The organism is Sphingomonas sp. AC522, assembly GCF_979258125.1.
The window spans coordinates 501,378-557,767 of the sequence record NZ_OZ409836.1; the positions used below are offsets into that span (position 1 = coordinate 501,378).

General features: G+C 65.0%; 51 protein-coding genes and 1 pseudogene (2 of these 52 cut by a window edge). 15 read left to right on the plus strand and 37 right to left on the minus strand.

The window, feature by feature from the left end; translation table 11 throughout:
• The 6 genes from ACZZZM_RS02540 to ACZZZM_RS02565 form a co-directional block, all read left to right on the plus strand.
• On the plus strand, positions 1-996 hold the 3' end of the coding sequence (locus tag ACZZZM_RS02540; protein ID WP_463593540.1) for a hypothetical protein. 4,041 nt of this gene lie to the left of the window's left edge; the window shows 996 of its 5,037 coding nt (coding positions 4,042-5,037); its start codon lies beyond the left edge, outside the window; the stop codon is at positions 994-996.
• Positions 993-1,490: a hypothetical protein gene (locus ACZZZM_RS02545; protein ID WP_463593541.1), complete on the plus strand. Its 498-nt coding sequence runs from the start codon at positions 993-995 to the stop codon at positions 1,488-1,490. Before ACZZZM_RS02540 ends, ACZZZM_RS02545 begins: the two co-directional genes overlap by 4 nt.
• A 521-nt stretch (positions 1,491-2,011) precedes the next feature.
• On the plus strand, positions 2,012-3,679 hold the full coding sequence (locus ACZZZM_RS02550) for an MFS transporter (RefSeq protein ID WP_463593542.1): 1,668 nt from the start codon (positions 2,012-2,014) through the stop codon (positions 3,677-3,679).
• Positions 3,676-4,842, plus strand: a complete 1,167-nt coding sequence (locus tag ACZZZM_RS02555) for an HlyD family secretion protein (protein WP_463593543.1) — start codon at positions 3,676-3,678, stop codon at positions 4,840-4,842. Before ACZZZM_RS02550 ends, ACZZZM_RS02555 begins: the two co-directional genes overlap by 4 nt.
• A gap of 14 nt (positions 4,843-4,856) precedes the next feature.
• Complete coding sequence (locus tag ACZZZM_RS02560) at positions 4,857-6,212, plus strand: efflux transporter outer membrane subunit (protein WP_463593544.1); 1,356 nt, start codon at positions 4,857-4,859, stop codon at positions 6,210-6,212.
• Positions 6,213-6,333: 121 nt separating this feature from the next.
• Complete coding sequence (locus ACZZZM_RS02565) at positions 6,334-8,718, plus strand: membrane-bound PQQ-dependent dehydrogenase, glucose/quinate/shikimate family (RefSeq protein ID WP_463593545.1); 2,385 nt, start codon at positions 6,334-6,336, stop codon at positions 8,716-8,718.
• A gap of 33 nt (positions 8,719-8,751) precedes the next feature.
• On the opposite strand, the gene ACZZZM_RS02570 is transcribed toward ACZZZM_RS02565, so the two are convergent.
• The 11 genes and pseudogenes from ACZZZM_RS02570 to ACZZZM_RS02620 form a co-directional block, all read right to left on the minus strand.
• The gene (locus ACZZZM_RS02570; protein WP_463593546.1) at positions 8,752-9,615 is read right to left on the minus strand and encodes a glucose 1-dehydrogenase; all 864 of its coding nucleotides are present in this window, start codon (positions 9,613-9,615) and stop codon (positions 8,752-8,754) included.
• A 5-nt stretch (positions 9,616-9,620) separates the two neighbouring features.
• On the minus strand, positions 9,621-10,421 hold the full coding sequence (locus ACZZZM_RS02575) for an SDR family NAD(P)-dependent oxidoreductase (protein ID WP_463593547.1): 801 nt from the start codon (positions 10,419-10,421) through the stop codon (positions 9,621-9,623).
• A 16-nt stretch (positions 10,422-10,437) separates the two neighbouring features.
• The gene (locus ACZZZM_RS02580; protein WP_463593548.1) at positions 10,438-11,493 is read right to left on the minus strand and encodes an L-dopachrome tautomerase-related protein; all 1,056 of its coding nucleotides are present in this window, start codon (positions 11,491-11,493) and stop codon (positions 10,438-10,440) included.
• Positions 11,494-11,502: 9 nt separating this feature from the next.
• Positions 11,503-11,643: a hypothetical protein gene (locus ACZZZM_RS02585; protein WP_463593549.1), complete on the minus strand. Its 141-nt coding sequence runs from the start codon at positions 11,641-11,643 to the stop codon at positions 11,503-11,505.
• A 12-nt stretch (positions 11,644-11,655) separates the two neighbouring features.
• Entirely contained in the window at positions 11,656-12,774 is a 1,119-nt protein-coding gene (locus ACZZZM_RS02590) for an NAD(P)-dependent alcohol dehydrogenase (protein ID WP_463593550.1), read from the minus strand.
• Positions 12,775-12,779: 5 nt separating this feature from the next.
• On the minus strand, positions 12,780-14,540 hold the full coding sequence (locus ACZZZM_RS02595; RefSeq protein ID WP_463593551.1) for a thiamine pyrophosphate-dependent enzyme: 1,761 nt from the start codon (positions 14,538-14,540) through the stop codon (positions 12,780-12,782).
• A 518-nt stretch (positions 14,541-15,058) separates the two neighbouring features.
• A pseudogene (locus ACZZZM_RS02600) lies at positions 15,059-15,691 on the minus strand (tyrosine-type recombinase/integrase).
• 1,490 nt (positions 15,692-17,181) lie between these two features.
• Positions 17,182-17,934 carry a ComEC/Rec2 family competence protein gene (locus ACZZZM_RS02605; RefSeq protein ID WP_463593552.1) on the minus strand — a complete coding sequence of 251 codons (753 nt, stop codon included), beginning with the start codon at positions 17,932-17,934 and terminating at the stop codon, positions 17,182-17,184.
• Positions 17,935-18,191: 257 nt separating this feature from the next.
• Positions 18,192-19,067, minus strand: a complete 876-nt coding sequence (locus ACZZZM_RS02610; protein ID WP_463593553.1) for a DUF4886 domain-containing protein — start codon at positions 19,065-19,067, stop codon at positions 18,192-18,194.
• 9 nt (positions 19,068-19,076) lie between these two features.
• Positions 19,077-22,184 carry a TonB-dependent receptor domain-containing protein gene (locus tag ACZZZM_RS02615; protein ID WP_463593554.1) on the minus strand — a complete coding sequence of 1,036 codons (3,108 nt, stop codon included), beginning with the start codon at positions 22,182-22,184 and terminating at the stop codon, positions 19,077-19,079.
• Positions 22,181-23,548: a dicarboxylate/amino acid:cation symporter gene (locus tag ACZZZM_RS02620; RefSeq protein ID WP_463593555.1), complete on the minus strand. Its 1,368-nt coding sequence runs from the start codon at positions 23,546-23,548 to the stop codon at positions 22,181-22,183. Before ACZZZM_RS02620 ends, ACZZZM_RS02615 begins: the two co-directional genes overlap by 4 nt.
• 225 nt (positions 23,549-23,773) lie before the next feature.
• On the opposite strand from ACZZZM_RS02620, the gene ACZZZM_RS02625 reads away from it, so the two are divergent.
• Both ACZZZM_RS02625 and ACZZZM_RS02630 read left to right on the plus strand, forming a co-directional pair.
• Positions 23,774-25,516: a sensor histidine kinase gene (locus ACZZZM_RS02625; RefSeq protein ID WP_463593556.1), complete on the plus strand. Its 1,743-nt coding sequence runs from the start codon at positions 23,774-23,776 to the stop codon at positions 25,514-25,516.
• On the plus strand, positions 25,513-26,856 hold the full coding sequence (locus ACZZZM_RS02630) for a sigma-54-dependent transcriptional regulator (RefSeq protein ID WP_463593557.1): 1,344 nt from the start codon (positions 25,513-25,515) through the stop codon (positions 26,854-26,856). The genes ACZZZM_RS02625 and ACZZZM_RS02630 overlap by 4 nt, the downstream gene beginning before the upstream one ends.
• Positions 26,857-26,957: 101 nt before the next feature.
• On the opposite strand, the gene ACZZZM_RS02635 is transcribed toward ACZZZM_RS02630, so the two are convergent.
• Positions 26,958-28,496 carry a dienelactone hydrolase family protein gene (locus tag ACZZZM_RS02635; protein WP_463593558.1) on the minus strand — a complete coding sequence of 513 codons (1,539 nt, stop codon included), beginning with the start codon at positions 28,494-28,496 and terminating at the stop codon, positions 26,958-26,960.
• 182 nt (positions 28,497-28,678) lie between these two features.
• The gene (locus tag ACZZZM_RS02640) at positions 28,679-30,265 is read right to left on the minus strand and encodes an FAD-dependent oxidoreductase (protein WP_463593559.1); all 1,587 of its coding nucleotides are present in this window, start codon (positions 30,263-30,265) and stop codon (positions 28,679-28,681) included.
• 148 nt (positions 30,266-30,413) lie between these two features.
• Between ACZZZM_RS02640 and ACZZZM_RS02645 the strand changes: the two genes are divergently transcribed.
• Positions 30,414-31,307 (plus strand): TauD/TfdA dioxygenase family protein, encoded by an 894-nt coding sequence (locus tag ACZZZM_RS02645; protein ID WP_463593560.1) that lies wholly within the window; start codon positions 30,414-30,416, stop codon positions 31,305-31,307.
• On the opposite strand, the gene ACZZZM_RS02650 is transcribed toward ACZZZM_RS02645, so the two are convergent.
• Entirely contained in the window at positions 31,276-31,911 is a 636-nt protein-coding gene (locus ACZZZM_RS02650) for an alpha-ketoglutarate-dependent dioxygenase AlkB (RefSeq protein ID WP_463593561.1), read from the minus strand. The genes ACZZZM_RS02645 and ACZZZM_RS02650 overlap by 32 nt on opposite strands.
• 70 nt (positions 31,912-31,981) lie before the next feature.
• A complete protein-coding gene (locus tag ACZZZM_RS02655; protein ID WP_463593562.1) occupies positions 31,982-32,449 on the minus strand; it encodes a TlpA family protein disulfide reductase in 468 nt (155 codons plus the stop codon).
• A gap of 109 nt (positions 32,450-32,558) precedes the next feature.
• On the opposite strand from ACZZZM_RS02655, the gene argH reads away from it, so the two are divergent.
• The 5 genes from argH to ACZZZM_RS02680 are packed head-to-tail and all read left to right on the plus strand — an operon-like array spanning position 32,559 to position 37,124.
• Positions 32,559-33,938: an argininosuccinate lyase gene (argH, locus tag ACZZZM_RS02660; RefSeq protein ID WP_463593563.1), complete on the plus strand. Its 1,380-nt coding sequence runs from the start codon at positions 32,559-32,561 to the stop codon at positions 33,936-33,938.
• Positions 33,935-34,177 (plus strand): hypothetical protein, encoded by a 243-nt coding sequence (locus ACZZZM_RS02665; RefSeq protein ID WP_463593564.1) that lies wholly within the window; start codon positions 33,935-33,937, stop codon positions 34,175-34,177. The genes argH and ACZZZM_RS02665 overlap by 4 nt, the downstream gene beginning before the upstream one ends.
• Positions 34,178-34,189: 12 nt before the next feature.
• Complete coding sequence (gene lysA, locus ACZZZM_RS02670; RefSeq protein ID WP_463593565.1) at positions 34,190-35,452, plus strand: diaminopimelate decarboxylase; 1,263 nt, start codon at positions 34,190-34,192, stop codon at positions 35,450-35,452.
• Positions 35,449-36,174, plus strand: coding sequence for a precorrin-2 dehydrogenase/sirohydrochlorin ferrochelatase family protein (locus ACZZZM_RS02675; protein WP_463593566.1), 726 nt, complete (start codon positions 35,449-35,451; stop codon positions 36,172-36,174). The genes lysA and ACZZZM_RS02675 overlap by 4 nt, the downstream gene beginning before the upstream one ends.
• Entirely contained in the window at positions 36,171-37,124 is a 954-nt protein-coding gene (locus tag ACZZZM_RS02680) for a CorA family divalent cation transporter (RefSeq protein WP_463593567.1), read from the plus strand. The genes ACZZZM_RS02675 and ACZZZM_RS02680 overlap by 4 nt, the downstream gene beginning before the upstream one ends.
• Here ACZZZM_RS02680 and ACZZZM_RS02685 read toward each other — a convergent pair.
• The 19 genes from ACZZZM_RS02685 to ACZZZM_RS02775 form a co-directional block, all read right to left on the minus strand.
• On the minus strand, positions 37,121-37,678 hold the full coding sequence (locus ACZZZM_RS02685) for a response regulator (RefSeq protein WP_463593568.1): 558 nt from the start codon (positions 37,676-37,678) through the stop codon (positions 37,121-37,123). The two genes, ACZZZM_RS02680 and ACZZZM_RS02685, sit on opposite strands and share 4 nt — an antisense overlap.
• Positions 37,679-37,761: 83 nt before the next feature.
• Positions 37,762-38,181: a flagellar export chaperone FliS gene (locus tag ACZZZM_RS02690; RefSeq protein ID WP_463593569.1), complete on the minus strand. Its 420-nt coding sequence runs from the start codon at positions 38,179-38,181 to the stop codon at positions 37,762-37,764.
• The gene (gene fliD / locus ACZZZM_RS02695) at positions 38,163-39,569 is read right to left on the minus strand and encodes a flagellar filament capping protein FliD (protein WP_463593570.1); all 1,407 of its coding nucleotides are present in this window, start codon (positions 39,567-39,569) and stop codon (positions 38,163-38,165) included. Before fliD ends, ACZZZM_RS02690 begins: the two co-directional genes overlap by 19 nt.
• A gap of 42 nt (positions 39,570-39,611) precedes the next feature.
• On the minus strand, positions 39,612-40,748 hold the full coding sequence (gene flhB, locus ACZZZM_RS02700) for a flagellar type III secretion system protein FlhB (protein WP_463593571.1): 1,137 nt from the start codon (positions 40,746-40,748) through the stop codon (positions 39,612-39,614).
• Positions 40,748-41,518, minus strand: coding sequence for a flagellar biosynthetic protein FliR (fliR, locus tag ACZZZM_RS02705; protein WP_463593572.1), 771 nt, complete (start codon positions 41,516-41,518; stop codon positions 40,748-40,750). Before fliR ends, flhB begins: the two co-directional genes overlap by 1 nt.
• Positions 41,519-41,549: 31 nt before the next feature.
• Positions 41,550-41,819, minus strand: a complete 270-nt coding sequence (gene fliQ / locus ACZZZM_RS02710; protein ID WP_463593573.1) for a flagellar biosynthesis protein FliQ — start codon at positions 41,817-41,819, stop codon at positions 41,550-41,552.
• Positions 41,820-41,825: 6 nt separating this feature from the next.
• A complete protein-coding gene (gene fliP, locus ACZZZM_RS02715) occupies positions 41,826-42,650 on the minus strand; it encodes a flagellar type III secretion system pore protein FliP (RefSeq protein ID WP_463596363.1) in 825 nt (274 codons plus the stop codon).
• Positions 42,650-42,901 carry a flagellar biosynthetic protein FliO gene (locus tag ACZZZM_RS02720; protein ID WP_463593574.1) on the minus strand — a complete coding sequence of 84 codons (252 nt, stop codon included), beginning with the start codon at positions 42,899-42,901 and terminating at the stop codon, positions 42,650-42,652. The genes fliP and ACZZZM_RS02720 overlap by 1 nt, the downstream gene beginning before the upstream one ends.
• Before the next feature lie 4 nt (positions 42,902-42,905).
• On the minus strand, positions 42,906-43,202 hold the full coding sequence (gene fliN, locus ACZZZM_RS02725; protein WP_463593575.1) for a flagellar motor switch protein FliN: 297 nt from the start codon (positions 43,200-43,202) through the stop codon (positions 42,906-42,908).
• Complete coding sequence (locus ACZZZM_RS02730; RefSeq protein WP_463593576.1) at positions 43,199-44,068, minus strand: flagellar motor switch protein FliM; 870 nt, start codon at positions 44,066-44,068, stop codon at positions 43,199-43,201. The genes fliN and ACZZZM_RS02730 overlap by 4 nt, the downstream gene beginning before the upstream one ends.
• 81 nt (positions 44,069-44,149) lie before the next feature.
• On the minus strand, positions 44,150-44,776 hold the full coding sequence (locus ACZZZM_RS02735; protein ID WP_463593577.1) for a flagellar basal body-associated FliL family protein: 627 nt from the start codon (positions 44,774-44,776) through the stop codon (positions 44,150-44,152).
• 17 nt (positions 44,777-44,793) lie between these two features.
• A complete protein-coding gene (locus tag ACZZZM_RS02740; RefSeq protein WP_463593578.1) occupies positions 44,794-46,545 on the minus strand; it encodes a flagellar hook-length control protein FliK in 1,752 nt (583 codons plus the stop codon).
• A 33-nt stretch (positions 46,546-46,578) separates the two neighbouring features.
• Positions 46,579-47,004: a hypothetical protein gene (locus ACZZZM_RS02745; RefSeq protein WP_463593579.1), complete on the minus strand. Its 426-nt coding sequence runs from the start codon at positions 47,002-47,004 to the stop codon at positions 46,579-46,581.
• Positions 46,997-48,325 carry a FliI/YscN family ATPase gene (locus tag ACZZZM_RS02750; protein WP_463593580.1) on the minus strand — a complete coding sequence of 443 codons (1,329 nt, stop codon included), beginning with the start codon at positions 48,323-48,325 and terminating at the stop codon, positions 46,997-46,999. The genes ACZZZM_RS02745 and ACZZZM_RS02750 overlap by 8 nt, the downstream gene beginning before the upstream one ends.
• On the minus strand, positions 48,319-49,023 hold the full coding sequence (locus ACZZZM_RS02755) for a FliH/SctL family protein (protein ID WP_463593581.1): 705 nt from the start codon (positions 49,021-49,023) through the stop codon (positions 48,319-48,321). The genes ACZZZM_RS02750 and ACZZZM_RS02755 overlap by 7 nt, the downstream gene beginning before the upstream one ends.
• On the minus strand, positions 49,016-50,026 hold the full coding sequence (gene fliG / locus ACZZZM_RS02760) for a flagellar motor switch protein FliG (RefSeq protein ID WP_463593582.1): 1,011 nt from the start codon (positions 50,024-50,026) through the stop codon (positions 49,016-49,018). The genes ACZZZM_RS02755 and fliG overlap by 8 nt, the downstream gene beginning before the upstream one ends.
• Positions 50,023-51,684, minus strand: a complete 1,662-nt coding sequence (gene fliF, locus ACZZZM_RS02765) for a flagellar basal-body MS-ring/collar protein FliF (RefSeq protein ID WP_463593583.1) — start codon at positions 51,682-51,684, stop codon at positions 50,023-50,025. Before fliF ends, fliG begins: the two co-directional genes overlap by 4 nt.
• A gap of 3 nt (positions 51,685-51,687) precedes the next feature.
• Positions 51,688-52,047, minus strand: a complete 360-nt coding sequence (gene fliE, locus ACZZZM_RS02770) for a flagellar hook-basal body complex protein FliE (RefSeq protein WP_463593584.1) — start codon at positions 52,045-52,047, stop codon at positions 51,688-51,690.
• Positions 52,044-53,303 carry a sigma-54 interaction domain-containing protein gene (locus tag ACZZZM_RS02775; RefSeq protein ID WP_463593585.1) on the minus strand — a complete coding sequence of 420 codons (1,260 nt, stop codon included), beginning with the start codon at positions 53,301-53,303 and terminating at the stop codon, positions 52,044-52,046. Before ACZZZM_RS02775 ends, fliE begins: the two co-directional genes overlap by 4 nt.
• Positions 53,304-53,522: 219 nt before the next feature.
• Between ACZZZM_RS02775 and ACZZZM_RS02780 the strand changes: the two genes are divergently transcribed.
• Positions 53,523-54,365, plus strand: coding sequence for a flagellin N-terminal helical domain-containing protein (locus ACZZZM_RS02780; protein WP_463593586.1), 843 nt, complete (start codon positions 53,523-53,525; stop codon positions 54,363-54,365).
• Positions 54,366-54,481: 116 nt separating this feature from the next.
• Here ACZZZM_RS02780 and ACZZZM_RS02785 read toward each other — a convergent pair whose 3' ends face one another.
• The 3 genes in view from ACZZZM_RS02785 to ACZZZM_RS02795 are tightly spaced (at most 59 nt apart) and all read right to left on the minus strand, a layout consistent with a single transcriptional unit that may run on beyond the window.
• Complete coding sequence (locus ACZZZM_RS02785; RefSeq protein ID WP_463593587.1) at positions 54,482-54,832, minus strand: YbaN family protein; 351 nt, start codon at positions 54,830-54,832, stop codon at positions 54,482-54,484.
• Between the two features lie 23 nt (positions 54,833-54,855).
• Positions 54,856-55,809, minus strand: a complete 954-nt coding sequence (locus ACZZZM_RS02790) for a M28 family metallopeptidase (RefSeq protein WP_463593588.1) — start codon at positions 55,807-55,809, stop codon at positions 54,856-54,858.
• A gap of 59 nt (positions 55,810-55,868) precedes the next feature.
• On the minus strand, positions 55,869-56,390 hold the 3' portion of the coding sequence (locus ACZZZM_RS02795; RefSeq protein ID WP_463593589.1) for a sigma-70 family RNA polymerase sigma factor. 216 nt of this gene lie beyond the right edge of the window; 522 of the gene's 738 nt are visible here — the last part of the coding sequence; its start codon lies beyond the right edge, outside the window; its stop codon occupies positions 55,869-55,871.

Genomic DNA, 56,390 nt, shown 5'->3' on the forward strand with positions numbered 1-56,390 from the left:
GGCGGCGTGGCGGAGAATGGCGCGCGGACCTTCGCGCAATATGGCCTCAGCCAGTCGCTGCCGGTCGGCAAGCGCTGGACGATAGACGCCACGCTCGATTCGAGCAGCACCTTCGCGGGCAGCATTCCCACGGGCGACGTGGTCAATCGCTTCCAGCCGGCCTCGAGCGGCGGGTTCCTGAGCTCGGAGGGGATCGACGGCGATTTCGTGGCCGCCACGCTCGGCGCGACCTATCGCGGCGACCGCTGGAGCTGGAACGGCCGCGCCGAATATCGCGACGGCCTGCGCGAACGCCGCTTCGGGCTTACGTCGAACCTGCTGCGCAGCCTGGGCAATGGCAGCACGGTGGCATCCAGCGTCCGCGCCTATCGTGTCCGCGACAAGAATGATGCCGTCGCTTCTTCGGTGCGCGCCGATCTCGCCCTCGCCATTCGTCCGATCGACAGCCGCTGGTCGCTGCTCGAGCGCTTCCAGATCCGCCACGAGAGCGCCGGTGCCGGCACCAGCCCGGGCAACGTCCTGGCCGTGCCCACCTTCGCCGCAAACACCGTGGCCACCTTCCGCGCAGTCAACAATCTCGCCGTCAATTACCGCACCGGTGGTGAAGGCGTCGGCCACGGCTTCGAGGCGAGCCTTTATTACGGCGCTAAATTTGTCCGCGGCCGCTATGCCGAGGAGAAGTTCGAAGGCTTTGTCGACGTGATCGGTGTGGAGGCCCGCAAGGACATTTCGTCGCCCTTCGATATCGGCGCGGCCGTGAGCGCGCAGCACAGCTGGTCGAGCAACACCGTCAATTACTCGCTAGGCGCGTCGCTCGGCCTTTCGCCGGCAAAGGACGTCTGGCTGTCCGCCGGGTACAATGTCGCCGGTTACCGCGACCGCGATTTCCAGGATGCCGGCTGGACCCGCCAGGGACCGTTCCTGACAATGCGCATGAAGTTCGACCAGAAGTCGCTGGGTGGCCTGGTCCGGCCACTTTTGGGAGGGGAACGATGAATCGCAAGCTGGCCCGACTGCTGCCGTTGCTCCTGCTGGTCGCAGCGTTCGATCCGCTGACGGTGGTCAAGACCTCGTCAGTCGCCTCGGATCCGCAGGGCAATCTGCTGCCCAAGCGCGTACCCGGCGCGTTCGTCGATTACACCACGACCATATCGAACCCGAACGGCGTATTCACCACCGTCAACGGCGTCATCTTCACCGATGCTATCCCCGCCAACACCGAGCTTCGCGTCGCCGATATCGGGCTGCTCGCGCCAGGACCGGTGGATTTCCTGCCCGGGCTGAGCCTGCTGAGCTACAGCTATCTGGGATTGGGCAGCACATCCGACCGGATCGATTTCTCGAAGGACGGTGGCGCGACCTGGACCTACACGCCCGTGGCCGACGGCAATGGCTGCGACAGCCGCGTAACGAACATCCGAGTCAGGTTGGGCGGTAGCCAACTGACGGGCACCAGCTTCTCGATCCGGTTCAGGGTTCGGGTCAAATAGCGCGCTGCCGGTATCGCCGTCTCCTTTTTGCAGGGCTACAGGAACAGGAGCTCGTAGACGAGCGGCGTGGCATGGGCAGCCTCCTCGATTTTTATGCGGCTGTCCGTTCTCCTCGGTTTATTCCCGAAAGCCGCCAGGCTGCAACCGGCCCAGTTTCATCCGTTCGGTATTCCGGCGTTGAGATGACCGCTAGTGGGCCGCATGCGAACCGGCGGCTTTCTGCCAGCGCACCCCCCGAAGCGGGCATCGTTGGACTAATTGAGAATGGCTCACACAGGGCCGTGAGGAAATCGGCTGCTGCAGATGTCATGAACGAAGAGCAGACAACGACACATGCCGGGTTCGGAAGCCTCAAGCCTCGCTAGAACTCTGTGACGCCGCAGACGATAGTCAATCCACCGGATCAGTGAACCCAATCTACAGTGCCGGGTTGTGGGAATGCGGAATGCCTCCGCGGCAAGCGGAGACCAGCGAGATGGCTTTCGGCGATATCGACCCGTCGGGCCACTGCGGGAGGTGAAATGGCGGCCGCTGGTGCAACCTACGAATTCCAGCCGCACGAGCGGCCGTTCCTTCCCGGCTCGCCTGCGACGCCCGAGCATCCCGTCCCGCGCCGGATCGGTTATTTCGCGATCGGCGGATTGCTCGGCCTCACCGGCGGCCTGAGCAATGGACTGCTGCTCGCGAACCTCCCCCAGATCCAGGGATCGCTGGGACTGAGCGCGGTCGAGGGAGGCTGGCTGAGCGCCACCTATTCGATGACCAGCGTGTGCATGAGCTTGCTGCTGATCAAGTTCCGCCAGCAATTCGGGCTGCAGCGCTTCATCCGCATCTCGCTGCTCGGCTTTTTGGCAGTGACGCTGCTCCAGGTCTTCGTCCACAGCTACGAAGTCGAGCTGCTGGTGCGCGGCGCGGCGGGCGTAGTGGGCAGCGGCCTGACTACGCTCAGCTTCTTCTATATCATGCAGGCGATGCCGCCCGCCCTGCGGCTGGGCGGGATGGTGATCGGCTTTGGGCTGGCGCAAGTCGCGCTGCCGTTGGCGCGTGTCGTCTCACCGCTGCTCCTGGCCGACGGCAATATCCAGAATTTGTTCGTGTTCGAGTTGGGGCTGACGTTGTTCTGCCTGGGCGCGGTGGCCCTCCTGCGGCTGCCGCCGGGGCAGACGATCAAAGCATTCGAGAAGCTCGACTTTCTCACCTTCGGCCTGTTCGCGCCGGGGATGGCTTTGCTCTGCGCAGTGCTGGTGCAGGGTCGGATACTGTGGTGGAGCACCGCCTGGCTCGGCTATGCTACCGCCGCCTCGATCCTGCTGATCGGCGCGGCGATGCTGGTCGAGCATAATCGCGCCAATCCTTTGCTCAACACGCGCTGGATGCGCAGCCGCAACATATTGCGCTTCATCCTGGTGGTCGTCGCGATCCGCGTGCTGCTGTCCGAGCAAAGCTATGGTTCGCTCGGGCTGCTCGGCGCCGTGGGCATGGGCAACGATCAGCTCGTCACTCTCAATACATGGCTGCTGCTCGGGTCGATCCTGGGGGTTGCCGCGAGCGTATGGTCGATGAATCCCAAGGACTTGCTGTGGCAACCGATCGCCTCCGCGGTGATCATCGCGGTTGCGGCCTATCTGGATTCGGATGCGACCAATCTCAGCCGGCCCTCCAGCCTGTATGTCACGCAGACGCTGATCGCTTTCGCGGCGTTGCTCTGGATGGGGCCGGTGATGCTGGTCGGGATCGCGCGGGCGCTGTCGAAGGGGCCGAGCCACCTCGTCAGCTTCTCGGCGATATTCGGCATCGCCCAGACGATCGGCGGGTTGGCCGGCACAGCCTTCCTCGGCAGCTTCCAGGTCATGCGCGAGCGGCTGCATTCGCAGGAAATCGTTCAGACGCTGAGCGCGGCTGATCCACAGGTGGCGCAGCGCCTGCAGCAGCTGGGTGGCGCCTATCTGCGCGTGCAGGGCGATCCAGCGCTGCGGCAGGCGCAAGGCGCCGCGCTGTTCGGACAGCAAGTGACGCGCGAGGCGAACATCCTCGCCTTCAACGACGTGTTCCTCCTGATCGCGGCGCTGGCGACCGTGGTGGTGGTGTGGCTGGGGAGCCGCTGGGTCTATCTGCGCGTGCGCGGGATCAACCCGATCGGTGAAGAGTTGGCGGCGATGCAGCGGATGAGGACTGAGGCGCAAGAATGAACGATATTTCCAGTCCCCCGCGATCCGCCACGCCTGAAACCGAAGAGCGGCTGGAAGACCCCGTCGAAGTCGGCGCCGAGCCGCCAGCGCCGCGTCGCGGCTGGGCACCGCCGCGCGGGGGCCGGGCCGCGACGTTCGGCTTCATCGCGCTTGTCATCGCTGGTGCGCTGCTGGCGCTGTTCGCCTGGGATCTGCCGCCGTTCAGCCGGAGCGTGCAGACCACCGACAACGCCTATGTGCGCGGCCTGACCACGATCATCGCGCCGCAGGTCAGCGGTTATGTCACTGAAGTGCTGGTGCGCGATTTCGAGGCAGTGAAGCCGGGGCAGGTGCTCGCGCGGATTGACGATCGCATCTATCGCCAACGCGTCGAACAGGCGCGGGCCGGATTCGCCAGCCAACTCGCCAATCTTGCGAACTCCACGCAGAGCCAGCGCTCGCGCGAGGCGGCGCTCGGCGGGCAGGACGCGGCAATCGAAAACGCGCGTGCGCAATTGGCCCGCGCGCAGGCGGACATGCGCCGCGTCGATGATCTGGTTGCCCAAGGATCGGTTTCGTTGCGAGAGCGCGACCAGACGCGGGCGGCGCTCGCCCAGGCCGCGGCCGGCGTGCGCCAGGCCCAGGCGCAGCGCACCGTCGGGCAGCAGGAAGTTCGCTCGGTGACGGTCGGGCGCGGCGGGCTCGAAGCCGCGGTCGAGAGTGCGCGCGCGGCGCTGCGGCTGGCCGAGATCGACCTTGCCAACACAGTGATCCGCGCTCCCCAGGCCGGCAAGCTCGGCGAGGTTTCGGTGCGGCTCGGCCAATATGTCACGGCAGGCACGCAGCTGATGTTCCTGGTGCCCCCAGTCGTATGGGTCTCGGCGAACTTCAAGGAAGCGCAGACCGCGCGCATCCTGCCCGGCCAGCCGGCAGTGCTGCTAGTGGATGCGCTGGGCGGCGCGGAAATTCACGGTCGAGTGGAGCGGCTGTCGCCGGCTGCGGGCAGCGAATTCTCGGTGATCCGACCGGACAATGCGACGGGCAATTTCGTCAAGGTGCCCCAGCGGCTGACGGTGCGCATCGCGATCGACACCAATGATCCGCTCTATCCGCGCCTCAGCCCCGGCATGTCGGTGGAAGCACGAGTCGATACGCGCGGCGCGCCTGCGCCGGTGCGGCGATGAGGGTTGCCGCCGGGATGGCCGGAGCGGCGCTGCTGGCGTCGTGCACCGCGCCCGATCCCCAGCGGCCGGAGGCGTCGAGCGTCACGCCTCCGGCGACTTGGCGCACCCAGCTTCCAGCCGGAAGCATGGTCGAGCCGGGATGGTGGAACCGCTTCGGCGACCCGGTGCTCGCGCGGCTGGTCGAAACGGCGCTGACGAACAACCCCGATATCGCTATCGCCGCGGCGCGAGTGCAGGAGGCGCGGGCGCAGGAACGGCTGGCGCGGGCGCAGCTATTCCCCACGCTGGACGCGGGAGCCGGCGTCACGCGCTCGCGATCGGTGAGCGCGCTCGGCACGCCGGTCGAGACGACTGGAGTCCAGCCGCTGTTCCAGGCTGCCTATGAAATCGATCTGTTCGGCCGGATCGGCAGCCAGGTAGAGGCGGCGCGGCAGTCCGAACTCGCCAACGAGGCGGCGCGCGATGCGACCGCGCTGTCGGTCGCGGCGACGGTGGCGACTGGCTATGTCACGCTGCGTGGCCTCGACGCCCGGCGGGAAGTGGTGGAGGCGACCATCGCCTCGCGCGCAGAGGCGCTGCGGCTGGCACGTTCGCGGGCAGAGGCGGGCTATACGTCGCAGCTCGAATTGCGCCAGGCCGAGGCCGAATATCAGGCGGCTGCACAGATATTGCCGCAAGCCGATCTCGCGATCCGGCGGCAGGAAAATGCATTGAGTGTGCTGCTAGGCGATGCGCCGCGCGCAATCGAACGCGGTGCTCGGCTCGATGCGCTCCAGCCCCCGCCGGTGCCGGGCGGCCTGCCCTCCGACTTGCTCCGCCGCCGCCCGGACATCGGCCAGGCGGAGCTAAACCTCGCCGCCACCGACGCATCGCTTGCCGTGGCGCGCGCGCAGTTCCTACCGAGCATTCGCCTCACCGGATCGGCCGGCGCGACGCTATCGAGCGCGCTCGCCAATCCGATCACGATCTGGTCGCTCGGCGCCAGCATTCTCGCGCCCCTGTTCGAGGGCGGGCGGCTGACTGCCAATGTCGAAGGCGCGGCGGCGCGGCGCGATCAGGCGGCGTTCGCCTATCGCCGCACCGCGCTGACTGCATTCCGCGAAGTCGAAGACAATCTTGCCGCCGTCGATCGCCTCGCCGCCCAGCGCGCCGCGCTCGAGGCCCAGCGCACTGCCGTCGCCGAGACATTGCGCCACGCCACCAATCGCTACCGTGCCGGCTATTCCACCTATCTCGAGCAGCTCGACGCCCAGCGCGCATTGCTCAATGTCGATCTCAGTTTGGTCCAGTTGCGCACCGATCAACTCAATGCGCTGGTCGCGCTATATCAGGCAATGGGCGGCGGCTGGGGCGGCCTTGCGCCTGATTAGGCCTCCTATCTTCACTCAAGTTAGCGGCGAAGCGGTTTTTTCGCGCGCCGGAGGAACGGCGGCCAGTGCAGCGGATTGAGGACTGCAAGCACCCTGCCGCTCCGGTCTGGAGACCGATTCAATGGCCACCGCTTCCCACGCTCCCCGCCGCGGTTTCGCCGCGCCCATTCTCGGCATCGTTATTGGGCTGATCGGGCTTGTCCTTGCCATCGGCGGCGGCTGGCTGGCCGCGCTGGGCGGTTCGCCTTATTACCTGATAACCGGCATCGCCATGGTCGCATCCGGTGTGCTGCTGTTCCGGCGGCGGCTGCTCGGGGGCTGGATCTACATCGCGATCTTCGTCCTGACATTGATCTGGGCGTTCTGGGAAACCGGCGGGAATGGCTGGGCGCTGGTCCCGCGCGTGATCGCGCCGCTCGTGCTGCTGGTGGCGGTGCTGCTGGTGCTCCCGACGCTTTCCGCCGCGCCAAACCGCTGGCGGCTGGGCATGACCTCCGCCGCCGCCGTGGTGCTCGTCGCGGCAGTCACCGGCGTGGTGCTGGGCCGCGTCAACGAACCGCAGGTGCAAGGCGACCTGCCCGCGCTGGCCGCCGAAATGGCCGATCCGGCGATGATGCGCGTCGGCGACGATTGGCCCGCTTATGGCGGCACCTATAGCGCACGGCGCTATTCGCCGCTCGGTCAGATCACACCCGCGAACGTCAGCTCGCTCAAGCGCGCCTGGACGATCCATACCGGCGACCTGCCAAGCTCGGCGGAGATCCGGAACACTTATGGCTCGGAGAACACGCCGCTCAAGATCGGCGACACGCTCTATCTCTGCACGCCCAAGAACATCATCATCGCGCTCGATCCGGCGACCGGCAAGCAGCGCTGGCGCTTCGATCCGAAGGTGCCGGACGAGGCGATCCCCTATACTGCCGCCTGCCGCGGCGTGGTCTATCACGCGACCGGCGCGCCCGCAGACCAGCCCTGCGCGACCCGCATCATCGAAGGGACGCTCGATGCCCGGCTGATCGCCGTCGACGCCCGCACCGGACAGCCCTGCGCCGATTTCGGCGCCAACGGCCAGACTGACACCAAGGTCGGCATGGGCACCACCCCTCCCGGTTTCGTGTCGATCACTTCGCCTCCAACGCTGGTGCGCGGGGTGCTGGTCGTCGGGCACCAGGTCCTCGACGGGCAGGACCGTTGGGCGCCTTCGGGGGTGATTCAGGGCTTCGACGTCGTCACCGGCCGGCTGCGCTGGGCGTGGGACATGATGCATCCCGAATGGAATGGCTATCCGCCTGCCGGCCAGGAATGGACACGCGGCACGCCCAACATGTGGACGATCGCCTCAGGCGACGAAGCGCTGGGGCTGGTCTACCTGCCGATGGGCAATTCCGCGGCGGATTATTATTCCAGTCTGCGCCGCCCGCAGGAAAAGGCCTTTGCCACCTCGCTGGTTGCGCTCGACGTGACCACCGGCAAGCCGCGCTGGCGCTTCCAGGCAGTTCGCAACGACGTGTGGGACTATGATTTCGGCGCGCAGGCGACCCTGGTCGATTACAAGGGCACGCCCGCTCTGGTGCTGCCGAGCAAGCAAGGCGACATCTATGTCCTCGACCGCCGCACCGGCCGCTCGCTGACGCCGGTCGGCGAGCTGCGCGTACCTGGCGGCGGCATCGAGCCGAGCGAGCGCGCCCAGACCCAGCCGGTGTCGCTGTGGCACACGCTGCGCAAGCCGAACCTCACCGAACGCGACATGTGGGGCATGTCGCCGATCGACCAGATGATCTGCCGCATCCAGTTCCGCCGCGCGAGCTACAAAGGCTTCTACACTCCACCCGAGAGCGAGCGCCGCTCGATCGAATATCCCGGCTATAATGGCGGCACCGATTGGGGCGGGATCGCCGTCGATCCGCGCCGCGGCGTGATTATCGCCAATTACAACGACATGCCCAATTACGTGCGGCTCGTGCCCCGCGCCGAGGCGGACAAGAAGGGTTGGGCGCCGCGCGACCAGACCCGTGGCGAGATCGGCGGCGCGGAAGGGGCGGGCGATCCGCAGGCGAACACCCCTTATGCGATCGACGTCAATGCCGGCTGGCGGCTCCCCTGGACCGGTATGCTGTGCAAGCAGCCCCCTTATGGCGGCATCCGCGCGATCGACATCGCCACCGGCAAGGCCTTGTGGGACCGTCCGTTCGGCCAGGCCCGCACCAATGGGCCGTTCGGCATTCCGTCGATGCTCCCGCTCGAAATCGGCACGCCCAACAACGGCGGCGCAGTGGTGACCGCGGGCGGGCTGATCTTCGTCGCGGCCGCCACCGACAATCTGATCCGCGCGATCGACCTGCGCACCGGCAAGACGCTGTGGACCGACGTGCTACCCGGAGGCGGCCAAGCGACGCCGATGACCTATTCAGTGAACGGCAAGCAATATCTCGTGATCATGGCCGGCGGGCATCATTTCATGGAGACCCCGGTAAGCGACGAGCTCATCGTCTACGCGCTGCCCTGATGCTCGCTGCCGGCGCTACGACCGGCGGCTCGTTCAGATGATCGGCTTGCCGCCGGTCACCGCCACCGTCGCGCCCGAGACATAGCTCGCCTCGTCGGTCGCGAGCATGACGTAGACGGGCGCGAGCTCCTTCGGCTGGGCCGGGCGTCCCATCGGATAGCTCTGGCCGAATTCCTTAACCTGATCGGGCGGCATCGTCGATGGGATCAGCGGTGTCCAGACCGGCCCCGGCGCGACGCAATTCACGCGAATGCCGCGCTCGGCAAGCAGCTGCGCAAGGCCCCCGGTGAAATTCTGGATCGCGCCCTTGGTCGTCGCATAGGGGAGCAGCGTCTGCTTGGGGCTATCGGCGTTGACCGAGGTCGTGTTGATGATCGCGCCACCTTCGCCCATGTGCGGCGCCGCCGCCTTGGCGAGATAGAACATCGCGTGGATGTTGGTGCGGAAAGTGGCGTCCCACTCCGCGTCCGGAATGTCCTCCAGCTTCTCGAAAGTCATCTGGTGCGCGGCGTTGTTGACCAGGATATCGATGCGGCCGAACGCCTCGACCGCCTTGCCGACGATCGCGCGGCAATGCTCCGCCTCGCCGATGTCGCCGGGCACCAGCACTGCCTTGCGGCCGGCCTTCTCGATCCAGCGCGCCGTGTCCTCGGCATCCTCGTCCTCACTCAGATAGGCGATCAGCACGTCGGCGCCTTCGCGGGCATAGGCGATCGCGACGGCGCGGCCGATGCCGCTGTCGCCGCCGGTGATGATCGCCTTCTTGCCCTCCAGGCGGCCATGGCCCCGATAGCTTTCCTCGCCATGATCGGGTCGCGGGTCCATCGCCGCGAGGGTGCCGGGCACCGGCTGCTGCTGTTCGGGCAGCGGCGGCTTCACTTGCTCGATCGTGTCCATGTCCGTCACTCCTTGTCGGCCGAGCCGGGCTCCGAAAGCGCGCGGTGCATCTGCGCTCCGATCGGCGCCGGAGTGGTGTCCGCCAGCGCCCCCATCACCTTGTTCTTGAGGGTCGGCACGATTTTGTGCTTGTCGGCCATCAGCGCATCGAAGGCGGCCTTGGCGACCATTGCCGGATCGTCCTTGTTCTCCATCGCGCCCGCATTGGTGTCCATCATCTCGGCGCGGTTGAAGAAATTGGTGTCGGTGACGCTCGGCATCAGCACCGTCACGCCGACATTGGTGTCCTTCAGCTCGTTGCGTAGCGCCTCGCCGAACCAGCGCAGGAACACCTTGGTCGCGCCATAGACGGCCTCGAACGGATCGGGATGGGTCGCCGCGATCGACGAGGTGAAGAGCAGCTTGCCCGCATCGCGCGCGACCATGTCCTTGAGCACCAGCTTGGTGATCTGCACCGCGCCGCGCACGTTGAGATCGATCATCTTGAGCTCGCGCTGGAGGTCGGTTTCCGCAAACGGCCCGCCCAGTCCGATGCCGGCATTGACGCATAGCGCATCCACCGGGCGCCCGCGGATCGCCGCGTACAGGCTGTCGACGCCGGCCTCGGCGGAGAGATCGCTGGCGTGCGTCTCGACGGTGGCGCCACCCGCTGAAAGCGCGGCGCGGGCAGAGACGAGGTGCTCCTCGCTCTCGGCGGCGATCAGCACGTCATAGCCATTGTCGACGAACTGCCTCGCGAGCTCGTAGCCGATGCCGGTCGAGCCGCCGGTGACGACGGCGAAGGGTTTCGTCTGGTCTTCAAACATGTGGATCTCCTCGGATTCAGTCGGGCCGGAAGCTGAAAAGCGCGGTGGGAAGCGACGCCGGCGCGCCGGGCTTGAACCAGACGGTGTCCTGGATGCGGCTGGCGGTGACGTAGATCGCGCCGTCGGGTCCTTCGGAAAGCGTGTCGGGCCAGCGCAGCCGGTCGTCCTGCACTGCGATCCCGGATGTGTCGCCGGTCCAGCGCTTGACCGCATTGTCGCCGGGCGAGGTGATGAACAGCGCGTCCTTGCTGCTGATCCACATGCCGTCCGCGACATGCGTGGTGCCGACCTTGCGCACCGCGGCTTCGATCTCGTCGGCGGGCGTACCCGGCGTCAGCTTTGCGGTATCGATCGCATATAGCGTCCGTCCGGTCAGCGCCTGGTAATAGAGCGTGGCGCCGTCGTTCGAGAGCGCAATCCCGTCCGCGGCAAACATCGGCTGGCGGCCATCCGGACGGCGCAGCGGTCCGCCGTCCACTTCGACTATGACCTGGCTTTCCGGCTGGGTCGAGGGATGGCCATCCAGTGCGCGAAACGCCGATCCGCTTCCCAGATCGAGGACGATGATCGCCCCGCGCGTGCCGGAATCGGTGATGTATCCGGTGCGCCCGTCCGGGCTGAAGCGGATGTCGTTGAGATAGGTGCCCTGCAGCGCGACGTCCTCGGCGAAGGCGATCACGTTGGCCACCTGATCGGTGGCGAGATCGATCCGCACCAGCTTGGGCCCGCCCGGCAGGATCTTCTCATTGCCGGGCGCGGCCGGATCGAGCACCCACAGCGCGCCGTGCGCGGCCACCACCGACTGGACGCAGACGAAATGCTCGCCGACCGGCATCTCGCTCGCCTTCTCGTTGCGCCAGCTGTTCCACTTCTCGTCCGGGTACGGCCTGATCGAGCCGTCCGGCAGCACTTCCGCCACCGAGACCGGGGCATCGTCGGTCCAGCGCGGGAAGTTCACGAAGATGCGCCCGTCGGGGCTCGCGGTAACGCCGGTCACCTGGTGATCGAACGCCGCGACCTGAGTCAGCACGGCGGTGCGGCCGGCCGGCCGCGCCAGCTCTTCGATAGCCATGCGCCGCTCCTATCCGCGATGCCCGCCATGACCGGCATTCTGGTTGCCGGTACGGCTATCGGTGTTGTCGCTATTGTCCTGCTTCTTGTTGCCGCCCTCATCGTGCTTGCGGGCCTTGTCGAAATCGCCCTTCTTCTTGTGGTCGGTCATCTTCTCTCTCCTCTAATGCGGCATCCTCAGGACGGGCTTGATGGTCGTCCCGGCATCGCTGTCGTCGACGGCCTGGTTGACGTCCTCGAGGTCGTAGAATTTGACGAGCTTCCCGATCGGGAAGCGGCCCTGCAGCTGCAGCTCCATCAGCGCCTGGAGGAAGCGCGGCGTCTGCCCGCCGCCGCCCATCACGCCGATGATGTGCTTGCCCTGCATCAGCACGTCGGGATGGTTGTATTCGACCGTCGCGGTCATCTTGGCGCCGCCAACCATCGCGCAGGTTCCGCGCGGGCCCAGCGCGGTGATCGCCTCGCTCACCAGGTTCGCGCCATCGGTCGCCTCGATCGCATAATCGAGATGGTTCGACGTGAGTTCCTTGAGCTCCGCGATGGTGTCCGCGCCGTGCTCGAGAATGTGGGTGGCGCCCAGCTCGCGGGCCAGCGCCAGACGGCCGGGCACCTTGTCGATCGCGACGATCGTCGTTGCACCGGTCAGCCGCGCCGCCATCACCGCCGCCAGCCCGACATTGCCCGCGCCGAAGATCGCGATGGCGCTGCCCGGGATGGGCTTCAACTCGTTGAGCACGGTGCCCGCACCGGTCGAGATACTGCAACCATAGGGGCCGGTCAGGTCGAGATCGAGCCCGTCGGGCACTTTGGCGAGCTGGCGCTCGAGCGCGACGGTGTGGGTAACCCAGGAGGATTGCTGGAAGAACCGCCCGGCCAGCGGCGTGCCGTCCAGCCGCTTCATGCCACTGGAGCCATCGAGCCGGTGCCCGCTGAAGCTCAGCGCGGCGCCTTTCTCGCAATAGCGCATCTCGCCGCGCCGGCAGGTCCGGCATTCGCCGCAGAACGGGAAGCCGATCATCACCCGGTCGCCCGGCTTCACGCTTTTCACGTCGCGCCCGATCGCCTCGACGATCCCCGCGCCCTCATGGCCGAGCACGCCGGGCGTGGGGTAAGGCTCCAGTCCGTGGATGCAGCCCTTGTCGGTGCCGCAGACGCCGCAGCTGGTGACGCGGATCAGCACCTCGTCGTCATAGGGATCGTCGAGCTCGACTTCCTCCAGCTCGATTCTGCGGCGCGAAAGCATGCGATCGGCGTGCGTCATCACGGCGGCGGTGATCCGCATCGGCGTCAATCCTGCAGCATGGTGAGCGCAGGCTCGCGCGACAGCGCCGCGCGGATTTCGCCGGCGCCGGGAGTGCCCTCATCGAGCGCCTTTTCCATGTTCTTGACGTATTTCTCGATCCGCTTGGGCGGCAACAGCGGCTCGTTCGGATCGACTACCGCCTCGATCAGCGCCGCGCCCGGATGCGCCAGCGCTTCCTCGGCGACACGCTCCGAATCCGCCGCCGCCTCGACATGCCAGCCGCGGATGCCGCAGGCCTCGGCAACCTTGACGAAGTCGATATCGGTCAGGTCGCACTCATATTCCATATTGCCCAGGAACATCATCTGTTCCCATTTGATCTGGCCGAGCGTGCCGTTCTTGATGACGACGATCTTGATCGGCAGCCGATAGCGCGTGATCGTCGCAAGCTCGCCCATCAGCATCGACAGCCCGCCATCGCCGATGAACGCCACCACCTGCCGTCCCGGAAAGGCGAGCGCGGCGGCGATGCCATAAGGCAGCCCGCACGCCATCGAGGCGGAGAGGCCCGACCCGCCATAGATCTGCCCGGCCTTCGCCGTCACGGAGCGCGCCATCAGCCCGGTATTGTGCCCCGAATCCCACACGACGATCGCATCCTCGGCCAGCCGGTCGCCGACATCGCGGACGATTCGACCCGGCGGCATCGGCGTCGCGTCGCGCTCCACGGTCGAGCGGATCAAGTCGCGCCATTCGCGCGACTGCGCCTGCGCGAACTCCAGGAAGCCGCGATCGGCCTTGCGGGTGAGCTGCTCGTTGAGCGCGGCCAGCGTCGCCCGCGCATCGCCGGCAAGGCCGACCTCGGCGGGAAAGCGCAGTCCGATCCGCGTTGCGTCGCGATCGATCTGCACCCCGCGCGCCTGATCGGGCTTGGGATAATATTCGATATAGGGGAAGGTCGAACCGATAATCAGCAGCGTGTCGCAGCGCTCGATCACTTCCTGGCTGGCGCGGGTGCCGAGCAGGCCGATGCCGCCGGTGGTGAGCGGATGATCGTCGGGCAGCAGCCCCTTGCCGAGCAGCGCCTTGATGACCGGAGCGCCAAGCAGTTCGGCAGTGCGGGTGAGCTCCTCGATGGCGCCGAGCGCGCCCTGGCCGGCTAGGATCGCTACTCGCGAGCCGGCATTGAGCAGCTCGGCCGCGCGGGCGATCTCGGCCTCGGGCGCGACCCGCAGCCCCTCCGCCGGGACCAGCGAGGCATGGCCCGGCACGTTGCGATCCGATGCCTTGTCGGAAGCCTCGGGCTCCTCCTGCACATCTACCGGAACGCTCAAATGCGCAACACCGCGCTGCGCCAGCGCATGCCGGCAGGCGAGGCTAACTGCGTTTTCCACGTGCTGCGCGCCCATCACTCGCGCCGAGTAAGCGGCGACGTCCATGAACACCTTGCTGTGGTCGATATCCTGCTGCGTGTAGCTGTCGGTCAGGTCGTGATAGGGCGAGCCGGTGATGGCGATCACCGGCGCACGATCGAGCTTGGCATCGTAAAGCCCGTTGAGCAGGTGGATGCCGCCCGGGCCTGTCGTGGCGAGGCAGCAACCAAGCCGCCCGGTGAACTTGGCGTGCGCGGCCGCCGCGAAGGCAGCGGATTCCTCGTGCCGCACCTGAATGAAGCGGATGCGGTCCTGGCGCGTGCGGATCGCTTCCATGATCCCGTTGATGCCGTCGCCCGGCAAGCCGAACACCGTGTCGACACCGAACGCGATCAGCGCATCGACGAGAAGCTCGCCACCGTTCCTCGGCATCTGTCGCTCTCCGGATGGCGGTCTTGCCGCCCCTCCCGAACATCCCGGCAACAAGCCGGTTCCGGCCCCGCTGAAAATCGTGGGGACCTCCTAACTTACTTTAATAAATAACTATATTGCAGCCTGCCGTCCTTCTCGCTCGGCTTGTCGATCGTGACGGAGACGCCATCGCTTGGCGATTGCGTCGTTCGCATTGGATCGCCGAGGCGGCGCCTACGAGGCCGATTAAGAGCGGGGCCCCTCACACCGAGCGGCGACACTTCGGAATGGTGCTCCGCGACAAATATCAGATCGATATCGTGGCATCGGCAGCTTCCGAGACCGACTTAGATCTCATGAAAGACCAGAATTGGGACGCATAGCCGCCCGCGCAACCCCGCCCAAGTGCGGACGCTTCGCACCGATCATGGCGATGTCTGCTTTCGGGGATCGACACAGCAGGTCCGGACGACTGCATTTGGGCGCATTGCAGACCGGCATCGAAGCGGCTCATCGAGCTTGAACGAGCCGCTCCAGTGTCAAATCTCAGTCCGCTCAGCTAGGATTAGCGCATCCTCGATATCGACGCCCAGATAGCGGACGGTGTTCTCGATCTTGGTGTGCCCCAGCAGAATCTGGATCGCTCGCAAGTTCCCCGTGGCCTTATAGATCATTGAGGCCTTTGTCCGGCGGAGCGAGTGCGTCCCCTACTCAGTACGTCGGAGGCCCACCGCATCGACCCATTCGTCGACCACCCGAGCGTACTGTCTCGTGCTGAGATGGTTGGTACGATCAACGCGGCTTGGGAAAACATAGTCATGGACTATACCGCCGCGGCGCTCGAGCCAGGTTAGCAGGCTGGCCCTGACGTCAGCCGTCAGCTCAAATTGCACAGGCTTCCCGGTCTTCTGCTGAATGACGATCGCCCTGGTCCGGATGTCGGCCCCGGAAACAATGTCCGCGATCGTGATCTTTACTAGGTCGCAACCGCGTAACTTGCTGTCGATCGCCAGATCGAACAACGCTCTATCGCGAAGGCGGCCTTCTCGATCCAGGTAGAACCGCACAGCCCAGATCTGCTTCTGCGTCAGCGGTCGCGTGGTGCCGACTGTCTTGCCGGCGTTCCATGCGAGCCGATGCTGCGCGGCAGGGTCGTACTGTGAATGTCCCATCGTTCATCTCCACGGCCGTGATTGGCCGCCGAGCAAAACGCCGGCATGCGCCTTAGCTAGCTAGAAGTTGTCGGGCCGCTTACGACCCACTTGCGGACGTTCTACGAATTGGCGATGCTCCATTGCGTGAATATGCGACGACGCTTTTCAAGGCTTGAACAGACGCGCGTCGTTCGCTGGGTGGACCATAACTTCGACGGCTGGCCATATGCGACGAATTCGCACTGGATCATCCTCATTGCGCCGCTCTTCATCGTGTTGTGGACCGACAATGCTCCCATTTCGATGACGCTTTATGCACTTTGGGCGATCCCATGGTCAGCGCTTTCTCTGTGGCGCGGAGTCGCGTGGTTTCGTGATCGATCCTTGTGGAGACATCGTCGGAAGCGTTAACCCGGACCGGCAGCTAACCACCCAATTCCCGCCGCTCAAATGTTGACCCCGCCTATCCGGTAGCGGTCGGGCCGCTGACGACCCAATTGCGGTCATTAGGGAACAGCGGCATAACGGCGCAGAGGAGTGTCCGATGCAGTCAGCGAGATTGATCGTCTGGTCTCTTGTCCTCGCTAGTGTCGGGACGGCAACGGCTCCTGCTGCGGAAAACGGGGCAGTAGCCGGCCCTCAAGTGCTACGTGTGAGGCTTGCTCCACCCAATCGGCTGCCTCTGACTGAAAAAGAGATTAGAACGGCGCTATCAGGTAAGGCTCTCTTACTCGACGAAACCACGTTGCTATCACATAACGTGCGCCTTGATGTGATCGTTGAAGGCGGCTGCCCACCCGTGGAGAGGTTCTACCCCGACGGAAAATGGGAAAAGGGTATCTGCGCTCGTGCATATCGGGTGAATAGAGGCCGGTGGAGCATCAAGACCGACCGGTTCGGTTCGAGACTCTGCACCACCACCGAAGGGCAAACATCAAACTGCCGTGCCGTGTGGGGACGCACTTCAACCGACCGCCTGATCCTGACGGTCAACAGACGCCATTCTGACGGCGATCCTGATTTTAATCTGTATCGCACATCGCCGTTGTGAACGGCAGCTTACCACCCAATATCGGCCGTTTGATCGTGAGACGTCGTCTTGAAAGCGGACAGTCCGTTTAGGGGTCTCCACGATTGGCAGAGGAACGTCTGCAATTGGGCGCGAAAGCAGACAATCTTGTACTTGTCGATAAGCCGAATTAAAGGGCGCGATTCAATGCGACGGCTTTTACCGGGGCTACTTCACCGCCGGCAACCTACATCGTCGGAATGTTATCGTTAAGACCACGATATGGGTCCATCCTGAAACCGGCATCGGGGCTGCAGCGCTAACGATGCCGGAGCACATGGTCCGAAGAAGTTTTAGTCAGGCGGTTGAGCATCTAGACGTCCCGCAGGTCCTCGCCCCGTTCGAGCCGACGGCGGACGCTCTGATCGCCCCAATATCTGGCAGGGTGCGGCTAGTTTGCATCTGGCCGTAGTTCCAAGGCTGTTTCGTGCGCCAATAGCTATTTATCGGCGTTGACCTCAACGCGCCCAGTGCTCCAAGCGTTGACCGTAACGTTGCCATCCCAGCCCGTGCCGTACACCGCTTTGGTCATGTGATAGCTGGAGAACGACTTCACCTTATCCGCTACCAAAACATCGGCAGGTACAGAGCGGTCCGCTGTGACACCGGCGACCAACATGGCAACTGCCGGCTGGCGTGGATGACCATATGCCCAAGCGGTCCATGGCAGTTGAACGTTAGCATCGCCCATTGACATGACAGCGATCTTTGGTGTCATCGCGTCCATCAGGGCCTTACTGGTGCCGTTGTATGAGCCATGGTGCCCCACCGTATACACGTCGACGTCCAGCAGCCCCTTTTCGCCATCGTTGGTGACCAATGTCTCGAGAGCGGCATCTTCCATGTCTCCAGTGAACAGGAACGACGACTTACCGAAATCGACACGAACCACGATGCCCTTGTTGTTGCCATTGTCATAGTCACCGTCCGGCCAGCCAGGGTTAGACTGATAGCTCCCTTCCAACACCCTAATGCGCGGGTCTGTATCGTCGCAGGCAACAGGGTCTATCGTCGCGTTGGTGAGCCCGTTGCCTCCCGCTGACACCACCATATCGTGGGTCACCCCGACCGATGGGATGGCACTGGTTTGGACGTAGTTCGCCATCCATTTTGCATTGGCACTTCCTGAACCGGCGAGAACGCCGTTGTGCACATAGCCCCCGACCTTGAATGTCTGCGCAACCCGCCGCAAGTTGGTGTTGTGATCGATGTCGGCACGTCAAGATCGCCCCGGTCGATTGATGCTTCTGTTTCAGGACTCCGAAAGCACCGCCGCACCGATGAATGCATGAGGCGGGGGCGCAACGTATCGGCGACGTTCGCGTTCGTGGCGGCAACGGGAGGCGAACAGACTGGCGAGCACGCCAACCTGCTGGCGGCTTTTGGGCCACCACCCCCCTTGATCCTGCCGACGCCGCGGGGTTATGATCATGGCCGGCTAAACCGCGCTTAGTCGCGATGTTCCGCGGCGAGCTGTTCCGACGCGATCCGCTGCAACGCTACAGCTTGTTCCTTGGAAATGCCCAGATCCGCGGCTGCCCGCTCGTCTTTCCCTAAAGTCAGCGGGTCCACGCCGGTGATCTGGCCGAAGACGATCAGCGCCTCTAGATAATAGCCGTAGATGCTCGCATGATAATGATCGTAGGTCCACAGATCGACCTGCCCGAAGGCGATTCCGTCATAGGGGTTAGGGTCCGCCACGCCGCTGACCATTGCTCGGTCCCAAGCCTGGCCGACGGGCAATATCCCGCGAATGTCGCGTGAGGCAGCACGGACGCGCTCGGCGGCGGCGCGCAGGTCGCTGGACATCGCCGCGATCGGCTTGCCCGACCAGGGGCTGCCCGGGTGATAAACCTGATCGGCGCGCGACCAGGTCGCCATCAGCAGCACTTCCGCCTTCGGATTGGACTGCACCACCATTCTTGCCAGCATCGGAGCGTATTTGAGATAGGCGGACGCGTCGCCAGGCTTGTCGCGGTCGAGCGTGCTCAATTCCTGAAGCACCACCACATCCCATTTGCCGGCCAGCTTCGCGCGGCGCTCTTCATAATGGAAGCCCAGGGTCTTGCCCCCCTGGGTCTCCAGGCTGACCTTCCAGTTCAGCCCTGCCTGCTCGGCAAAGGTTTTGAACAAGGCCGGCACACCGCCATAGCCATCTTCATTCAAGTCGGTCACGGCATCAGCGCGATAGCGCTTCACCGCAGAATGCGCGCCCTGGGTGAAGCTGTTGCCGATAAACAGGATTGTCTTTGGCGCCACCGGCTCCTGCGCGACCGCAGGAACCGGGAGGAGCGCCGTCGCCAAGGCGAGAAGCAGGGCCTTCATGTGTTTTCCTCAGAAACGCGTGCTGATGCTGCCATATAGATAGCGGCCATAGGGAACATAGAGTGAGCCCAGATAGCCTTCCGCAGTAATCCGCGGTTGCCTGTCGAAGATATTGCGTGCGCCGATCCGGAGTCGGGTACCCTTGAGCGCGCCGGACAGCCGATACTGGGCATAGAGGTTGAACGTCGTCTGCGCCTCCAGCTTGTATGGATTGCCCGCGGCATCCAGGAAGGTCGTGTCATAGACCGTGCCGATATAGTTGGCGAAGGCGCCGATCTGCACGGGGCCGCTCGACCAGGTGATCGATGCCGACGCGCGCCATTTGGGCTTGCCGCGCACTTCGATCAGATCGCTCGCGTCGGTGAGCGGCGTCGCGGCGTTGATCTTTCCTGCTGCGCGCGCATCGAACAATGCCTGCACCGCGGGCGGCGTCTCGCGCGAATATTTGGTCAGCCGCGCGGCGTTGAGCGCCACGTCGAACTTACCGAAGTCGGTACGGACATTGTAGAGCAACGCGAAGTCGAGGCCTTGCACGGTCTGCGGCAGCAAGTTGGCGAAGCTGTCGTTGATCCGCGTCACCGCGCCCGTAGCGGCTAGGCCGGTGCCGGTAAAGAAAGTGGTGTCATCGGCTGTCGTCGGCGCGCGCACCACATTGGGATTGCTCGACCCTTGCGTGCGTAGCAGATAATCCAGCACGAGCGCATTCTGCGCACCGAACTGACCGACGATGCCGACCTGCTTGATCGACCAGAAATCGACAGTCAGTGTCAAACGCCCGGCGCTTTCCGGAATGAATCTGGGCTGGAGCACTGCGCCTACTGTCCAGTTGGTGCTCTCCTCCGGCTTCAGGTTGGGATTGCCGCTGATGAAGATCGGATAGGCGATCGAACGGGCACAGGCACCGAAATTGGCGATACGCGCCGGTGTCGCACGCAGATCGGCTTCGCAGCGATAGTAATCCAACGCTGCCGCCGCATTGGTGTTGGTGCGCGAATAGGAGACGGTGTTGGTCTGCTCCAGGTTCGGTGCGCGGAAGCCGAGCGAATAGGAACCGCGTAGGCGCAGGCCATCGACCGGATCCCAGGCCGCAGCGATCTTGGGTTTCGCGACCGAGCCGAAATCGCTGTAATGCTCATAGCGGCCAGCCAGCTGGACATCGAGGCGGCGGACAAGCGGAATGTTCATTTCCGGCGAGACCAAGGGAATGGCGAGCTCACCGAACGCCGAGAAGACAGTGCGGCGCCCCCGGGTGCTGACCGTCGGGTTTACTGCCGCTACGTTGGAAAGGTTGGTCTCGCCAGTCACCGAGTCCCGGAAGGTGATCGTGCCGTTGAGATTGGGATCGCGATCGTCGCGCTGGTCCTCGCGACGTCCCTCGATGCCGAGTGCGATACCGACCCCGCCGCCCGGCAAGGTGAACAGATCGCGCTTCGAGACCTTGAAGTCAGCCAGAGCGAGCGTGGTCTTGGAACGGCGAACGAGATCGAATGCGAACGAGTTGATCGAGGTGGCGGAAGATGGCGAGCAATCGCCGATGCTGGGAGTGGCCGAACAGCCGCCGCTGAACGGATTGTAAGCATCGGGCGTCGAGAGGGCGAGATTTGCCTGAAGCTTGGTCATGTCGATCGCGTTCGACACGTCGGTCGCCTGCGCTTCCGAATAAAGGATAGCGGTGTCGAAATCGAAGGTACCGATCTGCCCCTTCAGCCCGCCTAGGAAACGCGATTGCCAGTTAGTCACGTCGACCCGCTGCATTCCCGCATCCAGGAAGCGATACGTGGAGAGTCGCACCGGCAGCCCGGCCGCGGGAACGTTGGTAAGCCCAGGGATGCGATTTGGATTGGCCTGGCCATTGGCGAAAGTTACCGGGCCGAATGGATTCCAGTAGTTGGAAGCCGGGATCACCACGCCGTTATTGGCGGTGAAGATGTTGACCGTCGGCGGCTGTATGCGGTGCGTGTCCGCTCGGTAATAGCCGATTTCACCATAGAGGGTGACGCGGTCCGACAAGTCATAATGCGTGGCGAGAAAGCCGTTATAGCGATTGAATGACGGGGTGACTGTGGTGCCTGGGCGCGAATCAAAGCGCTCCGAGCGCAAGGTTGTCGCCGTCGCGCGAGTGCCCGAGCCGAGGCAGGTGTCGGCGTTGATTGTGATCAGGCAACCCGGATTGAGGATCGACTGGGTATGGAACGCGCCCGCCGACGTGGTCAGCGCGACGTTGCCGGGGTTGCGGCGGATCGTGCCGGGCCCGTTGACTACGGTGAGAGCCGCCCAGGCCGCCTGGGTCGCACGGCCGTCCGCCGTCAGATTTCCAGCGAAAGCGGAGTCGCTGGCGAACAACGAGGTCAGATCGTCGGTAGCGGTATAAGGCTGATCCTCAGCCAGCTGCGCGGTGCGCTTGGTATAATCGAGGTAAAGGGAGATGTTGCCGCGCCCGCCGGCGAAATTCTGGCCGATGCGCCCCGTCGCCTGGAACTCGCGGCGATGCGTGCCTTCCGCCCCGCCATAGCGCAGATCCAAGGCGCCACCCTCGAAATCGGTTTTGGTGACAGTGTTGACCACACCAGCCACTGCGTCCGCACCATAGATTGCGGCAGCGCCATCGCGCAGGATCTCGAGCCGTTCGATCCCTGCTACCGGCAGCGAATTGGCATTAAAGCTGAGCACCGGCACATTGCCTTCGCCCGCCTGGCTGGTCGGATGCTGGACCAGTCGGCGACCGTTCAACAGCACCAGCGTGTTGCCGATGCCGAGGTTACGCAGGTTAATCGAGTTCACGTCGCCGCGCGCCGCGTTGCTGGTTTGCGGGTTATTGGCTTCGTTGAAGGTGACATCGCCAGCCTGAGGGATAGAGCGGAATAGCTCATCCCCCGATACAGCGCCGGTGGCTTCGATCTGGGTCGAATCAATTACCGTCACGGGCAATGCTGCATTGACCTTCGCGCCGCGAATCTGTGAGCCGACGACGACGATTTCCTGGTCGGAAGGCGGTGCAGTCTCGTCGGCCTGTGTGGCCCGCGCCGCCGGCGCGTCCTGGGCTGCGGCTGCAGTCGCCCAGCCGATCGCGGTGATCGCAGTGGTGGCGGCAAGCGCCTGGCGGATGATCCCCTTCATGCTCTTTCTCCCTGTAGGCCCATCGTTGCGTGGGCGTCTTCTTCGCTGATCTGTTGTGCGTCGCTAGCGCCGGGATGGGCGAGGATGCGTTCGAGTTGCCCGCGATCGAGCTTGTTCTCCCAGCGCGCGACGACGATCCCGGCAACGGCGTTGCCGATGAAGTTGGTGAGGCTGCGGCACTCGCTCATGAAGCGGTCAATGCCGAGGATCAGCGCCATGCCGGCGACCGGGACAGACGGCACAATCGACAGCGTCGCGGCGAGGGTGATGAAACCGGCGCCCGTCACGCCCGCAGCACCCTTGCTGCTCAGCATCGCTACGCCGAGCAAGGCAAACTGGTCGCCCCAGCTCAGCTCAATGCCGCACGCCTGGGCGATGAACAGCGCCGCCAGCGTCATGTAGATATTGGTGCCGTCGAGATTGAACGAATAGCCGGTCGGCACGACCAGCCCGACCACCCCCTTGTCGCAGCCGGCGCGCTCCAGTTTGGCGATCAGGCTCGGCAAGGCCGCCTCCGACGAGGAGGTGCCGAGGACGAGCAGTAATTCAGCCTTGAGGTAGCCGATCAGCCGCAGGATCGAAAAACCGTGGAGCCGCGCGATAGTGCCAAGGACTACCAGCACGAACAGCAGCGAGGTGATGTAGAAGGTCGCGACCAAGCCGCCGAGGCTCACCAGACTACCCGCGCCATATTTGCCGACAGTGAAAGCGATCGCGCCGAACGCGCCCAGCGGGGCGGCGCGCATCAGAATTCCGACCATGCGGAACACCACCAGCATCACGCGATCGGCGAAATCGAGCACCGGCCGGGCCGGCGCGCCAACCAGGCTCAGCGAAATGCCGAACAGGATGGCGACGAAAAGGGTCTGCAGAATTGACCCTTCGGTCAGTGCCGAGACCATCGTTGTCGGGATGATCGCCATCAGGAAACCGGTGATCGTCGTCTCATGCGCCTGATGCGCGAAATCGGCGACCGCGCCGGCGTTGAGCGTTGCCGGATTGATGTTCATGCCCGCACCGGGCTGGACGATGTTGGCGACCGCCATGCCGACAAGCAAAGCCAGCGTCGATACCGCCAGGAAGTAGCCGAACGCCTTGGCGGCGACGCGCCCGACCGCGGCCAGCTCCCGCATGCCGGCGATCCCAGTCACCACGGTGAGGAAGATCACCGGAGCGATTACCATCTTGACCAGCTTGATGAACCCGTCGCCCAGCGGCTTCAGCGCCTCACCAGTCGCCGGCCAAAAATGGCCGAGCAGCGCGCCGCATACAATCGCGAAAAGGACCTGCGCATAGAGTTGCGCGTAGATCGGCTTGCGGCCCCCGGAGTCGGGTGCGGCTTGGTTGGCGTTCGGGTAAGCCATTCATCCTCTCAGCGGCATAGACTGCACCGCCCCTGTCCCCGGGGCTTTAGAAGTACGAGCGTAAGGCATAGCGGCCCAGCGGCGAGCCAAAGAGTAACTTATTGAAAATCAACGAATTCGTTGACCGGCGCGCCGAGAGGGCTTGCTAAAGCGTGTGGCTTTACGCACAATATTCCGGATGTTGTGCGAAATTTCACACAGATGACCTTGCGTCGATCAGCAGTCGTGGCGCTGTCAATCTTACTTTTGGCGATCTGCCTGATTGCTTGGGCGGGCGACAAATGGGCACGAAGCGTTGCCAATGCCGCTGCCGATTCCAGTGCCACGCAAGTCGCTCGCACGCATGCAGCGTTGCTCAACAGCGAGCTTCAGAAATTCCGTCTGCTCCCGCTCGTACTGATCGAATATCCCGACGTTACCTCGGCGATCGGTGGCGACGTGCGCGCGCGAGAAGCGCTCAACCGGACCCTTGAATTGCTCGCATCGCGCACGGATGCCGCAGACATTTATGTGATCGGCCCCGACGGGACGACCGTGGCGGCCAGCAATTGGCGCAAACCTACCAGCTTCGTCGGCCAGAATTACGGCTTCCGCCCCTATTTCCGCGATGCGATGCAGAGCGGTGCGGCCGAATTGTTCGCGTTAGGCACGGTCAGCCGCCGCCCAGGCCTTTATCTGGCGCGCCGCGTCGAGAAGAGCGGCAAGGGCATTGGCGTCGTCGTGGTCAAGGTCGAGTTTGACGCGGTCGAAGCTGCCTGGTCACGGACTTCGGGGGCTACCTTCGTGACCGACGCCAATGGCGTGATCCTCGTGACGAGCCTGCCCGAGTGGCGCTTCCACACCATTGGCGCCGTTGACCCTGCAATCATCGAAGCGGCGCAGCACACGCTTCAGTTCGGCTCGACATCGCCAGGCCCGGCTCCAATCGCGATGGCCGCGCCCGGAGCCCTGGCAATGATAGGCGACAAGCAAGTTCGCTTCAGGGTTTCGCAGGAGCCAGCGGCGATCGCGGACGGCAAGATCCATCACATCGCCCCACTCGATCCGCCACTCGCTGCGGCGAGGTCACAGGCGCTGCTGATCGGCCTGGCGATCCTGCTGGTGCTTGGCACCGCGACCGCCATCGCCTTGCGCAGCGGCGAGAAACAGCGCCTGCAACGCCAGGCCCGCGAGGAGCTCGAGCGCGAAGTCGAACGGCGCACCGCGGAGTTGCGCGACGCCAATGACCGGCTGATTGTCGAATCGAACGAGCGCGCCGAAGCCGATAAGCGCTATCGTCACGCGCGCGAGGATTTGGCGCAGGCCAGCCGGCTTGGCACGCTCGGGCAAGTTACCGCCGGCGTCGCCCATGAGATCAACCAGCCAGTCGCCGCGATCCGTACCTTCGCCGAAAGCGGCGCGACTTTGCTCGACCGCGGCGCCGGCGAGGTGGCACGGCAGAATTTCACGACGATCGTCGAGCTGGCCGACCGTATCGGCCGCATCACCGCCGAGCTGCGCAGCTTCGCGCGCAAGCGCAGCCGCGCCAGCGGCAAGGCGACGCTGGAATCGATTCTCGACGGCGTCATGATCCTTGTCGGGGAGCGGGCACGCGGTCCGGTGTCGATCGAGATACCGGCGGCGCTACGCAGCTTGGCATTGAAGGGGGATCGCGTCCGGGTCGAGCAGATCCTGGTCAATCTCGTTCAGAATGCGCTTGATGCAATAGCCGAGCAGCCGGAAGGCAAGGTGACGATCGATGCCGTGGCGCGCGAGAGAGCATTGGAAATCCGAGTTTCAGACAATGGACCCGGCGTCGATCCGGTGATCGGCGACTCCCTGTTCACACCCTTCGCCACCTCCAAGCCGGGCGGGCTTGGCCTTGGTCTAGCGATCGCTCGCGATATCGCCCGCGAGTTCGAAGGCGATCTGCGGCATTTGCCACTTGAGCAGGGCACCCGCTTCGCGCTGACATTGCCCATCGCATGAGTATCGTCGCCTCCGACCGGGTGATCTTCGTTGAGGATGACGACACGCTGCGCGCCGCCACGGTCCAGGCCTTGCAGCTGGCGGGTTTCGAAATCGCGGCCTTTGCCGACGCCGAAGCCGCGATGGCGGCCATCGAGCGCAGCTTCGACGGCGTCGTCGTATCAGATATCCGCATGCCGCGCATGGATGGGCTGGACCTCCTCGCGCGTCTGCGCGAGCTTGACCCCGAACTTTCGGTGATCCTGGTCACCGGCCATGGCGACGTACCAATGGCAGTGAGGGCATTGCAGAACGGGGCGGCGGACTTCTTGACCAAGCCCTTCGCGACCGATCATCTTGTCGCCAGCATTCGCCGCGAGCTCGAGCGCAGAGCCTTGGTGCTCGAGAACCGGCGCCTGCGCGAAACCCTGTCGCAACGCGAGGACAGTGACGGACTGATCGGTCACAGCGCATCGATGGCAATGCTGCGTGAGACGATCCAGCGTATCGCTCAGGCCGATGTCGATGTGCTGGTCGAGGGCGAGACCGGAACCGGAAAAGAGCTTGTTGCCCGCCTGATTCACCGCCAGGGACCACGCCGCGGGCGCGCCTTTATCGCCATCAATTGCGGGGCCTTGTCGGAAGCGACGGCGGAGATCGAATTGTTCGGCCACGCCGCGGACAGCGTGTCGCAAACCCGGCTCTCGCGCACGGGCCAGATCGCGGCCTCCGATGGCGGAACGCTCCTTCTCGACGAGATCGACTCGATGCCGCTCGGCCTGCAGGCCAAGCTACTTCGCATCCTGGAGGAGCGCGAGGTCCAGCCCATCGGGGCGGAGCGGCCGGTTCCGGTCAATTTCCGAGTGGTTGCGACGACGAAGAGCGATCTTGCCGCGGCTTGCGAGGAAGGCAAATTCCGGCCGGACCTTTATTACCGCTTGGCCACGCTGCGGCTGCGCATCCCCCCGGTCCGCGAACGTGGCGAGGATCGGCTGCTGCTCTTCGCCGCATTTCTGGCGGAGGCGAGCGAAACATTGGGGCGCGAGCAGGTCACGCTCGACGGAGCGATCCACGCCCGGCTTCGCAATCATGACTGGCCCGGCAATGTGCGCGAGCTTCGCAATTTCGCGTTCGAAGCGGTCCTAGGTCGCGCCGCGTCCAGCGCTCTCCGTTCCGGCACGCAGAGCTCTTTGCCCGAGCAGGTCGCAGCATTCGAGCGTGGGCTGCTGTGCGAGGCGCTGACTCGGCACAAGGGCAATGTTCAGCGCGCCATTCGCGATTTGGGGCTGCCGCGTAAGACGTTCTACGACAGGTTGACGCGTCACGGGATAATTGCGGCAAGCTTCCGGCCGCCCCGATAGCCCGTCGAAAGATCGCACGCGCCGGTCTAACTGCCGGCCGGGCATAGACGCCTCCGTGCCCGCCTCCGCCATTGGCCCTAACGATCGAAATGCTACGCGGCCTAGGGCTTGGCCTGCATGGTCTTGATCCGATCTGCGGCGTTCTGGTTGGCTGGGTTCAGCTCCAGCGACTTGCGATAATTTGCGATCGCAAGGGGCTTGTTGCCGTCGGCCTGATACGCCTCCCCAAGGCTGTCAAAAGTGTTGAAGCTCGTGGGGTAGAGCGTCGTCGCCAGCTTGAGAACGGCGATGGCGGCCCTTCTGTCATTGCGCCCGAGCAGCCCATAGCCCCACATGTTGAGGTCTTCCTCGGCAAGCACGAAGCCAGCATCGCGCGCGCGCATTTCGGCATAAACCTCAGGGATCGCGTCGAAGCCGCGCACCGCCAGTTGGGCTGCGAGCGCCTCTCGCGTCGCCGGAGTTCCCACGGATTTGCGCGTCGTGACCTCCAGCAAATGGCGCGGCACGCCGTTGCGCTCCGGGTCCGCCGCGAGGAATGCGGCGGCTGTGGCATCTTTCTTCAGATACGCGTCGAGAAAGCGAAGCACATAAAGCGCTGACCAACTGTAGGACTGCTCGACTTCGGCACGACTGAAGTTCGAGAAGGCGGCGTCGGGGGTGAAGATCACCTGACGCGAGGCCATGTTCCCGTGCACCATCTGGTTCATCGTAACCCGGTGAAAATCGGCATATTTCAGCTTGTTGAGAAAGCTGGTGCTGCTGTCGAGGCCGGTAAGCTGCATGTCTTCGATCGCCTCGGGCTTTGCCGCCACGAACAGGAACGGCGCCGTCACGCGCGCCGGCGTCACATATTTCGCAGCTTCGACCAGGCCGGGATAATAGCGCACCGAACCGTCAAGGCTCACCAGCGCATCGATGCGGCTGTCTCTGGCGGCGGCGAACACATTCGACATGCCGCCCCAGCTGAAACCTGCCACGGCGATATGATCGAGGTCCGCCTGGGGCAGCGAATGGGCGAAAGCGATCAGGAAGCCGATATCGCCGACCTGCGCCGAGATCCCGTCGGCATCCGCAGTCATGCCGCGGCCCCGCGCGCCCATGCTCGGGCTGGCGATCACGACATAGCCCTGACTTGCGAGATATTCCGCGAGGTCGGCATTCTCATATGCCGAGGCGCCGAAGCTGGGGGCATAGATCACGACCGGGAACTTGCCTGCCGCCGGAGCGGCGTCGCGCACCGCCCACATCACCCGCTCGGTTTCCGCCTTGAGGCGAGCCTCCGGTACAGCCGAGCCGATGCTGCGGAGAAAGCTTGCCGTCGCGTCCGTGATCTCCGCATCGCTGCGGTCGAACTCCTCCTCGGTCGCAGAGAGGCGGAGATAATCGTTATAGCGAAGCGGCGTGCCGCTTTTGGCCGCCGGATACCAGATCAGGGTCTGGATCGGACGCGCCTTGGGGCCCGTGACCACCTTGCCGGTCACTGGATCGGTGGCGCTGCGATAGCTCCGCGATGAATCATATTGGTGGAGGACGCGAAGGCCTACGCCATGCGGGCCGGGCGCGTTGGCAAAGGCGAAACCGCCCTGCGCATGCGCCAGCGGGGCGAACAGCAGCAACGTCAAAGCCAACAGATATCGCATGGAAATCCCCAGATTATGCCCAGCGCAATTGCTAGGATCAAAAGGCGACGGTGTCCACGAAGTGCTGATCGTATTGAGATGATGGGACCTGCAAGACGTCATGCTTCGTCTTTCGCTCACGACCGGAAGTTGAGCGGACGGGACTGGCGTGGACAGATATACTGCCACGCCATCTCGCCGCACTAGCCGCCTATTCCCACCGATCCAGGCGGTGGCGCGTTGACGTGGCTCCAGATGGCGCTGACGACGACTGAGCCCTCGCCGACGCTGCTCGCGACCCTCTTGACCGAGCCGGAACGGACATCCCCGACCGCGAAAATTCCCGGGCAGGAGGTAGCGAAGCTCGAAGATGCGCCGACTTCGGCACCGGTGCGAACAAAGCCATGGCCATCGAGCTCGACGAGCCCCGACAGCCATTCGGTGTTGGGCGCAGCGCCGATCATGAGAAAGAGTGCTCGGCATTCGATGGACACGCTGCCCGAGGGCTTTGCGAACACCACACGCTCCAGATGCGCGTCGCCCTCGAGCCTTTCGAGCTGGCTGCCGGTGTGGATCGTAATGCGCGGATCCGCCTCGAGACGCTCTCGCAAGTAAGCGCTCATCGTCTGGGCGAGGGTGTCGCCGCGTACCAGCAGATGGACGCGTTTCGCTACACGCGAGAGGTACATGGCGGCCTGGCCCGCGCTATTCCCGCCGCCGACGACCACCGCCTCGGTTTCAGAGCAGAGGCGCGCCTCCATCTCGGTAGCAGCGTAATAGACGCCGGCGCCTTCAAGGGCTTCGAGCCGATCGAGCGGCAGGCGGCGATATTGCACACCGGTCGCTACCAGTACCGAGCGGGCGCATAGTTCCTCGCCGCCGTCCAGGGTCACGCAGAAGCCGTCGCCGCGTTGCGCCACCGCCTCGACCCTGCGCGGCATCGCGAAGCATGTCCCGAATTTCATCGCCTGGACCTGCCCGCGAAAGGTCAGGTCCGCCCCCGAAATGCCGGTCGGAAACCCCATATAATTCTCGATCCTGGAGCTTGTCCCCGCCTGCCCTCCGATCGCGCAGTCTTCGACTACCAAGGCTCGCAAGCCCTCTGCTCCCGCATATACCGCTGCCGCCACCCCGGCGGGCCCGGCGCCGACGATGACGAGATCGAGTTTTTCAAGCGGCCTTGCTTTGAGGTCCATCCCCAGATGGTGGGCAATCGCCCGCGGCGTCGGTTCGGGCACGGGCTGGCCGGACCAGCTCACCTGCGGCTCGCCTTCCGCCTCTTCATGGAACGGAATGCGGTTGCGGTGAAGGAATCTGGCCACGCGCGCGACTGCGGGATTCCGGTCAGCTCCGCGTACGACCAAGCTGCTGTCACCCGCTTCGAAGATGCGTCGCCGCCGAGCCGAGAAGACCGTCAGAATATGGTCGCCGATTTCCGGGACGTCGCTCATCAATCGAAGCATCGCCGGGCGAGGCACTTCCAGCGTGCGGGTGGGGGCACATGCCCGCATGGTCAGGGTCATGGGCCCGCCGTTCAGGAATGCCAATTCGCCCATGAACTGTCCGGGCTTGAGCGTCGAAGCGTGCAGCCGCCTGCCGGATACCGCATCGGCGACTTCGATCTCACCCTCTTCAACCAACACGAAACGGTCCTGAGGCGCGCCGGCCTCAAGCACCACTTCGCCAGGCTGGTACTGACGAGGCGCCGAAATGGCCCGGATTGCCGCTAGATGCCCGTCCGCGAAGGGGCGGGGCGCCATGGTGCTGAGGTCACCGCCAATAGTTTCCATTCACCGGTTTCTAAGGGAGGGCGCCACGCAAGCCAACAGCCACGCTCACCGGGGCTGATGCTCGGTCTGCCGGCTGGCACGAAAGCGACTTGATCCCCGGCAGAACTGAGCTCATCCTGCCATTCCGGCCAGCAGAAAGGATTCTAGCATGGCCACGCTTGCCCTCGAAACCGACCTGACCGAGAGTGCCCGGCGGCGCGGCATCGCCATCCAGCCGAGCACGCCCACCATCGGGGCCGAGATCAGCGGCGTGGATCTGAACCAGCCGCTTGCCGATGCGGATGCGGAGATCGTCCGCGATGCATGGCTGCGGTACAAAGTCATTTTCTTCCGTGACCAGGACATCAGCTATGAGAGCCACATCCGGCTCGGGCGGCTGTTCGGGGAATTGGAAGGGCATCCCGTGATCCCCAGTGTGGACGGATTTCCGGAAGTGCTGATCATCCGCGGCGTGGAAGGCGTCACCCCGACCGCGGAGACGATCGAGGGTTTCAAGGCCTTCAACAAATGGCACACCGACGTGACCTTTCGCGAGCGACCGTCGATCGCATCGGTTCTGCGCATGCGGCTGATGCCGCAACTCGGCGGCGATACGATCTGGGCGGATGCGGCGGCGGCCTATGCCGGGCTTCCGGCGGCAGTGAAGGAGCGCATCGATGGGCTCGATGCCGAACATGACATCGTGCGCAGCTTTGGCGGCCGCGTGAGCGAGGAGAGGCGCACGCAACTCGGGCGGGACTTCCCAGCGGTCCGTCACCCCGTGGTGCGCTCGCATCCCGAGACCGGGGAGCGCATCCTCTACGTCAATCACACCTTCACTTCGCGTATCCTGGGAATGGCCGAAGAGGAAAGCGACCGGCTGCTCAAGCTGCTGTTCGACCGGATCAAGGTCCCGGAATATCAGGTGCGCTTCCGCTGGACCCCCAACGCGATCGGCATCTGGGACAATCGCTCGACCCAGCATTATGCGGTCGGTGATTACTGGCCCGCCGAGCGCGTTCTCGAACGCGTCACGGTCTCCGGAGATGTCGTCGAACGATGAGGCCTGCTCGGGTCTCCGGATCAGCGATGCGAGCGCCTTTCTCCGAGAGGCTGCGGAATGTGACGGACCAGCGCGGCACGTCCAGGGGCGCGATGCTGTGCTCCCACAAATGCCGCGCCTCCCTGCTCAGATGATAGACCGAGCGCGGCTGGAGCAGAGCTGGAAAGCGCTCGAAACCCTTCTCGGTACGCCGGCGCAGTCTGAGTGTGGCGGGGGCGCCGAGCGAGACACCGACGACATGCTCGAATACCGGGCGATCGCGATGCCAGCTGATGCTGGCGCCGGGATCGTAGCGGAGCAGCAGCACCTGGACGAGCGAATCAGGCGACAGGCTGGCAAACGCCGCCGCGGATTCGCGTAGCGGCAGCAGCCAGGCGGGGATCGGCATAGCGGGTGCGAAGCTGCCATTCTCGAAATCATAGCGCCAGCCGAACGATGCGGTCAGCCGCTTGCCGAGCCAGCCCTGAAAGGCAAAGGGCGCAAGGTCACTGCCATCGATCGCGGCGATCAGCGCCTGCTCCTCGGGCGACGAGATCAGATCGTTGCGATAGTCGAAACCCGGCAAAGCAGGCGAAGCGAAAAGGTCGGACTGACCGGCGAACATGTTGAGCGACCTGCGAAAAATGGGGTCGCACCAATATGGTGCGGCTCCGCCGGAAGCGCGAGTCGCGCGCCTATTTGCCTTCTGCGATCAGCGCCGCCGCCTGCGCGCCCATCCAGTCCATGTCGCCGACCACGCGCCACACTTCCTTGCCTGCCGAATCGTAGAGGATCGTGGTGGGCAAGTTGGCACCGAGCTGCATGCTCCAGGCAATGTCGGTGTCGAGATAGGGCTGGAGTTTCTTGAACTGCGCTTTCTCGAAGAAGGGCGTGACCAGTTCTGCACCCTTCAAATCCTGGCTGATCGTCAGCACTTGCAACGCATCGCCCTTAGCCACCGCCAGCGCATCGAGCGTCGGCATTTCCTTGACGCACGGCGCGCACCAAGTGGCCCAGAGATTGAGCAGCACCGGCTTGCCCGCGAAATCGGCGAGCGTGCGCTGCTTGCCCGCGGGATCGGTGAACGGGATCGCCGGGGCGGCCTCGCCCTTATGGCTGCGATCAAGCTTGTCCTTGGGCGCAGACGCGTTGTCGGCGGACAAATTATGGTTTGCTTGTCCCGAAGCGCCGGATTGCCTATCGCAGCCGCCGGTTGCGAGTGCCGCCAAGAGGAGAAGCGCGATAGTCGAGCGCAAGGCCAGTTCCAATACGATGTGGGGTGGGCGCTTCGCCGAAGGCCCGTCCGCGGTCATGCGCGAGATAAACGCCTCGATCCCCTTCGACAAGCGGATGTGGCGGCAGGATCTGGCGGGCAGCCAGGCGCATGTCGCGATGCTGGGCAAGCAGGGCATTATCCCCGCGGAAGACGCCGCGCGTATCGCAAGCGGGCTGGAGCAGGTGTCGGCGCAATTCGAAGCCGAGGGCGTGCCCGACGATCTCGCGCTCGAGGACATCCATATGCTCGCCGAGGCGCGGCTGGCCGACGGGATCGGGCCGAGCGCCGGGCGCCTGCACACCGCCCGCTCGCGCAATGATCAGGTCGCGACTGATTTCCGCCTCTGGGTGCGTGACGCAGTCGACCAGGCCGAGGCGGCGTTGGGCAGCCTGCAAGACGCGTTGCTCGCACGTGCCGAGGAGCATGCCGATAGCGTGATGCCGGGGTTCACGCATCTTCAGGTCGCGCAGCCGGTGACGCTGGGGCATCATTTGATGGCCTATTTCGAAATGCTCGGGCGTGACCGCTCGCGGCTGCGCGATGCGCGGACACGGATGAATCTGTGTCCGCTGGGTTCCGCCGCTCTGGCGGGGACCGGGTTCAATCTCGACCGCGATGCGACGGCATCGGCGCTAGGGTTCGACGGGCCGACACGCAATTCGCTCGATTCGGTATCCGACCGCGATTTCGCGATCGAATATCTGACCTGCGCCGCGCAGACTGCGCTCCATCTCAGCCGGCTGGCCGAGGAATTCGTGATCTGGGCAAGCCAGCCCTTCGGTTTTGTCAGCCTCTCCGATCAATGGTCGACCGGCTCGTCGATCATGCCGCAGAAGCGCAATCCCGACGCCGCCGAGCTGGTGCGTGGGCATAGCGGGCGGATCGTCGGCAGCCTGGTCAGCCTGATGATCACGATGAAGGGGCTGCCGCTCGCTTACTCGAAAGACATGCAGGACGATAAGCCGCCGGTGTTCGAGGCGCATGACCTGCTCGGCCTCAGCATCGCGGCGATGACGGGCATGGTCGAGAGCGCGACCTTCCGGCTGGAGCGGATGCGCGCCGCAGCGGAGACAGGTTTCTCGACTGCTACCGACCTTGCCGACTGGCTGGTGCGCGAGGCAGGTGTGCCGTTCCGCGAGGCGCATCATATCACCGGGCGCGCAGTGGCGGCGGCAGAGACCCAGGGCATACGACTCGATCAGCTTGATATCGAGCAGCTCAAAGCGATCGACGACAGGATCGATGCGCGAGTCTATGACGTGCTCAGCGTTCAGGCATCGGTATCGAGCCGGACCAGTTTCGGCGGCACTGCGCCGGCGCGCGTGCGCGAAGCAGTGACGGCGGCGCGAAAGGCCCGCGAGGAGGAAGCGCGATGAAGCGATTGGCGATGGCGGGTCTCACCGCATTGGCGCTGGCAGGATGCGGGGCGCGCGAGGAATTGAAACCGGCGCAGGACGCAGCGCTTCCGGTCGCGCCCTTTGGCGCGGTGGAAACGCCCAAACCGGGCGACCTGCTCAAACCGCCGGTCCAAACGCGCCCCGCGCGCAGCGACGACCTTATCGAAAGCTCGGACGAGCGGCGCAGCGACGAGTTCGACCTGCCGCCTCCCAATTGACGCGAAGCAAGCATGAACCATTTTGATGTGATCGGCGGCGAGATGCACGCCGAGCAAGTGCCGCTTTCGGCGATCGCCGAAGCGGTCGGCACACCCGTCTATGTCTATTCGACGGCGACGCTCCAGCGCCATGCGCAGGTCTACAAAGCCGGCGTCGCCAAGGCGGGGCCGCGCACGCATGTCGCCTTTGCGGTCAAGGCCAATCCCAATCTCGCCGTGCTGCGCGTGCTCGCCAATGAAGGCTTCGGCGCCGATGTGGTCTCGGGCGGTGAAATGACGCGGGCGATGGCGGCGGGGATCGCGGCCAGGGACATTGTCTTTTCGGGCGTTGGCAAGACGGTCGCCGAGCTCGAACAGGGGCTCGATGCCGGCATCGGCCAGTTCAATCTAGAGCTGGAAGAAGAGGGCGTGGTCCTCGCCGGGATCGCCGCGGCGCGGGGCGTACGCGCGCCGGCGGTGCTGCGCGTAAATCCCGATGTCGATGCAGGCACGCACGACAAGATCTCGACCGGCCGCAAGGAAAACAAGTTCGGGCTGCCGATCGACCAGGCAGTCGCGATCTTCGACCGGCTTGCGCCGCTTCCAGGCCTCGACCTGCGCGGAGTCGCAGTGCATATCGGCAGCCAATTGAGCAGCCTGGCGCCGCTCGAAGCCGCGTTCGAGCGCGTCGGCACCTTGGTAGGCGAACTGCGTGCTGCGGGACACGCGATCACGCACGTTGATCTCGGCGGCGGGCTCGGGGTGCCGTACCGCGCAGGTGAAGTGATGCCGTCGCCCGACAAATTCGGCGAGATGGTCGCGCGCGTGACGCGCGACTGGGATGTCGAGCTGCAATTCGAGCCCGGCCGGGCGATCGCCGCCAATGCCGGCATGCTGCTCACCGAAGTGCTGTGGGTGAAGCCTGGGGTCGGCCACCCCTATGTGATCGTCGATGCGGCAATGAACGACTTGTCGCGGGTGGCGCTGTACGATGCGCATCACGACGTCTCGGCAGTCAGGCCGCGCGGCGGGCGCTTCGTCGCCAATGTCGCGGGGCCGGTGTGCGAAAGCAGCGATGTCTTCGCCAAGGGGCGCGAGATGGACCAAGTCGAGCGCGGCGACTTGATAGTGCTGCATTCGGCCGGCGCATACGGCGCGACGATGGCGAGCATGTACAACAGCCGGCCATTGGTGCCCGAAGTCCTCGTCTCAGGCGACCGTTTCGAAGTGGTCGCCAAGCGCGTCTCGGCCGAGGCGATGATGGGCGAAGAGCAAGTTCCGGACTGGCTCAAATGAGCCTGGCTGCCCTTCCGGTCTTCGTGCGGCTGGAGGGGCGGCCGGTGATCCTGATCGGGGAGGGCGAAGCGGCGGACGCCAAGCGGCGGCTGCTGCTGCGCTCGGGTGCTAGGGTCGTCGATGAACAGGAGCAGGCCGCGCTGGCGATCGTGGTCGACAATGAAGCGGCAGTGGCGCGGCTCAAAGCGCGCGGCGTGCTGGTCAACGCCGTCGATCGCACCGATCTGTGTGACTTCACGCTCCCGGCAATCGTCGATCGCGATCCGGTGCTGGTCGCGATCGGCACGAACGGGGTGTCGGCGGGGCTGGCGGCGGCGGTACGTCAGAAGCTGGAAGCACTGCTTCCGGCAGACCTTGGCAGGACTGCGGACGCGCTTCACGCCGCGCGGCCTGCGATCCGCGAACGCTGGCCCGATTCGGCCGACCGACGCCGCGCGATCGGCGCTGCGCTCGACAGCTTTGAAGGCGATGTCGTCTCGCGGGTGCTCGGCTCCGGAATAGCTCCGACGCAAGTGCTCCGGTTCACGCTGACATCCCCCGATCCCGACGATTTGACGCTGCGCCAGGCACGTGCGCTTGCGGCGGCCGAGCGCGTCTATCACCGCGCACAGGTGCCGGTAGCGATCCTCGACCGGGCGCGGGCCGATGCCGTGCGGATCTGCGCGGCGCTTCCCGGCAATCCGGAGCCCGGGCTTACGATCGATTTGGAGATGGGCGAATGAGCGGGTTCGCTTACGTCGTGCGCGGCGGCAAGGCCGAGGAAGTCTCGCTCAAGCATGCGGTCGAGCTCGAAGCCGAGCTTGTCTGGATTCATCTCACGACCAATGACGAGCGGGCCAAGGCCTGGCTCGGCGATGGAGCCGGCCTTTCCCCCTATGTGATCGAAGCATTGACTGCGGTCGAGACGCGGCCGCGTTGCGACGCGGTCGGCGCCGGCGCGGTGATCAACTTGCGCGGACTGTCTTCGGAAGAACTGGCGGCGTCCGATCCGCTGGCGTCGATCCGGATGTATGCGCTTCACGGCCGCGTCTTCTCGGTCACCCGCAAGACGCTCAATGCGGTGCCCGCGGTCCGCGCCGAAATCGCGCGCTGTACCATCCTCGATCCCGGCGACCTGATCGCAGCGCTGGCCCAAGCAATCACTGAAGAGCTTGACCCGGTCGTCGCCGAGCTCGGCGATTCGCTCGACGATTGCGAAGAGAAGATCGCCGCCAGCCCCGCATTCGAGCTGCGTCGCCTCGTCAACCAGACGCGTGTCCAGGCGATCGGCTTTCGCCGCTTCCTGGTGCCACAGCGCGCCGCGCTCGAAAGGCTTGCCAATCTGCCGAGCGACTGGCTGGGCGACGACGACCGGCTCCATCTGGCCGCCGCCGCGGACCGGGCGGCGCGGATGGCAGAGGAGCTGGAGAGCATCCGCGAGCGTGCGGCACTGGTCCACGAAACGCTGACCGATTTGCGCGCCGAACAGATCGACCAGCGCTCGCTGATCATCGCGATCGTCGCAATGGTGTTCCTGCCGCTGACCTTCATCACCGGGTTGCTGGGGATGAATGTCGCGGGGATACCCTTTGCGCATGAGCAATGGGCGTTCGGCGGGGTCGTCGGGATGTGCGCCGTGATCGGCTTGGTCGTCGCGGCCTATTTCATCGCCCGGCACTGGTTCGAGCGTTAGACGCTCTGTACGCGGTCCAGCTCGTCCTGGAGCGACTGGATCGAGGCAATCAGCCGCTTGCGGTCGGCCTGGCCCGCAGCCAGTTCGGCGCGGGCCTCGCCCAGTTCGATTGCGCGCGCGGCGATACGGGCGTCCAAGGCCAGGTTCGAACGCTTGAGTTCCTCAATCCGATCGGCACGCGCGAGCACCCGGTGGATACGGGCGGCCAGTACTTCGAATTCGAAGGGGCGCGAGAGGCAATCGTCGGCACCCGCCGCAAAAGCATCGAGCGCGGCGCGGGGATCGCTCTCGCTGGCCAGCACGATCATCGGCAGGTCGGCGGTGTCGCGCGCGCCGCGGACTTCGCGGAGCATCTGCACTCCCGAAAGCTCGGGCATCACTTTCTCGATCAGCACCAGATCGAAACCGCGTGCCGAAATCAGTTCGAGCGCTTGGCTGCCACTGTCGGCGAGCACCACCAGATAGCCAAGATTGCCGAGACGATGCGCAAGCATGCTCAGATTGGTGCGGCTGTGATCGACGGCAAGGATGGTCCGCGTCGCGCGGCGGCGCATGGCGATGCCGGAAGATGACGCCTGGTCCATGGCGGCCAGTCTAGGCCGCCTGCGTCACGATTTGGTAAATGGGCAGAAAACCGTCAGGACGCGGCGCGCACGCTAGCCCAGGCCCCTGCGATCTCCTCAAGCGAATTGGCGGCATCGCGCAACGGGGTGGGATCGCTGCCCATGCTCGCGCCCAGCACTTGCTGGCGCAGCCCGTGATAGAAAGTGGCGAGAGTGCGCGAAACATCGCCGCCACGCTCAAAATCGAGCCCTGCCTCCAGCGCGAACAGCACGGCCGTCGCTCGGGAAAGGCGCTCGCTCTTGACCATCGGCTGGCCCTTTTCCATCGCCCAGGCAGCAGCGCGCAACGCTGCGACGCATTCGCCGTAGAGCAGATCGACCAACGCATGCGAATCGGCACCGGTGGTGCGCCCGGCCACGTCGATCTGGCGATAGGTAGAGGCTGGATCGCGCGCGAGCGGCGTTGCGTAACGGATCACGAGCTCTTGTTCCACGCGGCGACCTGGTTGGTCAGGAAGCTCTGCGTCGATTTGTACGCGGCGACGCGCGAGTCCATCGCGGCGAACTGGCGCGTCATCCGCGTGCGCAGCTTTTCAGCAGCGGCGAGCGCATCGTCGCGGTCTTCGGCAACGCTGGATTGCTGCTTGGTATAGGTCTGCTCGCTGGCACCGAGCCCGGTGAGCTTGCTGGTCGCGCGCGTGGCGATGTCGTTGAGCGCAGTGGTCAGCCCCTTGCCCGCGGCGAACATCGCTTCGACCTCGGCCGTATAATTGGTCATCACCGTCGAGAGCCGCGCAGTATCTACGGAGAGCGTGCCGTCGCGCTGGGTGGCAACGCCAATCCCCGAAAGCGTCGAGGGAACGCCGGCGCCCGGGCTGGCGAGAAGCTGCGTCATCGACAGCGATTTGAGCGAGCGAAGCAAGTCCTTGGCCGCGGCATCGCCGCGCAGCGGACCGTCGACCGGGTTCACCGCGGCCTTCACGATCTTGTAGACCTCATTATAGGTGTCGACGAAGTTGGTGACGCTCTGCTTGATTGCCTCGGTCGGGGGCTTGGTGCCGATCGCCACCTTGGTACCGACCGCCGCCGACACCAGATCGATCTTGGTGCCTTCGATCAGCCCGAAGATCGAATTGGTAGTGCGCGTGGTCTGGACGCCATCCAGCGCAACGATCGAATCCTGAGCAGTGGTGTTGATCGTCGATCCGGTCTCGTTGCGGCCGATGTCGAGCTCGGTGAGCTGGCTCGATCCCTTGAGCTGGAAAGCCTGAGACGCGCCGGTCGTGCCCTTGACCACCAGCCGCGCCCCCGAAGTGTCGCTCATGATCGACGCGGTGACGCCGGCATTGGCGGCGTTGATCGCCTCGGCGACGCCGGCTAGCGTGTTGTGCGCCGCATCGATGGTGATCGCGATCGGCGCGGCGGGGCCTGCCGTGAATGCCGTCATCGAACCGCCGGCAACGGTCGCGGTGCCGAAGGTCAGCGTCAGCGTGCCGGTGCCCACAACATAAGCCGAGCCCGCCGAAAAGGCATTGGTGCTGGCGACCTGGCCTTGGGCGAGCTGGCGCACCTCGAGAGAGGCGCTCAGATTGTCGAGCTTGGCGCCGGCCAGCGCAGTGATGTTGGCGATTGCTGTGTTCGAGCTGCTCGGCTGCGTGGTCAGCGTGCCGCCGCTGGTCAGCGATGCGAGTGCGCTGGCGAATTCGCTGATGTTGCTCTTGAGTTCGCTGACGCTCGAGATCTTGCTGGTGAGCGTCTCGGTCTTCTGGGTCAGCGCCTCGTTCTTCATTGCGAACTGGGCTTCGACGAGCTGGGAGACGAGCGCGCCGACGTCGATCCCGGATCCCGTTCCCAGCGTCTTTGCAATCGATTCGATGGCCATTAGGTCCCCCTGTCCCGGTAAACGGCGGAAGCGGCGCGGCTTTTAGCCCGCGCGCGCCATTTTCTGCCCTTCTTCGTCGAAAAGCGCGGTGTCGGGCACTTCGATCGGCGGCATGCTTCCGCCGGCTGTCTTGTTGACCCCGAAAACAAACGCCAGGACGATCGCAATCGCCTGATAGAGATCGTCGCGGACCTCCTGCCCCTCGCGGCTGGTGAAATAGACGGCGCGCGCGAGGCTCGGCACTTCGAGAACCGGCACCTGCATCTCGGCAGCGAGTTCGCGGATCGCCAAAGCGGTCTGCCCGCGGCCCTTGGCGACCACCACCGGCACCTGGTCCTTGCCCGAATCGTAACGCAGAGCGACCGAGAAGTGCGTCGGATTGGTGAGCACGACATGCGCGGTGCCGACCGACTTGCGGAAGCCGCCTTTCAGGATCTCGCGCTGGCGTGCACGCTGCTGGCCCTTGAGTTCGGGCGAGCCTTCGCTTTCCTTATGCTCGTCCCGCACTTCCTGTTTCGACATGCGCAACTGCTTGAAGTGGCGGATCATCTGGATCGGCAAATCGATGCCGGCAATAATCACCAGGCCCGCCGCCATTACGAACATCAAGGCGATGAACTGGCTGCCGAGCGTGCCCACCGCACCCTGAATGTCTAGCGCCATCAGGCCCAGCGAGCTGGTCGTCAGCGACAACAGCATCCAGCCACCCATGCTGCCGAGCAACACGACCTTGAGCAGCGATTTGCCGAGTTCGATCCAGCCGGTCGGCCCGAACATGCGCTTGAGGCCCGCGCCGGGATTCACGCGCGATGCCTTGGGCATCAAATTCTTGTTGTTCCAGCCTATCGAGCCCAAAGCCGCCTGGCTGAGGATCGCGCCGAGCATGGCGATGGCGAACAGGCTGCCGATCGGCAGGAGCAACTGCCAGCCCGCCGATTCGAGCGGACGCCAGGGCTCGAAATGCTCGACATCGCCGTGATCGAAGCGGAAGCTCGCAGTCATCACGCCCTTGCACGCCGCCATCAGGCTGCCGCCGAAGAACGACATCCACGCGCAGCCGAGCAGGATCACCAACGCGGTGCCGAAATCCTTGGATTTTAGAAGCTGCCCTTCCTCTACCGCCTTGCGCTTGCGCTTGGGGGTTGGGGCTTCTGTCTTTTCGCCGGCGGTCTCTGCCATCAGCCGAACACCAGCGAGGGCGCAGTATCGAGCGCGGTCCGGATGATCACCAGCAGATAATCGCCCATTGCCGGCAATGCGAGCAGGATTGCGACGACGCCGACCGCAAGGCTAGCGGGCAGGCCGACTGCGAACAGATTGAGCGCCGGCGCGGCGCGGCTGAGCATGCCAACCACGACGTTGAGACAGAGCAGCAGGAAGCCGACCGGAAGCGCGAGCAGCAGTCCGGCGAGGAAAGCGTATCCGCCGAACATCGCGATCCCCAGCAGTCGCTCGGGCGCGATCCACGCCCCGGGCGGCATCGCTTCGTAACTGCGCACGATCAGGTCGACGAGGACGAGGTGGCCGTCGACCGCGAGGAACAACAAGGTCAGCAGCAGCGACAGGAACTGGCCGAGCGCGGGAGTCGAGGTGCCGCTATTGGGATCGACGGCATTGGCGAAACCCAGCCCCATCGACATGCCGATCACTTCGGAGGCGATCATCGGCGCCGAAAAGGCGATCTGGAGAATGAAGCCGATCGCAAGGCCGATCAGCGCCTCGGATGCGACCATCAGAAAGGTCGACAGCGCGAATATCTGTGCAGGCGGCGTGATCGTCGCGGTGTTGAGCACGAGCACGCCGATCGCACCGGTGAGCGCGATGCGCGCGGTGAGCGGCACGGAAACGGCACTGAAGATCGGCGCCGCGACAAACGCCGCGCCGACGCGCACCATCGCAAATAGCAATGCCCAGAGCTGTGGCTCGATCGAGAGGCCGAAGCCCATCATAATTTCCATCTCCCATCGGGAGAGGGAGTTTTCATTTCACCAGATCCGGGATGCGCTCGAAGATACTGGTCGTAAAATCGCCGAGCAGTCCCAGAATCATCCCGCCGAAAATGACGATGCTGACGGCAACGACGATCAGCTTGGGAACGAAGGTGAGCGTCTGCTCCTGGATCGACGTGGCCGCCTGGACCATGCTGAGGATCAGGCCCGACAGCAAAGCCGGGATCAGGATCGGCGCGGATGCCAGCGCCAGGATCCAGATCGCTTCGCGCGCGACGGTCATGAAATAATCTGCGTCCATGACCGGCTAACTCGCGAAACTGGTGGCAAGCGAACCCATGGTCAGCGCCCACCCGTCCACCAGGACGAACAAAAGCAGCTTGAAGGGCAGCGATATGATCGTCGGCGACATCATCATCATGCCGAGCGACATGAGGACCGTCGCGACGACGAGATCGATGACGATGAAGGGCAGGAAGATCAGGAAACCGATCTGGAACGCAGTCTTGAGTTCGCTGGTAATGAAGGCGGGCAGCAGCACCGAGAAGGGCACGTCGCTGGGCGACGCGAATGCCGGTGCTTTCGCCATGTCGGCGAACATCTTCACGTCCTTGTTGCGGGTCTGCTTGATCATGAAACTGTGGAGCGAATTGCCCGCGGTCTCGATCATCTGCGTCGCGTTGATCCGGCCCTCGGCATAAGGTTGGATCGCCTGCGTGTTCATCTGGGTGATCGTCGGCGCCATCACGAAGAAGCTGAGGAACAGCGCCAAGCCGATCAGCACCTGATTGGGCGGAGTCTGCTGAAGGCCGAGCGCCGAGCGCAGCAGCGAGAGCACGATAATGATCCGCGTGAAGCTGGTCATCATCAGCAGGATGCCGGGGAGCACCGTGAGGAGCCCCATGATGATCAGCACCTGAAGCGACAGGCTCAGGGGCGCATCGCCGCCGCCGAGCTGGCCGAGCGCGCGATCCATCGCGCCGCCGACGCCGGGGGGCGCTGCGGGCGGGGCGACCGGAACCGCGCCTTGCGCGAACGCCGGGAAGGCGAAAAGCACGAAGAAGGCGAGAATGCCTATGAAAAGGGCGGCGCGGCCGCCGACGGTGCGAGGAGGCGAAACCAGCGAGCGCATCACGAAAGCTTCTTGTCCACCAGCGTGACGCCGGTGCGGCTGACCGAACAGAGCAGCTTCTGCCCCTCGAACTCGATCACTGCGAGACGCAGGCCGGGGGCGAGCATCATCGTCTCGGTGACTTGCACCATGCGCGTGCCCTGGTTCTTCGGCAGCCGCGCCTCGAGCTTGCGCCAGGCATAGAGGCAGCCGATCAGCAACCCGCAGACGAGCGGGAGCAGGATTACCAGCTTGAGGATGTACGACCACATCATGTTATTTGGCCGCGCGCTTCTCAGGGCTGACGAGCTCGGTCATCCGCACGCCAAACTTCTCGCCGACGGTGACGACTTCGCCGCGGCCGATCAGCGTTCCGTTGACGAATACGTCAAGCAGCTCATTGGCTTCGCGATCGAGCTCGATCACGCTGGATTCGCCGAGCGCGAGCAGTTCGCGCAGCGTCAGCGACGTCGAACCGATCTCCACGGTCAGCTTGACGTCCACGTCCTGCAGCAAGTGGAAATTGGTCGTCACCGCCGCGTCGACGGGGAAGCCCCCGGTCATGTCGTTCATCGGAAATCCTCAGGGTTGATCAGTTCGATTGCGGAAAGGCGTACCGCGGCGCGGCCGTTGGACGTGCCGACTTCGCCGGTGCCGAGGCGGCGCGAGGCCACCATCACAGGTACCTGCAAGCCGAATTCTACCGGGATGATGTCGCCGGCCTTCAATTCCATCAAGCGCGCCAGCGAGATGCTGGGCTCGCAGAGCACCGAGCGCACCGGCAGCGTCACGCCCATCACCGCGCGGGTAAGACCCGAGCGCCATTCGGGCTCGACTTCTTCGGGCTTGTCGTGAACCTTGACCATCAGCGAAGCGGTGTGCGGCTTCAGTGCCGCGACCGGATAGACCAGGTCGAAGAAGCTCGGCTTGTGATCGCCGGCGGCAATACCGAAGCGGGTGACCACCACCGGAGTGTCGCCGCCCATCTCGACCGCCTGCGCGAAATTGGCGCTGGTCTCGGCGCGGAAGGCGACGCGAGTCAGCGGCTCCCATGCGCTGTCGAGCGGCGCGACCATATCGGCACCGATCCGTGCGATCAGGGCTTCTGCGGCAGGAGTGAACTCGGTGGGCAGGGCATGCGGCGCTTCGCCGTCGCCGCCGAAAAATGCATCGAGCATCTCCAGGACAAGCTTGCCATCGAGCACCAGCTGCGCGCGCTGGCGGGCCGAACCCATCGAAAGCGGCGCCCAGGCAGTGAGCGCTCCGCTGCGCTCGGCGCGGTAATCGGCATAACGCTGCACTGCGAGCGGCTCGGCCCAAGTCCGCAGATCCCGGCGAAGCATGCCCTCGAAAAGCGGTTTCAGACCCTTGGCCAGCCGCGCGCTGAGATGCTGCAGCGTGACAAGATCGCCAAACGGATTGAGGTTAGCAGTCCCCAAGGCCGGCGCGTGTTCCGCACTGGCCCGGGGGCGTTCCCGCCGATCGGCGGCCGCAATCTCTGAAGAGGCGTTAACCATGCCTCACTGAACAATGAAATTGGTAAAGTAGACGTTACTAACGCCGCCAAAACCTTCCTTTTCCTTGAGAACGGCGTTGATCGCCTTCGCGAGCCGCTCCTGCATCCCCTTCTTGCCGGCGGCCGTGAACACTTCGTCCTCGCTGGTCTCGCCGAGCGCCATCAGCACTGCCGAGCGAATCGCGATCTCGTGAGTCTTGATGCTTTCGAGGACCTTCTCGTCATACGGCGTCGAGACGGCGATGCCGACCTGGATGAAGTGAACGCTATCCTGGAGGTTGGAAGTGAACTCCTTCTCCATCGGATAATAGCTGGAGGCATATTTGTCCCCGCCTTCGCCCTTCGGCGTCGGCTTGCCGCCATGGCCGGCCGCAGCGGCTTCCCCCTCGCCGCCATGCCCGCCCTCGGCGTCGCCGCCGCCGCGCTTTTCCTCGCTCTTGGGAACGAGCTTGGGCTCGTCCGACTTGGCCTCGTCATGCGCGCCACCCCCGGCCACGTTGAGCCAGCCCATCGCATAGGCGGCGCCCCCGCCCCCGCCGAGCAGCAGCAACGGAGCGCCGATGAAGAGGAGCAATTTGCCCTTCTTCTTTTTCTTGGGCGCGGCGGTCTTTTCGTCGTTCAGGTCTTCCATCAGTGCCTCCATGCGTCTCAGGCGACGCGATCATCGGATTGAGTGAGCTGGTCCTTTGCGGCGCGCGCGCTGGCAGGTGCCGCAGGCGCTTGCGACCGCTGCGCTTCGTTGTGACGCTGGCCCGATTGCGGATTGGCGCCCGTCTGCGAATCGACACTGGTCTGGCCGAGCCGGATGCCGCGCTGCTCGGCGAGTTCGGCCAGGCGCGGCTGGGCGTCGGTCAGGATCTGGCGCGCCGCCTGGGTTTCGGCGGCGAAATGGACATGGACGCGGTCGCCATCCTGGCGGACCGAAATGTCGACCTTGCCGAGCGCATCGGGCATCAAGCTAACTCGCGTCTCCTTGACCGGTGCGGCCTCGCGCATCGCTTCGATCATTTCGACCATCTTGCCCGTCCATTCCGGGCGGCGCATGTCGACGGTGCCCTGCTGCGCATCGGACGTAGCGGCGACTTGCTGGAGCGCTGTGGCAATGGGCGCGGCGATGCTCGCCAACTGCGGCTGATCGGTGTCGCGAAACGCGCGCGAGAGCGGCGGGGCGGCAGGCTGCGCGGCGAAGACCTGGGACTGGGCGATGAGCGACGCCATCGTCAGGGGCGGTACGGGAGTTGGTGCAGGCTGCGGCGCGGCTTGGGCCGGGGCGGCTGGCGTATCGATGCGGGCCGAAGGCGAACTCGGCGCGGAGGCCGGGGCTGCAGCTACTGTCGGAGCGGGCGTTCGGATTGGCTCGCCGGTTGCGGGCTGTTGCGCAACGGTCACTGTGGGTGCCGCCACGGGCTGGAGTACGGCCGCTTCTACAGTGGGCTGCGCCGCGGCAGTGCCCGTCGGCGCGACTTGCTGCGCCTGTGGCATTGCTAGAATGGCGGGCGCAACGGCAACTGGCTGCGCGACCGGGGCCGCCGATATCTGCACCACCGGCGCGGTCGGTTTCGAACCGGGCGGCGCTACTGGAACCCGTGGTGCGGGACACGTCGGATCAAGAGCAGCCTCGGGCTTTTGCGTCGCGGGCACCGACGTCGTGGCGATCACAGGTGCGGTACTGGGCTTCGCAACAAGGGCCGGATCAACGGCCGCCTGCTTCGTGGGCGCCGATGGCACGGCAGCTGGACGCTGTGGAAGCGCGGGCACTGCGGTGGGAGCAGCCAGTTGGGGTGAATCGCCCCGATCCGGAACCTCAGCTCCAATCGGCAATATGGCGCGTGGCGCGGCCAATAGCGGGCGATCCGGTCGCCCGGACACCGGAGCCTTCGCGGATGGAGCAGCGGGCGCGGCATCTTCGCGGACCTCGGGCTCAGCCGGCGTCGCCAGGCTCTCGGTCGTTAAGGGCTCGGCGGACACAATCTTCTGCACCAGCGGGGCGTTTACGATCGGCTGCGCAGCAATCGCTGGCCGCGAAACGCTGCTAACTTGCGCTGCCGACACTGGATCAGGCGTGGCCATAGTGGGCGCGGCGAACCATGCGAAGGGCGCGGCCTCGGCATCGGGAGCTTCGTCGTCGGTGCTGCAATCTTGCTTTGGCGCTTCCTCATCGCCGTTCAGATCGCGTGCGATTTCCGGCAATTCCTTGCCGGGCTCGGCGGCGATCTGCCGCCCGAGCAAAGAGACTTCCGGCGCAAGCGCTTCACCGGGCTGCGCCTTGGGCACTGCGGCGGGACCGAGCAGCGAACCCAAAGCGAGCGCGAAATTGCTCGCGCCGCTCTGCGCGGCGAGCAGCACGGGACGCGCAGGTCCGATGGAAACGGAAGGGAGGGCAGTGGCGATCTGGATCAACGAAAATCCCCGTGAGAAGAGCTCACGCCTGGATCAGCAAATATCGTGCCGGTTTTTGCCCGAGGGTGGCAGTTCCTCAAGCGCGCGGAGCATCCGCAGCGCCGCATCGGCCTGTTCGCGGGTAATCAGCTTCTCGATCGCGCTCTGATCGCGACGGGCTTGGCGCGTAGCGGCGCGCGCAGCTTCCAGACCCTGTTGGGCCACTTCGACGCGCCGCGAGGCGGCATGCGCAGACTGGTGTAGCCGATCGCGATAATGGGCCGCGGCGATCAGCGAGTTTGCAAATGCCTCGCCACTGACCACCGGGGCGATATTGTCGGCAAGGCTGGCGATACGCTCGCGCAGCTGCGATTCCTGGGACACGCGGGCGTGCGCCCGAACTTCGTCGGCGCGGACCTGATCGAGCTGGAGGGTGCGCACCCGGTGCAGCCGGGCCAGCTTCTTGGCGGATCTAGGCATCCCCAAATACGCCGGTCAGCTCGGCAACTGCGTCGGGCAGCGAGACGATCTCGTCCGAGCCCTGCTTGATATATTCCATCACCGCCGGGTGGCAGGCGATCGCCGCATCGATCTCGGGATCGGCGCCGGGCCGATAGGCGCCCATCAGCACCAGATCGCGGTTTTCCTCATAGGTCGCGAGATGGCGGCGCAGCACGCGCGCGGCGGCGAGGTGCGGCTTATCGGCAATGTCAGTCATCACACGGCTGACCGAAGGCCCCAGGTCGATTGCGGGATAGACGCCACGCTCGGCGAGCGCGCGGCTGAGCACGATATGTCCGTCTAGGATCGACCGCGCCGAATCGACTACGGGATCATTGCCGTCATCGCCATCGGCGAGCACCGTGTAGATTGCCGTGATCGAGCCACCCGACGAGACGCAGGTCCCTGCACGCTCGATCAGGCTGGGCAGCATCGCGATCGCGCTCGGCGGATAGCCGCGTGCCGAGGCCGGCTCGCCCAGCGCCAGGCCGATCTCGCGGCCGGCATGCGCAACGCGAGTCAGCGAATCCATGATGAGGAGCACCTTCTTGCCCTCGGCGCGGAACGCCTCGGCGATCGCAGTGGCCCGCAGCGCGCCGCGGATACGGAGCACGGGCGAATGATTGGCAGGCACGGCGACGACGACCGAGCGCTTGCGCGCTTCGCCGAACACCTTGGTCTCGAGAAAGTCCGCGACTTCGCGCGAGCGCTCGCCGATCAGTCCGACGACCACGACATCGGCTTCCGCCGCGCGGACGATCATGCCGAGCAATACCGACTTGCCGACGCCCGAACCGGCCATGATGCCGACGCGCTGGCCCTGCCCGATCGTCAGCAGCCCGTTGATCGCACGTACGCCCACGTCGAGTGGCTGGAGCACGCGGCCGCGATCGAGTGGCGACTGGAGCTTGCCCGCGAGCGGCCATTTGCCTGCCCCGCGGATCGGCCCGAGCCCGTCGATCGGTTTGCCCGCGCCATCAACCACGCGTCCGAGCAATGCTCCGCCGACCTCGGCCTCTCCGGGAGGGCCGATCGGGCGCACCGGCGCGTTGGGGAGGAGGGCTGCGGGGCCGCCCAGATTCATCATCAGCGTGCGGCCATTGCGGAAGCCGATCACTTCGGCTTCGACGCGGCTCGCGCCATGGCCGATGGCGCAGACGGTACCGACGGGAAGCGAAAGCCCCACGGCTTCCATCAACAGCCCGTCATAGGAGGATAGCCGGCCGGAAACCTTGGGCTTCACTGCGAAATCGCGGCAGCCCAGGCCTTCCAGATAATCGTCAGTGAAGCGGTTCAGCATGCGGGCGGGATCGGCACGCGGTCGATCGCCGCGGCAAGCTGTTCGAGCCACATATCGGGGCCGTCCTCGACGATCGTCGAAGCGCTTTCGACGACGAATCCGCCGCGCTGGATGTGCGGATCGCCCACCGGGAAGACGCTGCCCGGCAGCTTGCCCTCGACCAGCGGAACATCGTCAGGGTGCAGGCGGAGCAAAGCCGATTCGGCATTGTCCGCGAGCAGATCGACTGCGGCGGTGATGCGCCCGGCCAGTACGTCCGGCGCGATGCCGACTTCGCCGACCATGCGTGAGACAAGGTGCAAAACGGTCTGGCGCAAATGCCCGGCCATGCGCTCGCGATCGAAATGCGCGCCCTTGGCGAGTGCCCTTGAGACCTGATCTAGCAGCGCAGCTTCGCGGCCCTGCGCTGCGTCGAGCTCGGCGAGCAATGCGGCGCGGCCCTCGGCGATGCCGGCCTCGCGCGCAGCGGCGATCGGATCGCTCGACGTGGCTGCGAACGGATCCCAGCCTTCGGTGGGATTGTGAGCGGGGTCCGCCGGCGCGAAGTGGCGCGGCTGGACGGGGTCGCGGCGGCCGATCTGCTCGACCGGCGCCGGCGCGAACGCGACCGGTTCGCCGAATGCGCGGGCGAGTATGTTTTCGGCAACGCGGATGTGCCCGGCCAGGCCCGGCATGAAGGCGCGGGCTGGATCAGACATAATCGTCGTCCCCGCCCTTGCTTGGCATCTGCAGCGTACCGTCCTTCACCAGCCCGCGCGCGACGGCGATCATCACCTTTTGCGCTTCGAGCACGTCGGCGAGCTTCATCGGCCCGCGCGCTTCCATCTCGTCGCGAATGCCGTCGGCCGCGCGGCTCGACATGCAGCCGAGGAAACGATTGCGGACATCTTCCTCGACGCCTTTGAGCGACTTGATCAGCACGTCGCTGTCGATGCTGCGGATGAGAGTCGAGAGGTTCTTGTCGTCGAGCTCGAGCAGATTGTCGAAGACGAACATCGCCTCTTCGATCGCGCGCGCGACCTCCTTGTCGATCTTGGCGAGCTTGGGCATCACGCGCTGTTCGGTGATCCGGCGCGCGGCGGACATGATCTTGGCCGCCTCACGCGTGCCGCCCAATTGCAGGCCCGGCGATTTCTTCCGGCCTGCGGAATGGCTGACGAGCATTGCCTTCAGCGTCTCGATCGCCTCGGGGGGCACCGGCCCCAATTTGGCGACGCGGCGCAGAATCTGGGGCTGCACGGCTTCGGGGAGATATTCGAAAACCTTGGCGGCCATATCGGGATCGAGATTGACCAGCAACACCGCCGCAATCTGCGGGTGCTCGGTCTCGACCATCTTGGCGATCTCTTCGGGCTCGAACCAGGCGAGCATCTCGAGGCCGGCGCTCTGCTCGGCAGGAACGATGCGCGCCAGCACGCTTTCCGCGCGCTCGGCGCCGAGCGCGCGCGTCATGATACCTTCGATGCGCGGGCCGGGATCGAACTGCACCGAGGTGCGCTCGCGCGCCTTATAGGTGAAATCGTCGAGGACCTGCTCGACTTCGGCTTCGCTGACATCGGCGACCGTGAACATCGCCTTGCCTAGATTGCGGACCTCTTCGGGATCGAGCTTCTGCAGGATCGCAGCCGCCTCTTCCTCGCCGACGAGCATCATCAACACGGCGGCGCGTTCGGTGCCGGTGAAATTGCGGATCGCGTTCACTGGGCGTCTGCCTTGATCATATCGCGGACCGCCAGCGCGGCGCGCGCGGGATTGTCGCGGGTAAAGCCGCGGACGAGGCCGACGCGGTCGTCATAGCTGCCATTGCGCTCGAGCATGTCGATCGACACTGCCGGCTGCGGGGCGCCATTTGGGCCGCCGATCGCCAGCGCCTGGCGCACCGTCGCGTCGTCGCGCTTCTTGAGCAGCGCCTTGGCAAGCGGTCGCACGCCGAGGAACAGCACCAGCAGGGCGATGACCAGCGCCGTCACGTTGCGCGCGACCAGCGGCACCCAGCCGGCATCGTACCATGCGGGGCCGGCAGCACCGGCATCGGCCGGGGCCGCGAATTTGCGGCTGATGACGCTGACCTGATCCTGGCGCGCCTGGTTATAGCCGACTGCGGCCTGAACCACTTGGGTGAGCTGCTGGATTTCGGCAACGCCGCGAGGCTTGCCGGCCTCTTCCTTGATAACCACGGCAACCGAGAGGCGCTTGACGCCACCGGGGGCGGCGCGCGTGACCGAGATTTCCTTGCCGGTCTCATAGGTGCGGGTGAAGCTGTCGCTCTGCTTCTGTTGAACCGGAGGCGTGCCCGCGGGTGCCGCGCCGGCAGCTGGAGCTGCGCCGGGCGTGGCGGTAGCCTCGTTGGGCGCCGTCATCGTGCTGGCAGGCGGCGGAGTGTTCGAAAGCGCGCCGGGAATGCCGCCCGGGGCAGTGGCGCCGTCCTTCGAAGTGCCTGTCCAATTGCCTTGCTCGGCGCGGACGACCTGCCCGGCCTTGTCATAGCTTTCGCGCGTGGCCTGGCTTTCGTCGAGATCGACATCTGCCTGGACCTCGGCAGTGAAATTGCCGGCGCCGACCAGGGGGGTCAGCAGCTGATTCAATTGCTCGCGATACTTGTCTTCGACGCGGCGCTGAAACTCGATGCGCGTGTCGCCCGCCGCCGAGCTGCCATCGTTGTTGCCGCCCGATTTGGAGAGCAAGGCGCCCATCTGATCGACGATCGTCACCGATTGCGGAGACATTCCCGGCACCGACGAGGCGACGAGATTGACGATTGCGCGGATCTGCGGTTCCCCGAGCGCGCGGCCCGGCTGGAGCTTGACGATCACCGAAGCCGAGGGGGCCGCCTTGTCGCGCACGAAAGCGCTGGGCTCGGGCGTGGCCAAGTGGACACGCGCTTCGGAGATCGAATCGATTTCCTGGATTGAGCGCGCCAGTTCGGTCTCGCGCGCCTGGCGAAGGCGTTCGCCCTCGACTGCGCGGCTGACGCCCATCGGAAGCTGATCGAGGATCGCATAGCCGCCGGGCGCCGCCTTGGGCAGGTCCTGCGCCGCGAGCAGCATCCGCGCCTTGTGATAATCGTCTTCGCCCACGGTGATCGAGCCCGAGCTGTCGATGCTCGATTTGATGCTGGCCGTCTGCAGCGCGCTGCTGATCGCGGCCTTGTCCGCGTCGGTCACATTCGCGAACAAAATCCGCTGCGGCGTGCTGGCGATCATCGACCAGGCGAGGAAGGCCGCGGCGACAAGGCCAACTAGGAACAGCAAAGGCAAGGCACGCCGAACGGCGGGCTGCGCGAGCAGCCCGCTCATCTGGCGAAGCGGATTGAGGCTGGCCGGGGTGCCGGCGGCGTCTGCGGTGGTGAGAGCGTTCATCGATTACACCGGCATGCTCATGATGTCCTTATAGGCGGACAGGAGTTTGTTGCGGACCTGAAGCGTCGCTTCGAAGCCGACCGAGGCCTGCTGGCGGGCCAGCATCACCTTGGCGATATCGACCGTCTCGCCGCGCTCGTACGAGGCGGAGAGTTCGCTCGCCTGGCTCTGGCTCTGGTTGACCGACTTGAGGGCGTCTTCGAGCGACGAGGCAAAGCTTGCTGGCTTGGCCTGCGTCGTCGGCGCCACAGCGGGCGCATCGTTGGCGCGGCTTAGCGCGGCATTGCGCTCGAGGATCTGCTGGCGCAGCTGCATCACGCGATCGATGCCCATGGCACCGCCGACTCCGCCGACGCCGCTCATGCCGAGATGGCCCGGCTGGTGATATCCTCACCCTGCTCGCGCGCCTTAGCCAGGCGGTAGCGCAGGGTCCGCTCGGAGATGCCGAGCTTCTTGGCGGTCTCGATCCGGCTCCCGTTGCACTCGGCCAGGGTCTCGCGGATCGCCGCGAATTCGTGAATCTGGACGATATTGCTCAGCGTGCCGCCGGCCTGGCCCTGCATATCGACGCGGGTTTCGGGGCGGCGGTCGAAGATCAGATGCTCGGGGCGGATCGTGTCGCCGCCACACAGCAGCAGCGCGCGCTGGATGACGTTTTCGAGTTCGCGGACATTGCCCGGCCAGTCGTGATCGCTCAGCACTTCGAGCGATTCGGAAGTGATCCAGGGCAGGCTCGCGCTGGTGCCGGCATGGCGCACGACCATCGCTGCGGCGAGCGCGGCGATGTCGCCAGGGCGCTCGGCGAGCGGGCGCGTCGACAGCGGAAAGACCGAAAGGCGGTAGTAAAGATCGGCCCTGAAGCGCCCGGCCATGACTTCGCCCTGCAAGTCGCGATTGGCGCAGGCGATGACGCGAACGTCGATCTTCTCGGGCAGCGTCCCGCCGATCGGCACAACTTCGCGCTCCTGAAGCGCACGAAGCAGCTTGGCCTGAAGGTTGATTGGCATCTCGGCAACTTCGTCGAGCAGCAACGTTCCACCATTGGCGGCGCGGAAAAAGCCCTGGCCGCCCGCCGAAGCGCCGGTGAACGCGCCCTTGTGGTGGCCGAATAGCATCGCTTCGAGCATCGTCTCGGGAAGCGCGGCGCAATTGATCGCAACGAACGGCCCGTCCTTACGTGAGGAACCCATATGGATCGCGCGGGCAAGCACTTCCTTGCCCGTGCCGGTGGGGCCGTTGATCAAAACGGTGATGTCCGAGGCCGCGACGCGCTCGGCCAGCGCCAGCAAGGCCAGGCTCTCGGGGTCGGCGGCGACGGGCTCGCCGGGTCCGCGGACCAGCGCGCTGGCGAAACCGTTGCCAATTGCGGCGTCTTCGGTTGGGAACGACAGGCGTGCGGGGTTGCCGTCACGGAAAGGAATTACTTCCGGCTCGCCTTCGGCCAGGACCAGCGTGCGGGCAGGTGCCGGCGGGGTCTCACCCTCGGCGACGAGGTACAGGTCCCCGGAGGCGGGCTTGCCCTCCTCGCACGATCCAATCGCGAAACCTTGTGCGCGCAGGCCCGAGACGAGCGCATATTTTTGCCTGAGAATCGCAGCCGACGGAACGATGGATCGCATGGACTTCCCCCTTGAGAAGCCCCTGATGCGCGATTTCTGGTTAACGACTCGTAAAACATCGAGTCCGGCCCGCTCCCTAGGTCCGGGCGCACACGAGGCGCGCGCGCGAGGGCCGAAATTTTTCGCTTAAGCCGGTTCTCGCATGGCCGTTCCTTGGCTTGGCGGCTCCGGGCTCCCGTTCAGGGGGGACATGGGAAGCCGGCAAGCATGGAGACCAACATGACTGTAATCGGAACCAATATTGCAGCGATCCGGGCGGGCAACGCTTCGAACGCAGCTAACAAGATGCTCGGCACCGCGATGGAGCGCCTGTCGACCGGCAAGCGCATCAACACCGCGAAGGACGATGCCGCAGGCCTCGCCATCGCATCGTCGATGACCGCTTCGATCCGCGGCATGGCCCAGGCGATCCGCAACTCGAACGACGGCATTTCCTTCGCACAGACCGCCGACGGCGCGCTGGAAGAAGTTTCCAACATGCTGCAGCGCGTTCGCGAGCTGGCCGTGCAGTCGGCTTCGGGTACCTACTCGACCGACGACCGCGCCAACCTCGACAAGGAAGCGGCTGCTCTGCGCAACCAGATCGACTCGATCTTCACCAACACCAAGTTCAACGGCGTGGGCGTGTTCGATTACGCTTCGACCGACACGGCTTCGGACGACGTGACGATCCAGACCGGTGTCAACAAGGACACCTCGGGTGACAACACGGTCGCGTTGACCAAGAGCTTCTTCGACAAGGACGATTTCGAAGCGACCGACTTCGCAGTCGATACGGCGGCCAAGGCCGGCACCACGCTGACCAACGTCGACGCGGCGCTCAAGGCAGTCAACGGCGCCCGCGCCACGCTCGGCGCATCGCAGAGCCGCCTCGAATCGGTGGTCAACAATCTGACGACCAACGTCACCAACCTGACCGACGCCCGCAGCCGCATCGAAGACGCCGACTTCTCGGCCGAAACCGCGGCGCTGGCCAAGGCCCAGATCCTCGCACAGGCTTCGACGGCAATGCTCGCGCAGGCCAATCAGAGCCAGCAGTCGGTTCTTACGCTGCTCCGTTAAGCGCGTGCCGGTCGGGGTGTCACCCCCCTGACAGGCACCGCGGCCGGTCACCTCTCTTAAGGGGAGGGCGCATGGGAGGCCCCGATGATCCACGGATCATCGGGGCTTTTCTGTATCTATTCGGGCCGCGACCATATCCATGCCCCCACCGTCAGCGCGGCGACGATCGGCGCGACCGACCAGGGCCAGGGCGCGAAGACCAGCGCCACGACGATGCTCGCGGCGAAGGCAAGCGTCGCCGCCACCTTGCCCTTGCGGCTGATCGCACCGCGCTCGCGCCACGAGACGATATGCGCACCGAAAATCGGATGCTCCAGTAACCGGGCCTCGAGCCGCGGGCTGCTGCGCGCAAAGCAATAGGCCGCAAGGATCACGAACACTGTTGTCGGCATGACCGGCAGGATCGCGCCGATCACGGCAAGGCCGAGCGAGACGAAGCCGCCGATCAGGTAAAGCGTCCGGCGCACCGCGGCTCCCTATATATAGAGTGTCAGCGCGGCTTCGGCTGACCGCCCGGCTTCCACGCCGGCATGAAATTGCCATCGGCGAGGAAACGCACCGACGGGATCAGCGACTGGATCGCGCGCGTCATAAAGGCGATGTCGAGATTTTCGACCGTGTCCTTTTCGCTGTGATAGTTTGGCGTCGTCGCCCAGCCCGAGATCGTGTGCGCAACCACGCCCTTGAGCGCGAGCGAATAATTGTCCGATCGCTCGAAGAAGCGCTGCTCGGGATAGGGATCAGGCGCGACCAGCGCGCCGTGCTTGAGCAGCGCCTCGCCAAGGTTCGACCGCTCGAAGCCGGTCATCATCAGATGCCCCTCCGGCAATTTGGGATCGGGCGCGCCGATCATCTCGATCTCGACATTGGCGACGATGCTGGTCAGCGGCACCGGCGGATGCGTGCCGAAATAGGTCGAGCCAAGCCCGCCGACTTCCTCGGTGCCATAGGTCACGAACAGCACGCCGCGCTTCATCGGCTTGCCGGAGGCTAGCGCACGCGCGATCTCGATCACCGCGGCGGTGCCCGAGGCATCATCGTTCGCGCCGGGCATCAGCTTGCCGCCGACGATTCCGAGATGATCGTGATGCGCGGTGATCAGGATCACGCCCGCATCGGGATCGGTGCCGGGCAGGAAGCCGATGGCATTTTGCGTGACGACGAAGCCGTTGGTCCGGCGCGACGAGACTGCCCCCGCTTGGAGATAGCCGGTCATCCCCGGCGCGGGCCTGAGGCCGATGCTCTCGAACTGCGCGGCAACATAAGACGCCGCAATCGCCTCAAACTGCGTGCCGCTGCCGCGGCCCTGCATCGAAGGGCCGGCGAGGAAATTCTCGTGCGCGCGGACCCATTCGGGACGCACCGTCCATTCGTCCTGCGCGAAGGCCGGGGCAGTGGAGAGCGTAGCCGCCAGCGCGGCGGCGAAGAGACGGGATTTCGGCATGCAATTGCCCCTTGGCGGTTCCGATTGAACGGAACCCTAAGAGGCATTGCCTGCCAGCGCTATCCCAGCCGGCGCTGCAGGCCCTTCTTCAATCGGTCGTGCGCGCTCTTCTTGATCTGGCAAATGCGCGCGGCGCCGACGCCAAGCACCTCGCCGATCTCCTCGAGGTTGAGTTCCTCGACATAATAAAGCTGGATGACCATCTGCTCCTTCTCAGGGAGTTCGGCGATCGCTTCGATCAATGCCTGGCGCTGGTCGGCATCGGCGAGCTGATCGAACGGGCTCGGCTCGTCGGACATGAACCAGGGGCTCTCGTCCGAATAGGTCTCGTCGATCGAATCAAAGCGCACGGCTTCCGCGCTGGCATATTCGGCGCGCAGCTTTTCGGGCGTCACGCCGATCCGCTCGGCTACCTGCATGTCGCTGGGCTTCTGCCCGAGCTCGACCGCCAGCGTCTTGACCGTGTCCTGATAGGCCTTGCGCCGGCGCATTGCGCCGCGGGTCAGCGTCGCCTGGCGGCGCAGTTCGTCGATCATCGATCCACGCAGCCGCGTGACCAGATATTGCTCGAAGGTCACTTG

What these genes read in the sequence shown, in the direction of transcription:
- ACZZZM_RS02665 (WP_463593564.1), top strand. Translation starts at nt 33,935, where the DNA reads ATGAAGCGATTGGCGATGGCGGGTCTCACCGCATTGGCGCTGGCAGGA.
- lysA (WP_463593565.1), top strand. Translation starts at nt 34,190, where the DNA reads ATGAACCATTTTGATGTGATCGGCGGCGAGATGCACGCCGAGCAAGTG.
- ACZZZM_RS02555 (WP_463593543.1), top strand. Translation starts at nt 3,676, where the DNA reads ATGAACGATATTTCCAGTCCCCCGCGATCCGCCACGCCTGAAACCGAA.
- ACZZZM_RS02575 (WP_463593547.1), bottom strand. Translation starts at nt 10,421, where the DNA reads ATGTTTGAAGACCAGACGAAACCCTTCGCCGTCGTCACCGGCGGCTCG.
- ACZZZM_RS02675 (WP_463593566.1), top strand. Translation starts at nt 35,449, where the DNA reads ATGAGCCTGGCTGCCCTTCCGGTCTTCGTGCGGCTGGAGGGGCGGCCG.
- ACZZZM_RS02630 (WP_463593557.1), top strand. Translation starts at nt 25,513, where the DNA reads ATGAGTATCGTCGCCTCCGACCGGGTGATCTTCGTTGAGGATGACGAC.
- ACZZZM_RS02550 (WP_463593542.1), top strand. Translation starts at nt 2,012, where the DNA reads ATGGCGGCCGCTGGTGCAACCTACGAATTCCAGCCGCACGAGCGGCCG.
- ACZZZM_RS02720 (WP_463593574.1), bottom strand. Translation starts at nt 42,901, where the DNA reads ATGTGGTCGTACATCCTCAAGCTGGTAATCCTGCTCCCGCTCGTCTGC.
- ACZZZM_RS02545 (WP_463593541.1), top strand. Translation starts at nt 993, where the DNA reads ATGAATCGCAAGCTGGCCCGACTGCTGCCGTTGCTCCTGCTGGTCGCA.
- flhB (WP_463593571.1), bottom strand. Translation starts at nt 40,748, where the DNA reads ATGGCAGAGACCGCCGGCGAAAAGACAGAAGCCCCAACCCCCAAGCGC.
- ACZZZM_RS02750 (WP_463593580.1), bottom strand. Translation starts at nt 48,325, where the DNA reads ATGCTGAACCGCTTCACTGACGATTATCTGGAAGGCCTGGGCTGCCGC.
- fliF (WP_463593583.1), bottom strand. Translation starts at nt 51,684, where the DNA reads ATGAACGCTCTCACCACCGCAGACGCCGCCGGCACCCCGGCCAGCCTC.
- ACZZZM_RS02755 (WP_463593581.1), bottom strand. Translation starts at nt 49,023, where the DNA reads ATGTCTGATCCAGCCCGCGCCTTCATGCCGGGCCTGGCCGGGCACATC.
- ACZZZM_RS02565 (WP_463593545.1), top strand. Translation starts at nt 6,334, where the DNA reads ATGGCCACCGCTTCCCACGCTCCCCGCCGCGGTTTCGCCGCGCCCATT.
- ACZZZM_RS02685 (WP_463593568.1), bottom strand. Translation starts at nt 37,678, where the DNA reads ATGCGCCGCCGCGCGACGCGGACCATCCTTGCCGTCGATCACAGCCGC.
- argH (WP_463593563.1), top strand. Translation starts at nt 32,559, where the DNA reads ATGTGGGGTGGGCGCTTCGCCGAAGGCCCGTCCGCGGTCATGCGCGAG.
- ACZZZM_RS02560 (WP_463593544.1), top strand. Translation starts at nt 4,857, where the DNA reads ATGGCCGGAGCGGCGCTGCTGGCGTCGTGCACCGCGCCCGATCCCCAG.
- ACZZZM_RS02595 (WP_463593551.1), bottom strand. Translation starts at nt 14,540, where the DNA reads ATGCCGAGGAACGGTGGCGAGCTTCTCGTCGATGCGCTGATCGCGTTC.
- fliR (WP_463593572.1), bottom strand. Translation starts at nt 41,518, where the DNA reads ATGATGGGCTTCGGCCTCTCGATCGAGCCACAGCTCTGGGCATTGCTA.
- ACZZZM_RS02585 (WP_463593549.1), bottom strand. Translation starts at nt 11,643, where the DNA reads ATGACCGACCACAAGAAGAAGGGCGATTTCGACAAGGCCCGCAAGCAC.
- ACZZZM_RS02620 (WP_463593555.1), bottom strand. Translation starts at nt 23,548, where the DNA reads ATGGCTTACCCGAACGCCAACCAAGCCGCACCCGACTCCGGGGGCCGC.
- fliE (WP_463593584.1), bottom strand. Translation starts at nt 52,047, where the DNA reads ATGAGCGGCGTCGGCGGAGTCGGCGGTGCCATGGGCATCGATCGCGTG.
- ACZZZM_RS02680 (WP_463593567.1), top strand. Translation starts at nt 36,171, where the DNA reads ATGAGCGGGTTCGCTTACGTCGTGCGCGGCGGCAAGGCCGAGGAAGTC.
- ACZZZM_RS02610 (WP_463593553.1), bottom strand. Translation starts at nt 19,067, where the DNA reads ATGAAGGCCCTGCTTCTCGCCTTGGCGACGGCGCTCCTCCCGGTTCCT.
- ACZZZM_RS02640 (WP_463593559.1), bottom strand. Translation starts at nt 30,265, where the DNA reads ATGGAAACTATTGGCGGTGACCTCAGCACCATGGCGCCCCGCCCCTTC.
- ACZZZM_RS02745 (WP_463593579.1), bottom strand. Translation starts at nt 47,004, where the DNA reads ATGCCTAGATCCGCCAAGAAGCTGGCCCGGCTGCACCGGGTGCGCACC.
- fliQ (WP_463593573.1), bottom strand. Translation starts at nt 41,819, where the DNA reads ATGGACGCAGATTATTTCATGACCGTCGCGCGCGAAGCGATCTGGATC.
- ACZZZM_RS02570 (WP_463593546.1), bottom strand. Translation starts at nt 9,615, where the DNA reads ATGGACACGATCGAGCAAGTGAAGCCGCCGCTGCCCGAACAGCAGCAG.
- ACZZZM_RS02635 (WP_463593558.1), bottom strand. Translation starts at nt 28,496, where the DNA reads ATGCGATATCTGTTGGCTTTGACGTTGCTGCTGTTCGCCCCGCTGGCG.
- ACZZZM_RS02735 (WP_463593577.1), bottom strand. Translation starts at nt 44,776, where the DNA reads ATGGAAGACCTGAACGACGAAAAGACCGCCGCGCCCAAGAAAAAGAAG.
- ACZZZM_RS02615 (WP_463593554.1), bottom strand. Translation starts at nt 22,184, where the DNA reads ATGAAGGGGATCATCCGCCAGGCGCTTGCCGCCACCACTGCGATCACC.
- ACZZZM_RS02645 (WP_463593560.1), top strand. Translation starts at nt 30,414, where the DNA reads ATGGCCACGCTTGCCCTCGAAACCGACCTGACCGAGAGTGCCCGGCGG.
- fliD (WP_463593570.1), bottom strand. Translation starts at nt 39,569, where the DNA reads ATGGCCATCGAATCGATTGCAAAGACGCTGGGAACGGGATCCGGGATC.
- ACZZZM_RS02775 (WP_463593585.1), bottom strand. Translation starts at nt 53,303, where the DNA reads ATGCGATCCATCGTTCCGTCGGCTGCGATTCTCAGGCAAAAATATGCG.
- ACZZZM_RS02780 (WP_463593586.1), top strand. Translation starts at nt 53,523, where the DNA reads ATGACTGTAATCGGAACCAATATTGCAGCGATCCGGGCGGGCAACGCT.
- ACZZZM_RS02790 (WP_463593588.1), bottom strand. Translation starts at nt 55,809, where the DNA reads ATGCCGAAATCCCGTCTCTTCGCCGCCGCGCTGGCGGCTACGCTCTCC.
- fliN (WP_463593575.1), bottom strand. Translation starts at nt 43,202, where the DNA reads ATGAACGACATGACCGGGGGCTTCCCCGTCGACGCGGCGGTGACGACC.
- ACZZZM_RS02580 (WP_463593548.1), bottom strand. Translation starts at nt 11,493, where the DNA reads ATGGCTATCGAAGAGCTGGCGCGGCCGGCCGGCCGCACCGCCGTGCTG.
- ACZZZM_RS02650 (WP_463593561.1), bottom strand. Translation starts at nt 31,911, where the DNA reads ATGTTCGCCGGTCAGTCCGACCTTTTCGCTTCGCCTGCTTTGCCGGGT.
- ACZZZM_RS02590 (WP_463593550.1), bottom strand. Translation starts at nt 12,774, where the DNA reads ATGCGGATCACCGCCGCCGTGATGACGCACGCCGATCGCATGCTTTCG.
- fliP (WP_463596363.1), bottom strand. Translation starts at nt 42,650, where the DNA reads ATGCGCTCGCTGGTTTCGCCTCCTCGCACCGTCGGCGGCCGCGCCGCC.